The 55951-nt window shown below is 67.4% G+C and carries 52 protein-coding genes (2 of these 52 cut by a window edge); 24 read left to right on the top strand and 28 right to left on the bottom strand.

Annotation, left to right across the window (positions count from 1 at the left end; translation table 11 throughout):
• Nucleotides 1–278, bottom strand: partial view of a chloride channel protein gene (locus AC5P8Y_RS10160; protein WP_049430212.1) — the start only. It extends 1495 nt beyond the left edge of the window; 278 of the gene's 1773 nt are visible here — the first part of the coding sequence; the start codon lies at nt 276–278; the stop codon falls past the left edge of the window.
• A gap of 62 nt (nt 279–340) precedes the next feature.
• Nucleotides 341–2422, bottom strand: coding sequence for a TonB-dependent receptor family protein (locus AC5P8Y_RS10155; protein WP_111188372.1), 2082 nt, complete (start codon nt 2420–2422; stop codon nt 341–343).
• A gap of 131 nt (nt 2423–2553) precedes the next feature.
• On the opposite strand from AC5P8Y_RS10155, the gene AC5P8Y_RS10150 reads away from it, so the two are divergent.
• Nucleotides 2554–3474 carry a M14 family metallopeptidase gene (locus tag AC5P8Y_RS10150; RefSeq protein ID WP_111188373.1) on the top strand — a complete coding sequence of 307 codons (921 nt, stop codon included), beginning with the start codon at nt 2554–2556 and terminating at the stop codon, nt 3472–3474.
• A gap of 68 nt (nt 3475–3542) precedes the next feature.
• Here AC5P8Y_RS10150 and AC5P8Y_RS10145 read toward each other — a convergent pair whose 3' ends face one another.
• The gene (locus AC5P8Y_RS10145) at nt 3543–4394 is read right to left on the bottom strand and encodes a LysR family transcriptional regulator (RefSeq protein ID WP_111108725.1); all 852 of its coding nucleotides are present in this window, start codon (nt 4392–4394) and stop codon (nt 3543–3545) included.
• A gap of 160 nt (nt 4395–4554) precedes the next feature.
• Here AC5P8Y_RS10145 and AC5P8Y_RS10140 point away from each other — a divergent pair, with 160 nt between their 5' ends.
• From AC5P8Y_RS10140 to betT, 4 genes are all read left to right on the top strand, one after another.
• Nucleotides 4555–4908 (top strand): SMR family transporter, encoded by a 354-nt coding sequence (locus AC5P8Y_RS10140; protein WP_005409979.1) that lies wholly within the window; start codon nt 4555–4557, stop codon nt 4906–4908.
• On the top strand, nt 4908–5231 hold the full coding sequence (locus AC5P8Y_RS10135) for a DMT family transporter (RefSeq protein ID WP_049432057.1): 324 nt from the start codon (nt 4908–4910) through the stop codon (nt 5229–5231). Before AC5P8Y_RS10140 ends, AC5P8Y_RS10135 begins: the two co-directional genes overlap by 1 nt.
• Before the next feature lie 96 nt (nt 5232–5327).
• Entirely contained in the window at nt 5328–5708 is a 381-nt protein-coding gene (locus AC5P8Y_RS10130; RefSeq protein WP_021204273.1) for a VOC family protein, read from the top strand.
• 196 nt (nt 5709–5904) lie between these two features.
• The gene (gene betT, locus AC5P8Y_RS10125; RefSeq protein WP_049404000.1) at nt 5905–7884 is read left to right on the top strand and encodes a choline BCCT transporter BetT; all 1980 of its coding nucleotides are present in this window, start codon (nt 5905–5907) and stop codon (nt 7882–7884) included.
• 76 nt (nt 7885–7960) lie between these two features.
• Here the strand turns inward: betT and AC5P8Y_RS10120 are convergent, their stop codons facing one another.
• Both AC5P8Y_RS10120 and AC5P8Y_RS10115 read right to left on the bottom strand, forming a co-directional pair.
• The gene (locus tag AC5P8Y_RS10120; RefSeq protein ID WP_495201948.1) at nt 7961–10588 is read right to left on the bottom strand and encodes a TonB-dependent receptor; all 2628 of its coding nucleotides are present in this window, start codon (nt 10586–10588) and stop codon (nt 7961–7963) included.
• Nucleotides 10589–10921: 333 nt separating this feature from the next.
• Nucleotides 10922–11899, bottom strand: coding sequence for a zinc-binding dehydrogenase (locus AC5P8Y_RS10115; RefSeq protein WP_049403996.1), 978 nt, complete (start codon nt 11897–11899; stop codon nt 10922–10924).
• Nucleotides 11900–12328: 429 nt separating this feature from the next.
• Here AC5P8Y_RS10115 and AC5P8Y_RS10110 point away from each other — a divergent pair, with 429 nt between their 5' ends.
• The 4 genes from AC5P8Y_RS10110 to AC5P8Y_RS10095 all read left to right on the top strand — a co-directional run bounded on the left by AC5P8Y_RS10110 (nt 12329) and on the right by AC5P8Y_RS10095 (nt 16595).
• On the top strand, nt 12329–14692 hold the full coding sequence (locus AC5P8Y_RS10110) for a ribonucleoside-diphosphate reductase subunit alpha (protein WP_049403994.1): 2364 nt from the start codon (nt 12329–12331) through the stop codon (nt 14690–14692).
• Between the two features lie 71 nt (nt 14693–14763).
• Nucleotides 14764–15804 (top strand): ribonucleotide-diphosphate reductase subunit beta, encoded by a 1041-nt coding sequence (locus AC5P8Y_RS10105; protein ID WP_049432068.1) that lies wholly within the window; start codon nt 14764–14766, stop codon nt 15802–15804.
• A 25-nt stretch (nt 15805–15829) separates the two neighbouring features.
• Nucleotides 15830–16297, top strand: coding sequence for a flavodoxin (locus AC5P8Y_RS10100; protein WP_080356471.1), 468 nt, complete (start codon nt 15830–15832; stop codon nt 16295–16297).
• A complete protein-coding gene (locus AC5P8Y_RS10095) occupies nt 16269–16595 on the top strand; it encodes a thioredoxin family protein (RefSeq protein ID WP_049403991.1) in 327 nt (108 codons plus the stop codon). Before AC5P8Y_RS10100 ends, AC5P8Y_RS10095 begins: the two co-directional genes overlap by 29 nt.
• Nucleotides 16596–16708: 113 nt before the next feature.
• Here AC5P8Y_RS10095 and AC5P8Y_RS10090 read toward each other — a convergent pair whose 3' ends face one another.
• Nucleotides 16709–18040, bottom strand: coding sequence for an Nramp family divalent metal transporter (locus AC5P8Y_RS10090; RefSeq protein ID WP_111108723.1), 1332 nt, complete (start codon nt 18038–18040; stop codon nt 16709–16711).
• Nucleotides 18041–18157: 117 nt separating this feature from the next.
• On the opposite strand from AC5P8Y_RS10090, the gene mntR reads away from it, so the two are divergent.
• Nucleotides 18158–18628, top strand: a complete 471-nt coding sequence (mntR, locus tag AC5P8Y_RS10085; RefSeq protein ID WP_005413716.1) for a manganese-binding transcriptional regulator MntR — start codon at nt 18158–18160, stop codon at nt 18626–18628.
• A 39-nt stretch (nt 18629–18667) separates the two neighbouring features.
• Here the strand turns inward: mntR and AC5P8Y_RS10080 are convergent, their stop codons facing one another.
• The 3 genes from AC5P8Y_RS10080 to fabR all read right to left on the bottom strand — a co-directional run bounded on the left by AC5P8Y_RS10080 (nt 18668) and on the right by fabR (nt 22294).
• Nucleotides 18668–19216 carry a thioredoxin-like domain-containing protein gene (locus tag AC5P8Y_RS10080; protein WP_033833199.1) on the bottom strand — a complete coding sequence of 183 codons (549 nt, stop codon included), beginning with the start codon at nt 19214–19216 and terminating at the stop codon, nt 18668–18670.
• Complete coding sequence (locus AC5P8Y_RS10075) at nt 19206–21359, bottom strand: TonB-dependent receptor plug domain-containing protein (protein WP_495201947.1); 2154 nt, start codon at nt 21357–21359, stop codon at nt 19206–19208. Before AC5P8Y_RS10075 ends, AC5P8Y_RS10080 begins: the two co-directional genes overlap by 11 nt.
• 278 nt (nt 21360–21637) lie before the next feature.
• Entirely contained in the window at nt 21638–22294 is a 657-nt protein-coding gene (gene fabR / locus AC5P8Y_RS10070; protein ID WP_005409961.1) for an HTH-type transcriptional repressor FabR, read from the bottom strand.
• A gap of 92 nt (nt 22295–22386) precedes the next feature.
• Between fabR and AC5P8Y_RS10065 the strand changes: the two genes are divergently transcribed.
• Both AC5P8Y_RS10065 and AC5P8Y_RS10060 read left to right on the top strand, forming a co-directional pair.
• A complete protein-coding gene (locus tag AC5P8Y_RS10065; protein ID WP_204301409.1) occupies nt 22387–23457 on the top strand; it encodes a ferredoxin reductase in 1071 nt (356 codons plus the stop codon).
• Between the two features lie 11 nt (nt 23458–23468).
• Nucleotides 23469–24617, top strand: coding sequence for a fatty acid desaturase family protein (locus tag AC5P8Y_RS10060; RefSeq protein WP_005413710.1), 1149 nt, complete (start codon nt 23469–23471; stop codon nt 24615–24617).
• Nucleotides 24618–24622: 5 nt separating this feature from the next.
• Here the strand turns inward: AC5P8Y_RS10060 and AC5P8Y_RS10055 are convergent, their stop codons facing one another.
• The 5 genes from AC5P8Y_RS10055 to AC5P8Y_RS10035 all read right to left on the bottom strand — a co-directional run bounded on the left by AC5P8Y_RS10055 (nt 24623) and on the right by AC5P8Y_RS10035 (nt 28524).
• The gene (locus AC5P8Y_RS10055) at nt 24623–24958 is read right to left on the bottom strand and encodes a tetratricopeptide repeat protein (protein ID WP_005409958.1); all 336 of its coding nucleotides are present in this window, start codon (nt 24956–24958) and stop codon (nt 24623–24625) included.
• The gene (locus AC5P8Y_RS10050; protein WP_033833194.1) at nt 24958–25533 is read right to left on the bottom strand and encodes a flavin reductase family protein; all 576 of its coding nucleotides are present in this window, start codon (nt 25531–25533) and stop codon (nt 24958–24960) included. The genes AC5P8Y_RS10055 and AC5P8Y_RS10050 overlap by 1 nt, the downstream gene beginning before the upstream one ends.
• Nucleotides 25530–26159 carry a superoxide dismutase gene (locus AC5P8Y_RS10045; protein WP_012480516.1) on the bottom strand — a complete coding sequence of 210 codons (630 nt, stop codon included), beginning with the start codon at nt 26157–26159 and terminating at the stop codon, nt 25530–25532. Before AC5P8Y_RS10045 ends, AC5P8Y_RS10050 begins: the two co-directional genes overlap by 4 nt.
• Nucleotides 26160–26404: 245 nt before the next feature.
• Complete coding sequence (locus AC5P8Y_RS10040) at nt 26405–27925, bottom strand: thioredoxin family protein (protein WP_111108720.1); 1521 nt, start codon at nt 27923–27925, stop codon at nt 26405–26407.
• A 149-nt stretch (nt 27926–28074) separates the two neighbouring features.
• The gene (locus AC5P8Y_RS10035) at nt 28075–28524 is read right to left on the bottom strand and encodes a GNAT family N-acetyltransferase (protein ID WP_111188379.1); all 450 of its coding nucleotides are present in this window, start codon (nt 28522–28524) and stop codon (nt 28075–28077) included.
• A 66-nt stretch (nt 28525–28590) separates the two neighbouring features.
• On the opposite strand from AC5P8Y_RS10035, the gene AC5P8Y_RS10030 reads away from it, so the two are divergent.
• The 10 genes from AC5P8Y_RS10030 (at nt 28591) to AC5P8Y_RS09985 (ending at nt 40473) form a co-directional block, all read left to right on the top strand.
• Nucleotides 28591–29526: a TIGR03571 family LLM class oxidoreductase gene (locus AC5P8Y_RS10030; protein ID WP_111108718.1), complete on the top strand. Its 936-nt coding sequence runs from the start codon at nt 28591–28593 to the stop codon at nt 29524–29526.
• A gap of 125 nt (nt 29527–29651) precedes the next feature.
• The gene (locus AC5P8Y_RS10025; protein WP_111108717.1) at nt 29652–29963 is read left to right on the top strand and encodes a DUF3817 domain-containing protein; all 312 of its coding nucleotides are present in this window, start codon (nt 29652–29654) and stop codon (nt 29961–29963) included.
• Between the two features lie 153 nt (nt 29964–30116).
• Nucleotides 30117–31313 (top strand): MFS transporter, encoded by a 1197-nt coding sequence (locus AC5P8Y_RS10020; protein WP_111188380.1) that lies wholly within the window; start codon nt 30117–30119, stop codon nt 31311–31313.
• Entirely contained in the window at nt 31310–32503 is a 1194-nt protein-coding gene (locus AC5P8Y_RS10015) for an isochorismate synthase (protein ID WP_164133553.1), read from the top strand. Before AC5P8Y_RS10020 ends, AC5P8Y_RS10015 begins: the two co-directional genes overlap by 4 nt.
• On the top strand, nt 32500–34152 hold the full coding sequence (locus tag AC5P8Y_RS10010; RefSeq protein ID WP_005409949.1) for a (2,3-dihydroxybenzoyl)adenylate synthase: 1653 nt from the start codon (nt 32500–32502) through the stop codon (nt 34150–34152). Before AC5P8Y_RS10015 ends, AC5P8Y_RS10010 begins: the two co-directional genes overlap by 4 nt.
• On the top strand, nt 34152–34784 hold the full coding sequence (locus AC5P8Y_RS10005) for an isochorismatase family protein (protein ID WP_033835614.1): 633 nt from the start codon (nt 34152–34154) through the stop codon (nt 34782–34784). Before AC5P8Y_RS10010 ends, AC5P8Y_RS10005 begins: the two co-directional genes overlap by 1 nt.
• Nucleotides 34784–35041 carry a phosphopantetheine-binding protein gene (locus AC5P8Y_RS10000; protein WP_005409947.1) on the top strand — a complete coding sequence of 86 codons (258 nt, stop codon included), beginning with the start codon at nt 34784–34786 and terminating at the stop codon, nt 35039–35041. Before AC5P8Y_RS10005 ends, AC5P8Y_RS10000 begins: the two co-directional genes overlap by 1 nt.
• Nucleotides 35038–38958, top strand: a complete 3921-nt coding sequence (locus tag AC5P8Y_RS09995) for an enterobactin synthase subunit F (RefSeq protein ID WP_164133552.1) — start codon at nt 35038–35040, stop codon at nt 38956–38958. Before AC5P8Y_RS10000 ends, AC5P8Y_RS09995 begins: the two co-directional genes overlap by 4 nt.
• The gene (locus tag AC5P8Y_RS09990; RefSeq protein ID WP_164133551.1) at nt 38919–39677 is read left to right on the top strand and encodes a 2,3-dihydro-2,3-dihydroxybenzoate dehydrogenase; all 759 of its coding nucleotides are present in this window, start codon (nt 38919–38921) and stop codon (nt 39675–39677) included. Before AC5P8Y_RS09995 ends, AC5P8Y_RS09990 begins: the two co-directional genes overlap by 40 nt.
• Nucleotides 39678–40026: 349 nt before the next feature.
• Entirely contained in the window at nt 40027–40473 is a 447-nt protein-coding gene (locus AC5P8Y_RS09985; protein WP_111188383.1) for an REP-associated tyrosine transposase, read from the top strand.
• A 398-nt stretch (nt 40474–40871) separates the two neighbouring features.
• Here the strand turns inward: AC5P8Y_RS09985 and AC5P8Y_RS09980 are convergent, their stop codons facing one another.
• The 4 genes from AC5P8Y_RS09980 to AC5P8Y_RS09965 are packed head-to-tail and all read right to left on the bottom strand — an operon-like array spanning nt 40872 to nt 44793.
• On the bottom strand, nt 40872–41312 hold the full coding sequence (locus AC5P8Y_RS09980; protein WP_395760172.1) for a DUF2894 domain-containing protein: 441 nt from the start codon (nt 41310–41312) through the stop codon (nt 40872–40874).
• Nucleotides 41230–41868 (bottom strand): OmpA family protein, encoded by a 639-nt coding sequence (locus AC5P8Y_RS09975; RefSeq protein ID WP_006449800.1) that lies wholly within the window; start codon nt 41866–41868, stop codon nt 41230–41232. The genes AC5P8Y_RS09980 and AC5P8Y_RS09975 overlap by 83 nt, the downstream gene beginning before the upstream one ends.
• The gene (locus tag AC5P8Y_RS09970; RefSeq protein WP_111188384.1) at nt 41865–44129 is read right to left on the bottom strand and encodes a DUF802 domain-containing protein; all 2265 of its coding nucleotides are present in this window, start codon (nt 44127–44129) and stop codon (nt 41865–41867) included. Before AC5P8Y_RS09970 ends, AC5P8Y_RS09975 begins: the two co-directional genes overlap by 4 nt.
• Before the next feature lie 10 nt (nt 44130–44139).
• Nucleotides 44140–44793, bottom strand: a complete 654-nt coding sequence (locus tag AC5P8Y_RS09965) for a DUF3348 family protein (RefSeq protein WP_033835609.1) — start codon at nt 44791–44793, stop codon at nt 44140–44142.
• 145 nt (nt 44794–44938) lie between these two features.
• Here AC5P8Y_RS09965 and AC5P8Y_RS09960 point away from each other — a divergent pair, with 145 nt between their 5' ends.
• Nucleotides 44939–45859 carry a M14 family metallopeptidase gene (locus AC5P8Y_RS09960; protein WP_033835608.1) on the top strand — a complete coding sequence of 307 codons (921 nt, stop codon included), beginning with the start codon at nt 44939–44941 and terminating at the stop codon, nt 45857–45859.
• Here AC5P8Y_RS09960 and eptA read toward each other — a convergent pair.
• The 10 genes from eptA to AC5P8Y_RS09910 form a co-directional block, all read right to left on the bottom strand.
• Nucleotides 45763–47574: a phosphoethanolamine transferase EptA gene (gene eptA / locus AC5P8Y_RS09955; protein ID WP_111188385.1), complete on the bottom strand. Its 1812-nt coding sequence runs from the start codon at nt 47572–47574 to the stop codon at nt 45763–45765. The genes AC5P8Y_RS09960 and eptA overlap by 97 nt on opposite strands.
• 73 nt (nt 47575–47647) lie before the next feature.
• Nucleotides 47648–48034, bottom strand: a complete 387-nt coding sequence (locus tag AC5P8Y_RS09950) for a diacylglycerol kinase (protein WP_005409934.1) — start codon at nt 48032–48034, stop codon at nt 47648–47650.
• 59 nt (nt 48035–48093) lie between these two features.
• Complete coding sequence (locus AC5P8Y_RS09945; protein WP_495201946.1) at nt 48094–49323, bottom strand: sensor histidine kinase; 1230 nt, start codon at nt 49321–49323, stop codon at nt 48094–48096.
• Nucleotides 49320–49994 (bottom strand): response regulator transcription factor, encoded by a 675-nt coding sequence (locus AC5P8Y_RS09940; protein ID WP_014647407.1) that lies wholly within the window; start codon nt 49992–49994, stop codon nt 49320–49322. Before AC5P8Y_RS09940 ends, AC5P8Y_RS09945 begins: the two co-directional genes overlap by 4 nt.
• A 104-nt stretch (nt 49995–50098) precedes the next feature.
• Complete coding sequence (locus AC5P8Y_RS09935) at nt 50099–50632, bottom strand: Cif family virulence factor (protein ID WP_049403420.1); 534 nt, start codon at nt 50630–50632, stop codon at nt 50099–50101.
• A 68-nt stretch (nt 50633–50700) separates the two neighbouring features.
• Nucleotides 50701–51048: an RcnB family protein gene (locus tag AC5P8Y_RS09930; RefSeq protein ID WP_005409930.1), complete on the bottom strand. Its 348-nt coding sequence runs from the start codon at nt 51046–51048 to the stop codon at nt 50701–50703.
• A 134-nt stretch (nt 51049–51182) separates the two neighbouring features.
• Entirely contained in the window at nt 51183–52619 is a 1437-nt protein-coding gene (locus AC5P8Y_RS09925) for an efflux transporter outer membrane subunit (protein ID WP_111188386.1), read from the bottom strand.
• Complete coding sequence (locus AC5P8Y_RS09920; protein WP_049403418.1) at nt 52616–53500, bottom strand: HlyD family secretion protein; 885 nt, start codon at nt 53498–53500, stop codon at nt 52616–52618. Before AC5P8Y_RS09920 ends, AC5P8Y_RS09925 begins: the two co-directional genes overlap by 4 nt.
• A gap of 1 nt (nt 53501) precedes the next feature.
• Complete coding sequence (locus AC5P8Y_RS09915; RefSeq protein ID WP_049403417.1) at nt 53502–53711, bottom strand: DUF1656 domain-containing protein; 210 nt, start codon at nt 53709–53711, stop codon at nt 53502–53504.
• 4 nt (nt 53712–53715) lie between these two features.
• Nucleotides 53716–55677: an FUSC family protein gene (locus AC5P8Y_RS09910; RefSeq protein WP_329772600.1), complete on the bottom strand. Its 1962-nt coding sequence runs from the start codon at nt 55675–55677 to the stop codon at nt 53716–53718.
• 79 nt (nt 55678–55756) lie between these two features.
• On the opposite strand from AC5P8Y_RS09910, the gene AC5P8Y_RS09905 reads away from it, so the two are divergent.
• A protein-coding gene (locus AC5P8Y_RS09905) for an AraC family transcriptional regulator (RefSeq protein WP_033835087.1) crosses the window boundary here: on the top strand, nt 55757–55951 show its 5' end (the start). Its footprint extends 600 nt past the window's final position; 195 of the gene's 795 nt are visible here — the first part of the coding sequence; the start codon lies at nt 55757–55759; its stop codon lies off the right edge, out of view.

Genomic DNA, 55951 nt, shown 5'->3' with positions numbered 1-55951 from the left:
GCAAGGCTGACCAGGCCGACCAGCAGCCCGCCCAGTGGCAGCACCAGCAGCGCGGTCCAGGTCAGCGAGGGCAGGGAGCTCAGGCGCATGCCTTCGTCCAGCCCATACAGCGTGCCCTGCAACCAGCGCGCGATGCCCGACTGCAGCAGGGTCAGGTAGCCGGCGATCAGGCCGACCAGCAGCGCGAGTGCGATGAACCACAGATCACTGCCACGCAGTCGCAGGCGCAGGCCCTGGAAGGCCAGATGCAGGCGCGATGGCAAAGCAGACGGTGACATGGTGGCGGCATGATACGCCGCCACCGTGATCGCCACCGTCACTGCATCGGGCGATTACCGCTTCAGAAGCGGTAGCGGCCCTGCACGTAGAAGGTACGCGGCGCGGCCACCATGCGGCCGGCGTTGCCATCGACGTTGCGGGTGTACCAGCGCTTGTCGGCCAGGTTGTTCACGCCCAGCGCGATCTCGCTGTCACCCAATCCCGGCACCTGCCAGGCCACCTGCGCGTTCCACAGGCGAACACCCGGCACGCGGCCCACGCGCGCATCGGCGCTCTCGGCCCAGGTGTTGGCGGCGTCGGCGTACTGGCCGCTCTGGTGGGTGCTGGAGACATTGAAGGTCCAGCCGCCCAGTGCGTAGCGGGCGCCGACGCTGTCGGTGTCGCGCGCGTAGAAGGGCACGTCCAGGCCACGGTTGTCGCCGGACTGCTGGATCGCCTTGGTCCAGGTGTAGTTGGCGTACAGCTCCAGCCCGGCCAGCGCGCTGTCCTCGGCGAAGCGGTATTCCAGTGCGCTCTCCACACCCTTGTGATCGGTGGCGCCGATGTTCTGGAAAGTCGGCGGAGTGATCCCCGGCACCTGCAGGATCTGGTTGTCGAAGCGCATCTTGAACACGGTTACTTCCGCGCGCAGTGCCCCGTCCTGCCAGCGCGCACCGAGTTCGGTGGTCTTTGCAACTTCCGGGTTCAGCGGATTGCTGGCGGTCTGCGAATTCAGCTGGATGTTCTGCACCGGCCCGAACGAGGTGGTGTAGTTGCCGAACACGGTCAGCTGCGGGGTCAGCAGGTAGGCGATGTTGAGAGAGGGCAGGGCCTTGTCGTTGCGGCTGCTGAAGGTCGCCGTGCCACCGGCCTGGCGGCGGTCCATGTCGATCCATTCCATGCGCACGCCCGGGGTGATCCGCCACTGGCCGATCGCAATGCGGTCGTCGATGTAGAACGCGTGGGCGTCGGTGGCGTTGTCGAAGCGGTTGGTGGCGCTGGCCACGCCGGTGCGGCGGGTGACGGTGTAGCTGCGGTCGTTGCCACGTTCGCGCAGGAAGCGGTAGCCGGCGGTGATGTCGTGCACGCTGGCGCCCCAGTGCAGACGCTGGGTGTAGCGCGGCTCGATGCCGAGCACGCGGTAGTCACGCGGCTGCACGGTCAGCTGGGTGTTGGCGGCGTTGATCAGCGAGCTGGCGCGGCTGCTTTCGTTGTAATAGGCCAGCACCTCGAACTCGCTGTTGGCCGACAGCGTATTGGTGTAGCCCAGGTCGATGCCGGTGCGGTGGCCCTTCCAGAAATCGGTGGGGCGGGTGTTCTGGAACGGATCGGCCTCGTACTGGGCGCGGGTCAGGCCGCCCGGGGTCAGCGAACGCACATCGTAGTAGGACAGTTTGGCGCGCAGTTCCTGCTGTTCGTCGATGGCATAGGCGAACTTCAGCGCGAGGTCGTTGAAGCGGTCATCGCTGCCCTGGCGCCAGCCACGCCCGTCCTGGCCGGAGTAGAGCAGCGCCGCGCCGAGGCCGTTGCCGCCGGTGCCGCCGAGGAAGGCGTTGTACTGGGTGCTGACACCGCCGCCATGGTCGTAGGCGCTGTAGCGCACACCCGCTTCGCCGTGCAGGCCCGCGCCGGTCGGAATGGCGCGGGTGCTGAAGTTGATGATGCCGCCCACGTTCTGTGGGCCGTAGCGCACCGCGCCGCCGCCGCGCACCACGTCGATCGATTCGATGTTGGACAGGCTGGTCGGTGCGAACGACAGCTGTGGCTGGCCATACGGCGCCACCGCCAGCGGCACGCCGTCCAGCAGTACGGTCGAGCGTGGCGAGTAGCGCCCGGTCAGGCCGCGCACGCCGATGTTCAGCGAGACCGAGCTGCCGGCCGTGCCGGAGTTGTCGGTGACCTGCACGCCGGGGATGCGGCGCATGGCATCGCCGATGCTGGCTGCGCCACTGGCCTCGATGCGCTGGCGGTCGACCACCGTGCGCGCGCCGGCGAAGCTCTTGACGCTGTCATGCAGGCCGGTGCCCAGCCAGCTGCCGGAAACCTGGATGCTGTCCAGCGTGGTGGCGCCGTCCTGGGCGAAGGCACGGGTGGCCGGGAGCAGGCACAGGGCGAGGGCGGCAGCCAGGGGCAGGCGGGCCGGTTGCAGGGCGTGGATGGGCATCGGTGCGGGTTGTGGAAGGTCGTAAATGAGAATTATTGCTGATTCCATTCGCTATTGGAATGCGCCTCCGGTTCATGCCGATGCCCCGGTGGTAGAGTGGGCGATTGCTTCCTGACCCGCTGAGATCCGCCATGTCCCAAGCTGCTTTCTACCCCGTCGGAACCCCTGGCCAGCCGTGGGGAGCGGCGGAGCGGGAGGCGTGGCGTGGCCGCCAGCAGCGCCTGCGTCGCTATGACGAAGAGGTGCTGCCGCGCATCGAGGCGTTGGCTTCGCGCTTTGACAAGGTGGCCTACGGCCAGCTCGACTACGCGGGCGAGACGTACACCTTGTTGGCCCTGCGCAGCCGCGACTGGAACCCGGCGCTGCCGGCTGCCCTGGTCACCGGTGGCGTGCACGGCTATGAGACCAGCGGCGTGATGGGCGCGCTGGAGTTCCTCGAAAAGCACGCCGCCGACTATGCCGGCAAGGCCAACCTGCTGTTGGCGCCGTGCGTGAATCCGTGGGGCTTCGAGCGCATCAACCGCTGGAACTTCGATGCGATCGACCCGAACCGCAACTTCCGGGCCGACGGCCCGGCCCGCGAATCGACCGCCGTCATCGAACTGATCGCGCCGTACAGGGGCCAGTTCGTGCTGCACATCGACCTGCACGAAACCACAGACAGCGACGAGAGCGAGTTCCGCCCGGCGCTGGCCGCGCGTGACGGCAAGCCGTTCGAGCCGGGCCTGATTCCCGATGGGTTCTACCTGGTGGACGACAGCGGGAACCCACAACCGGCCTTCCAGCAGGCGGTCATCGCCGCGGTGGAGAAGGTCACCCATATCGCGCCGGCCGACGACAAGGGCGAGATCATCGGTTCGCCGGTGGTGGCCCATGGCGTGATCGAGTACCCGCTGGTGAAGCTGGGCCTGTGCGCCGGCATTACCGGCGCCAAGTACACCACCACCACCGAGGTCTACCCGGACAGCCCGCGGGCGACCCCGCAGCAGTGCAACGACGCACAGGTGGCGGCGGTGTGCGCGTCGCTGGATTACGCGCTCGCCCATCGTTGATCGGTAGTGCCGGCCGCTGGCCGGCAACCACGGGACACTGGGATTGCCGGCCAGCGGCCGGCACTACCTCATCCAAGCGCGTCGGCCCACCACAGTGCGGCCGGTCCGGGCGGCGTGTCGCGGCGCCACAGCAGGTCGCTGTGGATGCGCCGCGGCCACCCGGGCAGCGTCAGTTCCACCAGTTGCCCGCGGTCGTAGCGTTGCACCAGCGCGCGGGGCAGTTCGGCCCAGCCGATGCCGTCCTCGGCCATCTCCATCACCATCAGGTAGTCGGTGGCGGTCCAGGCCAGGCCGGTGACCACGCGGGACTGATCGACTTCCGCGCTCAGGCGCACCTGCCGATGCCGCGCCAGTTGTGCGGCGGCGCGACGCCCGGCGCTGGCCAGCGGATGTTCGCGCGCCACGTATACCGACAGTTCGCTGTGATGGGCCAGCGGCCGGGCCATCAGGCCATCTGGATAGTGTTCCTGCCGTGGCAGCAGACCGAGCGCGGCGCGTCCGTTGCTCACCAGTTCCAGCACGTCCTCGCCCTCGGCATCCAGCCATTCCAGTTCGATCTCCGGGAACGCCTCGGAGAAGCGCTGCAGGATCCGCTGTTCGGGATCAAGCTGGTAGACATCGGAGAACACCACGGTCAGTCGCGCTTCGACCGGTGCGGCCAGGCGCACGCTCAACTGTTGCAGGCGTGCATCGGCAGCCAGGATCTCCTGCGCGTGCCCCAGCACCTGGCGCCCGGCCTCGGTCAGCTGGGGGTAGCGCCCGCTGCGATCGAACAGGCTCACGCCCAGGTCGGTTTCCAGGTGGGCAATGGCGGTACTGACCGTCGACTGGGTCTTGCGCAGCCGTCGCGCGGCGGCCGAGAACGAGCCCAGCGCCGCGGCTTCCACGAAGGCCTGCAGGGATTCAGGGGAGTAGGGCATTTATCCATCGCTCCTGTCGATGGAATCCATTTTGATCCCACCGTAAAAGGCGATGATACTAGTCGCCGTCGCCCCTGTCTGCTGGGCGTTCCGGATCCTCCACGCTCGGCGTGGATCCATTGATGAGGCGGCGTGGTCCCCGCCCTGCAAGGAGCTTCACATGTCCCGTACTGTTCCCGCCCGTGGCGCGCTGGTCGCCTGGGCCTGCCTGACCGTGGCGATCGTCGCCGAAGTGGTCGGCACCTCGTTCATGGCCCACGCCGCCCGCGATGGCGGCTGGACCGGCTATCTGGTCATGGCCGGCGCGCTGGCGCTGTCCTATTTCTTCCTGGCGCAGTCGGTGCGCCGCATCGCGGTGGGCGTGGCCTACGCGGTATGGGAAGGCCTGGGCCTGACCCTGCTGACCGTGGTCGGCCTCACCGTCTTCGGTGAAAGCCTGTCGCTGCAGCAGCTGGCCGGCCTGGTGCTGGCGGTGGTCGGCATCGTCTGCGTCACTCTCGGGGAGGCGCACTGATGAATACCCTCGCCCTGTTTTTCGTGATCTGCTCGGCCTTGATCGACGTCGCCGCCAACATGATGGTGGCCAAGTCGGAAGGCTTCCGCCGCTGGCGCTGGGGTGTCGGCGCGATCGTCATGGTCTGGATCGCCTTCGCCCTGCTGGGCCAAGCGGTGCGCTACATGGACCTGGCCACTGCGTATGCGATGTGGGGTGCGATCGGCGTGATCGGTACCGCCACCTGCGGCCGCCTGCTGTTCGGTAACCGCCTGCGGCCGATCGGCTGGGTTGGCATCGCCCTGGTCACGGCGGCGGTACTGCTGCTCAGCACCGCTAAGTAGCAGCACGCCCGGTCGCGAGCGGGGCGGCGATGATGCAGCGATTTGCGAAGTCGCCCGCGCTCATCGACACTGCGGTTTTCCACATGGAGTGCCCGCATGTTCAGCCACATCACCGTAGGAACGAACGACATGGATGCCGCGCGTCGCTTCTACGACGCCCTGTTCGCTGCGATGGCCGCGCGTGCGGGCGTATTCGACGAGAAGGGACGGCTGCTGTACTTCAAGGATGGACGGATGTTCGGTGTAACCGCGCCGATCGATGGGCAGCCAGCGTGCCATGCCAACGGTGGCACCATCGGTTTCAGTCTGGGCAGTGCAGAGGCCGTGCGTGCCTGGCAGGAAGCTGGAGTGGCTCACGGTGGTACCGCCATCGAAGATCCGCCCGGCGTCCGCAACATGTCCGGTCGGCAGGTGTTCCTGGCCTATCTGCGTGACCCGGATGGCAACAAGCTGTGTGCGGTGCATGTAATGTCGTGATCGGACAGGATGCGCGTGGCCGCGCCGCAGGCGGTGCGCGCGGCCCGCGCAAGCAAGGGTGCGTCGCAGCGCGCGCGTGATACCACGGAATGAGCGGACGGGCCTGCGACCACAGGCCGCAACTTCATGCTCTGTCCACTGCGGTTCAGCCAGAATCGGTCGGCTAACCCATTGATCTACCGGAGAACGCCGCCCCATGGATGTACTGGAGCCGCAACAATCCCCGGTGCGCACCCTTCGGCCTGTGTTCGCCTTCGCGGCGATCGTTGTCGTGGCGTTCGCGCTGTTCGTCAGTCTGTTCCCGCTCGGTGCGGGCCGCCTTCTGGTCAAGGCACAGGACTGGGCCGCACTGAATGTGGGCTGGTACTACCTGCTGGCGATGACCCTGTACCTGGTATTCGTGGTTGGCGTGGCGCTGTCCAAGTACGGCGGCATCAAGCTCGGCGCCGACCATGACGAACCGGAGTTCAGTTACCTCTCCTGGGCCGGCATGCTGTTCGCGGCGGGCATCAGCATCACGCTGTTCTTCTTCTGCGTTTCCGAACCGCTGACCCACTACCTGCAGCCGCCGCAGGGCGATCCGGCTGCGGGCGAGGCCGGTGCGCGCCAGGCCATGCAGCTGCTGTTCCTCCATTGGGGCCTGCATGGCTGGGGCGTGTTCGCGCTGGCGGCGATGGCGATGGCCTACTTCGCCTACCGCCACAACCTGCCGCTGGCGCTGCGCTCGGCGCTGTACCCGCTGATCGGCAAGCGCATCAACGGCCCGATCGGCTACACCGTGGATGCGCTGGGCATCGTCGCCACCGTGTTCGGCATCGGCGCCGACATGGGCTTCGGCGTGCTGCACCTCAATGCCGGCCTGGCACACCTGTTCAACATCCCGCATTCCAACCTGGTGCAGATCATCCTGGTGGTGGCGATGATGGGTGCGGCGGTGGCCGTGGCCGTCTCCGGCGTGGAGAAGGGCGTGCGCTGGATGGCCAACATCAACATGCTGCTGGCGATCGCGCTGGTGCTGTTCATGCTGTGCGCCGGCCCCACCCAGTACCTGCTCAGCACGTTGATGCAGAACCTGGGCGACTACCTGGGCAGCGTGGTCGGCAAGAGTTTCGATGTGTACGCCTATGGCGGCCGGCCGGAATGGCTGGGTGGCTGGACGGTGTTCTACTGGGCCTGGTGGATCGGCTGGGCGCCGTTCGTCGGCCTGTTCATCGCGCGCATCTCGCGTGGCCGCACCATCCGCGAATTCGTGTTCGGCGTGCTGCTGATCCCGCTGGGCTTCACCCTGGCCTGGCTGTCGATCTTCGGCAACAGCGCGCTGGACCAGGTGCTGCACCACGGCCAGCAACAGTTGGCGCAGCTGGCGGTGGATGATCCACCGACGGTGCTGTATGCGTTGCTGGACGGCTACCCCTGGAGCCGCGCGGTGATCACGGTGACGGTACTGGTCAGCTTCATCTTCTTCGTGACCTCGGCCGACTCGGGCGCGGTGGTGTTGTCCACGTTGTCCTCGCATGGCGGCGCACCTGAGGACGACGGCCCACGTTGGCTGCGGGTGTTCTGGGGCACCGTGATCGCAGTGCTGACGGCGGGCCTGCTGCTGGCCGGCAGCATCGACGCACTGAAATCCGCGGTGGTGCTGGCGTCGCTGCCGTTCTCGGCGATCCTGTTGTTGATGATGTGGGGGCTGACCCGCGCCTTCAGTGACGAGTCGCACCGCAAGCGCGCGCTGCAGTACCGGCCGTCGCCGTTGATCGGAGACGATCGCCACCACCAGGGCTGGCGCCAGCGCCTGAGCCAGGCCATGCACTTCCCGGTACGCGACCAGGTCTACCGCTTCATGGATGACACGGTGAAGCCGGCGATGGAGGCGGTGGCCGAGCAGCTGCGTGGGCAGGGCTGGGATGTGGCGACGCGCTTCGAAGCGGGCGACATGGAGCTGACGGTCAACCATGGCGAGCAGCAGGACTTCCTGTACCGGGTGATCCTCAGCGGCTACCTGACCCCGTCGTTCGCCGCGCAGCAGCTGCGCAACCAGCGCTACTACCGCGCCGAGGTGCACCTGTTCGAAGGCAGCCAGGATTACGACCTGGTCGGCTACAGCCGCAAGCAGATCATCAACGACATCATCAGCCAGTACGAACGGCACCTGCAGTTCCTGCACCTGAGCCGGTGATGCACGTTGATGGTAGTGCCGGCCGCTGGCCGGCAACGCGAACGGGGCGGCGCATCATCGCCGCCCCGTTGGCGCATCAGAACCGGTAGCGCGCCCCCAGCGAAATGAACTGCCCGCGCAGGTTGTACTGGCTGATGTCGAAACCGTTGGAGCCACCGGCCGGGTCGAACGGCGGGTCCTTGTCGGTCAGGTTCAGCACCGACAGCGACAGCGTGGTGTTGGGAATCCCTTCGTAGGCCACGTACAGGTCCAGCTGGTGATGAGGCTTGATGCGGTCGCGCAGGCCCGGGTTGCTGGTCGCTGTCGCCACACGCTGGTCATAGCCGCTCACGTACTGCAGGCTCAGCGTGCTGCTCCAGTCGCCCACTGCCCAGTTCAGCGACGTAGTGCCGCGGGTGCGCGGCAGTGCGCCGTGGCGGTTGTTGCCGGCCCCTTCATACGGTGCCTGACCGGCCACCAGCGGCTGCTTGAAGCTGAGCAGATGGGTCCAGCTGCCGGCCACGGTGAAGTTGCCCCAGCCTTCGGTGCGGAAGGTGCGGTTGGCTTCCAGGTCCAGGCCCGAGGTGGTCAGTTCGCCCTGGTTGGCATACTGGTTGGTGATGAACGTGATGCGCCCCTCTGCATCACGCTGCACGCGGCCGGGGAACAGCGTCGGGTTGTCGACGATGAACTGCGCGCTGTCCGGCTTGACCAGGTTGTCCTGTTCGATGCGGTACCAGTCCAGGCCGATGCTGGTATCGCCATCGGGCGACCACACCGCGCCCACGTTGAAGTTGCGCGAGCGTTCGGCCTTCAGGTCCGGATTGCCGGTGCGGATGTTGGTGACGCCACGGCTGCCACCGGGCTGCAGCGGGTCCAGCCGATCGATCACCGAGCCGTAGCTGACGGTCTGGCCCGGCGCGATCTCCGGCAGCGACGGTGCACGGAAGCCACGCGAGAACGAACCACGCAGCAGCAGGCTGTCCAGCGGCTGCCAGCGCAGCGCCACCTTCGGCGAGAACGCGTTGCCGAAGTCGTCATAGTGGTCGCCACGACCGGCCACCTGCAGCTCCAGCGTGCGGTGCAGCGGCACGCTCAGTTCGGCGTAGGCGGCGCTGACCTGACGCTTGCCGTTGACCACGTTGATGGCCGGGCGCAGTTCGGTGCCCGACAGCACCTGCGCACTGGTGCGCGCGTCCAGTGATTCCTTGCGGAACTCGGCACCCCAGGCGAAGCCGACCGCGCCGGCCGGCAGCTCCCACAGCGAGGTCGAGGCCTTCACGTTCAACGAATGCAGCTTGTACCAGCCCGGACGCTTGGTCTGCAGGCGCAGTGCATCCAGCGCGCCCGGTGTGCTGGACGGGTTGAGGAAGTTGTAGCTGCCATCGCGCAGGATCTGCTCGAACGCGTAGCGGTTGACGAAGTTGTCGACGTATTCGCGCTGCGCGCTCTGCGAGGTCAGCGCCGCCACTTCCCAGTCCCATCGCTCGCCGCTGCCACGCACGCCGGCCAAGGCGCGGTAGAACACCTGGGTGTTGTCCTTCAGGCGCGGGCCGAGGTCGAAGAACGTGTACTCGAACGGCAGCGGCGTGATGCCCGGGTTGTTCGGGTGGCCGACCGGCAGCACCGCCGGCACGTCGATCAGGGTGCCGGTGGCCGGGTTGTACGCGCGCAGGCCGGGGCCGACGGTCAGCGGCGCGCTGAAGATCTGGTCGGCCTTGTTGTGGCTGTACAGTACGTCGGCGAAGGCTTCGACGCTGTCGTTGAAGCGGTAGGTCGCGCTCAACGACGCCTGCAGGCGCTCGGCGCCGGGCTGCAGGGTCTTGAACGGCTGGGCGTTGAAGGCGCAGGCCTGGCCGGGCAGGGTGCTGCCGAAATCGCTGTACGGGCGCAGCTGGCTGCCATCCGGGCAGTTGGCGAACGGTTGCGGTGCGCGCGGGTTGGACAGCCAGTTGCCACCGGCGGTGGACCAACCGGCCAGGCGGCCGCCGGGCTTGTCGCGGAAATCGCCGCTGCGGGTGTAGGCGCGCTGGTCGGCGTCGAGGCGATCACGCTTGAGCAGGTCCAGCCCGAACAGCACGTTCCAGCCCTGCTGTTCAAGGTCACCGAAGCCAGCCAGCAGGTTGGCCTTGCGCTCGTTCAGGCCGCCCTGGGTGGCGGTACCGAAGCCGCCGCCGACTTCCACGCCCTGGAAGTTCTTTCGCAGGATGATGTTGATGACGCCGGCGATGGCATCGGAACCGTACACCGCCGAGGCGCCATCCTTCAGCACTTCGATGCGTTCGACCGCGCTGATCGGCAGCGCATTGAGGTCGACGAAGGTGTCCTGGGTGTTGAGCGCGAAACCGAAGTTGGAGACGCGGTAGCCGTTGACCAGCACCAGCGTGTTCTTCGGGGACAGGCCACGCAGGCCGATCGAGGCCGAGCCGGCGGCGAAACTGCCGGTGTACTGCTCGTCGAAGCTGTTGCCGGCATTGGCCGACAGGTTGCGCAGCACGTCGGTGAGGGTGGAGCGGCCGGTCTGCTCGATCTGTTCGCGGCTGACGATCTGCACCGGGTTCGGCCCGGCGGTATCGCTGCGCTTGATGTTAGAGCCGGTCACCAGCACGGCGCCCAAGGTGGTGCTGTCCTTGCCGGTATCGGCGGTTTCAGCGGCGCCGGCAGCGCCGGCGGTGAGGCCCAGCGCGATCGCGCCGGCAAGCAGGTTCAGGGTGGTACGGTACATGGAAGCGACAACGCCGAACGGGGGAGGAGCCGTCAGTACCGCACGCAGGCACGTGCGCCTTCCAATGACGAAAGCGCATTCAGTTATACATCACGGGTTCTTAACGAAAGTCGGTGCCTCCGTTGGAGCAGACCCACTCGGTGGGTGCGGGACCGATCTTTGGTGGGTGCGGACCGTTGGTCCGCACACCCTGCAGGGGCAGAGCCCTTTCCCTGTGGAAAGAAGCCTCATCCCCCCGCGCTACGCGCGAGAGTCGACTGACAGTCGACTCTACCGGGACTGCGCCACTACCGGGACTGCGCCACCACCGGGACAGCGCCATCCGCTGAGGCATCAAGGCCGCAGCAGCACCTTGCCGTTACGGCCCGAACCGGCGCCAGCCTTCGCTGCCTGGGCGATGTCGTCCAGTGCGAAGATCTGCTCCACCGGCAGGGTCAGTTCGCCGCTCGCCGCACGCTTCAGCAGTTCGCCGACCAGCCGGCGCTTGTCCTCCACCGCCATCGCCTGGCTGACCTTGCTGCCCCAGAAACCCTTCACCGTGGCTTCCTTGTAGATCAGTCCGCCCGCGGGAATGCGCATCGGTTCGCCGCTCATCACTCCGAACGACACCAGCGTGCCGTGGTGGCCGAGCAGGTCGACCAGGTCACCGCTGGCGTCGCCGCCGATGGAATCCACCGCGGCCGCAGCCTGTGCTTCGCCGGTCGCCTCACGCACGCGATCCTTCCAGCCGTCCAGCGAGGTGTCGAATACGTGATCGATGCCCAGCGCCTGCAGCTGCGCGACCGCATCGGCATTGCGCACCAGGTTGGCCACATGCACGCCACGCGCCCGCGCCAGCATCGCCAGCGACTTGCCCACCGCGCCGTTGGCGGTGTTCTGAACGATCCACTGGCCCGGCTCGACGTGCAGGAACTCCAGCAGCATCAACGCGCTCAGCGGCATGGCAATCAGCTGCGCGGCCATTTCGTCCGGGATCGCTTCCGGCATCGGAATCACCATGCGTGCCGGTGCAATGAACGCTTCGGCCCAAGTGCCGTGCACCGAGGCAGCGGCCACCCGCTGGCCGACCTGAAGGCCGTCGACGCCATCGCCGAGTGCATCGATCACGCCCAGTGCTTCACTGCCACCGATCGCCGGCAGGGTCGGCTTGTAGCCGTACAGGCCGCGCACGGTCAGCAGGTCGTGGTTGTGGATCGAGGCCAGCACGGTGCGGATGCGCACCTCGCCGGGGCCGGGCTCGGGCAGGGCGGCGTCGGCGATGGCAAGGACGTCGGCCGGATCGCCGAAGGAGGGGTACTGGGCAGCGCGCATGGGCGGTGTTCCGGGGAAAGTTGATGTTGTACCGAACTGGGGACGCAGGCGCTGTCGACAAGGCGCCGCAGGTGCAACACGGCATCCTGCGACTGATCGTCGCGACATGTGTTGATGACCGCATCTTGTGTTGACGAGTTCGGATATCCCCACTATGTTGTGGCGGTCACTCCCGGTCAGCCGCCGCCGCCGGACATGCAGCAAACGTCCCGCGGCCCGCCCTGAGGCTTGCCGTGTCGACGCGGCCGCCATAGTGCGGACGCAGGTCGCCCCCACGGCCCGGATACCGGCCGCAGGCGCAGGCAGATGCCGACGACCTACGTTCCCGTGCCCTGGCAATCCACCCGTTCGCCCCGTGCGCCGGTATCGCGTTCAGGGCCGCCATGGCATCGACCGCCAACGCGCGCGCGAGCCTGGAGTTTCACCACCATGACCGACAGTACCTTCCGCGTGGCCGATCTGGCCGGCGCTGGCGACGCCTTGCGCGCCGGTGGCGAGCGCGTGCCGACCTGGATCACCAAGGAGGCCGGCAACCGCCGCCTGCCGTTCGAGGCCGAACGCCTGCAGCGCAGCATCGACGCCGTGCATGCCGAGTTCCCGCAGCTGGACGTGAGCGACTACCGCCGCGTGGTGCAGGCGATGGTCGAGCGCAAGCCCAGCATCAGCGCCGATGACCTGGTCGATCTGCTGATCCGCGAGGCCGAGTCGCGGGTGGACCTGGTCGCACCCGAGTGGGAACAGTTTGCCGCGCGCATCTACCTGCGCCGCCTGTACAAGCGCGCCAGCCGCAACCGCTTCTACGACGTCGGCCTGAAGTACGGCTCGTATGTGGGCCTGCAGGAAAGCCTGGCCGACCGCGGGATCTACAGCAACGACATCCTGCGCTGCTATTCGAAGGAAGAGCTGCAGCAGGCCGGCGAGATGATCGATCCGGAGCGCGACCGACTGTTCGCCTACAACGGCCTGTACCTGCTGGCCACGCGCTATCTGGCCAGCGATCGCAGCCGCGAGGTCTACGAGCTGCCGCAGGAGCGTTGGCTGACCATCGCGCTGTACCTCATGCAGGAAGAAAAACCGCGTGAGCGGCGCATGCAGCTGGTCGGCGAGGCGTACTGGGCGCTGTCCAACCTGTACATGACGGTCGCCACACCAACGTTGGCCAATGCCGGCAAGGTGGGTGGGCAACTGTCCAGTTGCTTCATCGACACGGTGGATGACAGCCTGCAGGGCATCTATGACTCCAACACCGATATCGCCCGTGTGTCCAAGCATGGCGGCGGCGTTGGCGCCTACCTGGGCTATGTGCGCAGCAGTGGCGCACCGATCCGTGGCGTGGCCAATTCCTCTGGCGGCGTGGTGCCGTGGATCAAGCAGCTCAACAACACCGCGGTGTCGGTCGACCAGCTTGGCCAGCGCAAGGGCGCGGTGGCGGTGTACCTGGACATCTGGCACCGCGACATCGAAGCGTTCATGGACCTGCGCCTCAACAACGGCGACCAGCGCCTGCGCGCGCACGATGTGTTCACCTCGGTGTGCGTGCCCGACCTGTTCATGGAGGCGGTGGAGCGCCGCGCCGACTGGTACCTGTTCGACCCGCACGAGGTGAAGCAGGCCAAGGGCTGGTACCTGCAGGACTTCTACGACGAGAAGCGCGGCGCGGGCAGCTTCCGCGACCGCTACGCCGAACTGGTGGCCGACGAGCGCATCAGCCGCCGCACGGTGAAGGCCATCGATCTGTTCAAGCGGATCATGCTCAGCCAGCTGGAAACAGGCAACCCGTTCCTGTTCTACCGCGACGAGGTCAACCGCCGGAACCCGAACAAGCACGCGGGCATGATCTATTCCAGCAACCTGTGCACCGAGATCCTGCAGAACATGAGCCCGACGCGGATGATCCAGGAGATCGTCAGCGGCGACCAGATCGTCACCACACGCCGTGCCGGTGATTTCGTGGTCTGCAACCTGTCCTCGATCAACCTCGGCCGGGCGATCGGCGCACCGGATGACCTGCTGGCCACCGATGTACTGGAGCGCCTGATCCCGATCCAGGTGCGCATGCTCGACAACGTGATCGACCTCAATGCGTTGCCGGTGCCGCAGGCCACGATCACCAATCGCAAGTATCGCGCCATCGGCCTGGGCACGTTCGGTTGGCACCACCTGCTGGCGCAGCAGGCAATCCAATGGGAATCACCGGATGCCGAGGCGTTGGCCGACCGGCTCTACGAACGCATCAATTTCCTGACCATCCAGGCCAGCGCGCAGCTGGCGAAGGAGAAGGGCAGCTACCCGATGTTCGCGGGTAGTGACTGGCACAACGGGCGTTACTTCCGTGACCGCGACTACAGTGGCGCCGCGTGGGACAGCCTGGCCCACGAGGTGGCCACGCACGGCCTGCGCAACGGCTGGCTGCTGGCGGTGGCGCCGAACATGAGCACCGCGCAGATTGCAGGCTCCACGGCCTCGATCGACCCGATCTACAGCGCGTTCTACTACGAGGAAAAGAAGGACTTCCGGCGGCCGGTGGCGGCGCCGGGACTGTCGCTGGAAACCTGGCCGTACTACGAGAAGGGGGCCTACAAGGTCGACCAGTTCGCCAGCGTGCGCCAGAACGCGCGCCGCCAGCGCCATGTCGACCAGTCGATCAGCTTCAACCTGTACGTGCCCAGCACCATCCGCGCCAGCACGTTGCTGGAGCTGCACCTGAGCGCCTGGCGCGAAGGCCTGAAGACCACCTACTACGTGCGCTCCAACGACATCGACATCAGCGAATGCGAGTGGTGCTCCAGCTGATCACCGGCGACCCACGGTAGTGCCGGCCGCTGGCCGGCAACACGATAGAAAGAGAACGAAGGCAGAAAACCATGGCAACTCCCCTCGACCGCATCAAGATCCTCGAGCCGCGCCATCCCAACCGCAGCACCGGCATCATCAACGGCCGCACCAGCGGCATCCTCAACTGGAACGACATCCCGTACCCGTCGTTCTATCGGGCCTATAAGGAGCTGTCGACCAACTTCTGGATTCCCGACGAGGTCGACATGAAGCTGGACGCCCGCCAGTACGGCGAGCTCGACGCGCGCGAGAAGAACGCCTACGACTCGATCATCGGCCTGCTCGCCACGCTGGATTCACCGCAGACGCGCTTCATCTACAACGTCGCGGAGTACATCACCGACCCGGCCGCGCACGCCAATGCGGCGATCATCGGGCAGCAGGAAGTGATCCACAACGAGAGCTACAGCTACGTGCTGGCCTCGATCACCGACCTGCCGAACCAGAACCGCATCTTCGAGATCGCCCGCACCCACCCGACCATCATCAGGCGCAATGCGCCGATCATGGGGGCGTATGACGATTTCATGCGCGAGAAGACCGCCGAGACCCTGCTCAAGTCGTTGATCCAGTCCTCGATCCTGGAGGGCATCAACTTCTATTCCGGGTTCGCGTACTTCTACAATATGGTGCGGCAGAACCGCATGAACGGCACCGGCAAGATCATCAGCTTCATCAACCGCGACGAGCTGGCGCATACCAAGTTCATCAGCGAGCTGATCCGCGCCATCATCGGCGAGAACCCCGAGCTGCAGACCAACGAGCTGACCGCCTACGTACACCAATCGTTCGAGCATGCCATCGAGCTGGAGACGCAGTGGTCGTCGGAGGTGCTGGACGGCATCGATGGCATCGACGTGGACGAGATGGTGCGCTACGTGAAGTACCGCGCCAACAAGATGGCCGGCATGCTCGGCATCGAACGCCTGTACAGCGACACCACCGACAACGTGATGCCGTGGATCAAGGCCTACGCCGACAACTTCACCGAAACCAAGACCGACTTCTTCGAGATGCGCAATGCAAGTTACAAGAAGACCAACGTCGACAACGGCTTCGACGACCTGTGAGCCCGGCGCCGCGCTGAGCATCCTGGTGGTGGTCGCCTCGTTGAGCGGCAATACCCGCGAACTTGGCCGGCAGATTGCCGAGCGCTGCCGCGCTTCCGGCCATGCGGTTCACTGGCAGGAGGCTGACGACCTGCGCCAGGCGCCGCCGCTGGCGGCCGATGAGGCCGACCTGGTGCTGCTGGGCTGCTGGACCGACAACGCCGGCCGCACGCCGTCGGAGATGAAGGCATGGGTGGCCGGCATCGCCGAGCGCGGCGAGCGGCCGCGGCAGCTGGCGGTGTTCGGCACCGGCGAAACGCAGTGGGGGCAGGAGTACTACTGCGGCGCCGTGCACCGCCTGATCCGCTACTTCCGCAGCGACTATCCGCCGCTGGAAATCGAACAGATGCCGCATGGTCAACGCCATGCGGGGGCCATCGAGGCCTGGACCGACGCGGTCCTGGCCCACTATTGGAGCAACACCGATGCAGATCATCGACGCCACCACGCCTGAGCAGTTCCATCAGCTGCTGGCCGAGCACCCGCGGGTGCTGGTGGATTTCCACAAGGGCCAGTGCCCGGGGTGCCGGATGCTGGAGATGTCGTTGCACCGGGTGGCCAACAGCGTGGCGGGGCAGGGCACGACCCTGCTGCGCGTGCAGTTGGAAGTGCTGGGTGAGGCGTTCTTCAGGGAGCTGGGGCTGCGGCAGACGCCGACGCTGTCGCTGTTCCGTGACGGTGACGAACGTACGCGCCTGGCCGGATTCCAGTCGCCGCAACAGATCGAGGCCGCGATCGCGTTGCATCTGTAGCGTGGAGATGGCGGGGGCGGATCCCTTGCCAGAGGCAAGGGCTCTGGCCCCGCATCGTGTAAAGGCATCCACGCATGGCGTGGATCTACTGGGTCCAACCCCTGGATCTGGCATTACCCGCCGCTGAAGGTGTCGACCAGCAGCTTCGCGTTCAACCCCACGATCACCAGCGCGATCACCCAGGCGATCGCGCCCAGCCAGCGCGGTGCGACCAAGGCGCCCATCGTCACCTTGTCGGTTACGATCCGCACCAGCGGGATGATCGCGAACGGCAGCTGCATCGACAGCACCACCTGGCTCAGCACCAGCAGCTTTACCGCGCCCTGGTCGCCGAACAGCATGATCACCACCACCACCGGAATGATTGCCAGTGCGCGCGTGATCAGCCGCCGCAGCCACGGCGGCAGTCGCAGGTGCAGGAAACCTTCCATCACGATCTGGCCGGCCAGCGTGGCGGTCACTGTCGAATTCAGGCCCGACGCCAGCAGGGCCACCGCGAACAACGTCGCCGCCGCGCCCACCCCCAGCATCGGCGCCAGCAGCTGGTGGGCCTGTTCGATGTCTTCCACGTCGAAATGGCCATTGGCATGGAACACCGCCGCCGCCAGGATCAGGATGCTGGCGTTGATGAACAATGCGAGGGTCAGCGCAAGGGTACTGTCGGTCACCGCCCAGCGCAGCGCGCTGCCACGACCCTCATCGGTGCGCGGGTAGGCACGGGTCTGCACGATCGACGAATGCAGGTACAGGTTGTGCGGCATCACCGTGGCACCAATGATGCCGATCGCGATGTACAGCGCGTGCGGATCGGTCACTACCTGCGCGCGCGGAATGAAGCCGCCCAGCACGTCCATCACCGGCGGTGCGGCCAGCGCGATCTGCACCATGAAGCAGCCGAAGATCACCATCAGCAGTGCGATCACGAAGGCTTCCAGCGCACGGAAACCGCGGTTCATCAGCAGCAGCACCAGCAGTGTGTCCAGGGCAGTGATGACCGCGCCCCACAGCAGCGGCAGGTCGAACAACAGCTTCAGCGCGATCGCGGTGCCGATCACCTCGGCCAGGTCGCAGGCGATGATCGCCGCCTCGCAAAGCGCCCACAGCGCCAGGTTCACCGGCTTGGGGTAACGCGCGCGGCAGGCCTGGGCCAGGTCCATGCCGGTGGCGATGCCGAGCCGCGCCGACAGCGCCTGCAGGATCACCGCCATCAGGTTGGAGACGAGGATGACCGACAGCAGCAGGTAGCCGAAGCGTGAACCGCCGGCGAGGTCGGTGGCCCAGTTGCCCGGATCCATGTAGCCGACCGAGATCATGTAGCCGGGGCCGAGGAAGGCCAGCAGGCGGAACCACCAATGGCCCTTGTCGGGCACCGCGACCGAGGCGTTGAGCGCGCCCAGGCTGGCCGCAGTGGAGGCCGAAGGGTCGCGGGGTGCCAGGGTGTTCATGGGTCAGAATATAGCTCCTGCTATAGTCATTAGCAATGTGAAACAATCGTCTTTATCGCGTTACTGGTCCAGAATTCAGGTTCAACACCGGATCACCCCGGAAGGACAGGCGCAGGCGTGGGCAAGACCGACGATTCGACATCGCTGAAAAGCACCCCCTTGATCGAGGCCGAGCGCCAGGTCGAGAGCTTCCGGCAAGTGCGCGAGGCGCACCGGATGGAGCTGGTGGAGGACTATGTCGAGCTGATCTCGGACCTGCTGGCCGACGGCGGCGAGGCCCGCCAGGTCGACATCGCCACCCGCCTGGGCGTGGCCCAGCCCACCGTGGCGAAGATGCTGCGGCGCCTGGCCCGCGATGGCTGGGTGGTGCAGCGGCCGTACCGCGGCGTGTTCCTGACCCCGGAAGGCGAGGCGCTGGCCCATGCCAGCCGCCAGCGCCACCAGACCGTGGAGCGTTTCCTGCTGGCGCTGGGCGTGGACGCAGACACCGCACGGCGTGATGCGGAGGGCATCGAGCACCATGTCAGCGAGCAGACGCTGGCGTTGTTTGAAGCGTTCGTGCGCAAGGCCGAGGGCGGGGCGCCGTAACGGTAGCGCCGGCCATGCCCGGCGGCATTTCGCGCGACCCTACAATCCAGGCGGGCAGCGTGCCTGTTCCTGCGCGCACGCCCGTTTCGTCCATTCCTTCAACACCGGCTGCAGGCCTTCATAGCGCCGGCCTTGCCAGCCATTGGCCAGCACCTGGCCGTCGGCATTGATCAGTACCAGATTCGGCGGTGCCAGCCCGGCCAATGCCTGCAGTGCCGGCATTCGCGCGGCGCGGCGCGGGTCCAGTACCGGCCACGGCATGTCCTGCGTGTACATGTAGCGGCGCAATGCAGCCTCGCTCTCATCCAGGCTGACGTACACCACTTCGGTATCGGCGCCGGCCTCGCGCAACGCGTCGCGTACGCTGCGCAAGGTGGGTACAAAGGCATGGCACGGTGCGCACCAGTCGGCGCCGAAGTACAGCGCCACCAGCCGCGGCGGCGGTGTCCACTGCATCGGCCGCAGCGAGCGCTGTTCCGGCCGCATCAGCGAGGCCGAAACCTGCGCATGCAGGTCCGTGGCCATTGCGGGTGCGCCCAGCAGCAGGGCGCTGACCAGCGACAACGTTCGCAGCAGCTCAGAACGCATAGCGCAGGTTGACGTACCACGAGCGCGCGAAACGCGGCCCGTAGACATAGTCGCTGTCGCGCAGCGCGCCCACTTCCAGATCCTTCTGGCGCTGGTCGAATACGTTCTTGACGCCCGCGGCCACCGACACTTCCTGCTGCGCCTGTGCGCCCAGATGCCGGTGCCAGCGCGCACCGAGGTCGGTGACCAGGAATGACCGCGTGCGGTGCAGCTCGCCCAGCCGGTTGTTCAGCACCGACATCGGCCCGGTATGGCGCAGCGCGACGAAGGTTTCCCACGGTTCGGCCGGCATCCAGCTGAGCTGCGCCAGGCCGGTCCAGCGCGGTGTCTTCAGGTAATCGCGGCTTTCGATCACGGTGTCGCCACCGTCGCCGCTGTCGTCGAAGATGCGTTGCGGCTCGCGGAAGCGCGAGCGGTACCACGAGGCACCGGCGGTCAGGCGCCACTGCGGCGAGGGTTGCCAGCCGAGGTTGGTTTCTGCACCCATCACGTTCGAGCCGGAGGCGTTGTAGCGCAGCTGGCTCAGCTGGCCGTCATCGCCGCGCTGGATCTCGCCCAGCGCGAAGGTGTCGCGGATGCGTGCATAGGAGGCGGTGGCATCCCAGCTCCACACCGGATCGGCCGGGTCCGAACGCCAGTCGAAGCCGAACAGGGTGGTCAACGCGCGCTCTTCTTTCAGACCGTCCGCGTTGCGCACGCGCACCTGTTCGCCGCCCAGCGTATCGACATGCACATCCTCGACGAAGATCTCCGGCGCACGGAAGCCGGTGGCGATGCCGGCGCGCCACTTCAGGTTCGGCGTGGCCTGCCAGGCCAGCGCGATGCGTGGTGAGAACACCGCGTTGTCCAGTTCCGAGCTCTTGTCCACGCGTGCGCCCAGCACCAGGTCGACGTTGTCGCGCAGGCTCCACTCGTCCTGGATGAAGGCGCCCAGGTTGTGGAAGGTCGCATCCTCCAGCGTCGCGAGACGCTGCCCGTCACCGGTACGGTTGTCGTCGCGCAGCGCCTCGTGCTTGTACTGCACACCGAAGGCCAGCGCATGCGCGCCCCGCCGCCAGTTAAACTGGCTGTCGATGTAGTGCAGCGGGTTGTGGGTGCGGCCGTACTGGCGCCACGAACGCGAGGCCGCACTGCCGGCCACGTCGGGGTCCAGCTGCAACGGGTCATAGCCGGGCGCCGAGGGATCGGTGACCACGTCGCCCAGGCCGCCATAGAAACTGTCGCGGTCGATGTCGGCGAAGGCATAGGCCAGGCGGAAATCGACGTCGGCAGTGATCTCCTGGTCCCACGACACGCTGCCGCGCCGGTATTTCGTATCCAGCGATTCGGCGATGTTGGCCAGGTATTCGGGCTGGTCCAGGCGGTTGCCGCCGCGGCGGGTTTCATCGGTCATCTGTAGGTCCAGGCGCAGCCGCGTGCCCGGCGTGGGCGCGTACCAGGCCTGCAGTCCGCCGACCTTGAGGTTCTTGCGGGTGATTTCGGTGTAGCCGTCGCCGTTGTAGTCGATGCCACTGTTCCAGTTGCGCTGGGCAATCACCGACAGACCGGCGTCTGCGTCCTTGGCAACCAGGTCCAGCCGCACGTCGGCGTTCTTCTGCGGCGTACCCTTCAGCACATCCACGCCGGCCTGTACATGGCCACCGCTGCGCGCCGGCAGCGGCGGAATCAGGTTGATCACACCGGCAACCACGCCCGGGCCGTACAGCGCCGAGCCGCCGCCCTTGACCACTTCGATGCGGTCGACGAACCCGGCCGGGATCTGTTCCAGACCGTACACGCTGCCCAGCGTGGACAGCAGCGGAATGCCATCGAACAGGAGCTGGTTGTAGGCGCCGGGCAGGCCCAGCAGCTGTACTTCGCTGGTGTTGCAGTTCTGGCAGTTGCTTTCCACGCGCAGGCCGTTGATCAGCTCGGCGGCGCGCGAGAAGTCGGTGGCCGCGCGCAGCGCGATGTCTTCCTTGCGCAGCACTTCGGTGCGGATCGGCACGTCCGACAGCAGGCGTTCGCTGCGGGTGGCGGTGCTGACCTTGACCTGCACGCGGTCCAGTTCGGTCGGTTGCGGTGGGGCGGCCAGTGCAGGCAGCGGCAGGATGAGCGCGATGGCGGTTGCCAGTGGCAGGCGGCGAAGGAGGAAAACGGGCATGAGTGCGTCGTCCTTGGGGAGGGAGGGCGGCGAGGGCGACCTGGCTGGCGCATATGAAAGCAGCGGCTTATCAATATAGCAATAGCTATATAACGAAGCCGCAGCAATTCCGAGTGGGGCGTTGACTGAGTTGGATCATTTAAGTGTTATAACATTACATATCGCGACCGCAACCCTGCCGGTGGTCATATGCGGAGGATGGAATTGCCGTGCGGGCAGGGGAGACGGGGTCAGAGCCCTTTCCTCTGGAAAGAGATCCGAACCCGGGGAGCGGATCGTCAGCCGCGACGGAACGCGGCGGGGGTACGGGCGCCGACGATGATCATGCGGATCATCGTGGAAATCTGTTCGACCAGTTCCGGATCCTTCTCCGGCGGCAGGTCCATGGCGGTGGCGCCCATCGCGAACACCAGCCGGGTGATGGCCTTGGCCACCAGTTCCGGGGCGTGCAGCACCGCGCCATCCAGTGCGGCCAGGCGCACCAGATCGTGCTGCAGCTCTTCTTCGAAGTAGTGCAGCTCGCGTTCGACCGCGTGCTTGAAGTCGTCCGAGCCGACCGCGCCTTCGCGCAGCAGCACGTGCAGCAGCTTGTCGTCGGCGCGCAGCTGCTCCATGAAGGTCTCCACCGAGACCCGCACCACGCTGGTGGCGGTGGAGGTGGCGCGCTGGCGGGCCTCGCCGATGATGGTGCGCAGCGAGCGGCCGGCGGCATCGATCAGCGCCACGGCCAGTTCATCCATGTCGCGGAACTGCCGGTAGAAGCTGTTCGGCGCGATGCCTGCCTCACGTGCCACTTCGCGCAGGCTGAGCGTGGACAGGCTGCGGTGCGGCCCGATCAGTTTCAGGGCGGCGGCCAGCAGATCCTCGCGGCTCACCGTACGGCGGGCCGGGCTGTTGGCATCTTCGGGCGTCGACAAGGCGGTGGCGGCGGCCATGGGGGTTCCGGTGGGGCGAGGCTGAATCATACCCAATCCGGTTCAATATACACATGTATACACAGGTGTATGTGCGCCCGTATAGTTCGCTCATGAGCGCTGTCGTCCGTCCGTCCCTGTTCTCTCCGTATCGCTGGGTCTCGCCGTCGCTGTTCGATTTCTGGGCGGGCCAGCTCAATCCCCTGTGGACCCTGCGCGAGCCGGTGGCCCGCCTGGTCCGGCGTGAGCCGGCGGGCGAGGGCGCGGCGACCCTGGTCCTGCGCACCAACCGGCACTGGGCCGGCATGCGCGCTGGCCAGCACATCACCCTCGGCGTCGAGATTGAAGGACGCCTGTGGCAGCGCAGCTACAGCCCCACCGCACTGGGGCGGCGCGAGCTGGCGATCACCGTCAAGGCGATCGACGGCGGCCGGGTCAGCCAGCATCTGGTCAACCACGCGCAGCCGGGCGAACTGTTCCGCCTCGATGCCGCCTTCGGCGAGTTCCATATGCCGGCCGCGGCGCCGGTGCTGCTGCTGGCTGCCGGCAGCGGCATCACGCCGATGCGCAGCCTTTTGCGCGACGCCTGCCAGCGCCCGCTGGCAGCGCCGGTGGACCTGTTCTACTGGGAGCGCACCGCCGCCCATCTGCAGTTCCGTGATGAACTGCAGGCGCTGGCTGCAGCGCATCCGAACCTGCGCGTACACCTGCTGACCACCCGCGAGGGTGAGGTGCCGGCAGCGCGAATCGATAGCCATGATCTGCAGGTGGCCGGCGATGACACGCCGCTGGCGCAGCGCCATGTGCTGGCCTGCGGCCCGGACGGCTTCGTTGCTGCCGCGCGTGAGCGCCTGGCGCACCAAGTGGCTGGCTTCCAGGCCGAAGCCTTCACCCCGCCGGCGCCGCTGCGCGATGCCAGCAGCGAAGGCGAGGTGTCGCTGACGCTTGCGCGCAGTGGTCGCCAGCTGAGCGTGCCGCGTGGCCGCTCGCTGCTGGAAAGCCTGGAAGCCCATGGCATCAAGCCCAAGCATGGTTGCCGCATGGGCATCTGCAACACCTGCACCTGTGATCGCGTCAGTGGCGCCACCCGCCATCTGCGCACCGGCGACCTGCAGTCCGAATCGGCACAGCCGGTGCGGATCTGCGTGAGCGCACCGACCACCGACCTGACTTTGGATCTCTGAGGACGCCTGCCATGACCCGCGCTACCGACCGTGCCCTGAGTACTGCCGAGATGCATGCCTTCGGTGAGGAACTCGACGCGATCCGCGACCGTGTGATCGGCAGCCTCGGCGCCTCCGATACCCGCTACATCCGCCGGGTGGCTGCCGCCGTGCGCTGGTTCGGCGTGGGCGGCCGTGGCCTGCTGTTCCTTGCGGCATTCTCGCCGCTGTTCTGGATGCCGCTGCTGTGGCCGGCTGCGATCACCGGCACGCTGCTGCTGGCGCTGTCGAAGATCCTGGAGAACATGGAGCTGGGCCACAACGTCATGCATGGCCAGTTCGACTGGACCGGCGACCCCAAGCTCAATGGCAACACCTACGAGTGGGACATCGTTGCCACCGCCGACAACTGGCGCAAGACCCACAATTTCCGCCACCACACCTACACCAACGTGCGTGGCATGGACGATGACATCGGCTACGGCCTGCTGCGCATCTTCCCGGAACAGCGCTGGAAGCCGTTCTACCTGCTGCAGCCGATCATTGCGCCGATCTTCGCGTTGCTGTTCCAGTGGGGCGTTGCCGCGCAGGACCTGCGCCTGGGCCGTTGGCTGAAGGGCCGCATCAGCGGCCGTGCGATGTGGATGCAGACCCGCCCGGTGGCGCGGAAAATGGCCCGCCAGGTGCTGAAGGACTACGTGTTCTTCCCGCTGCTGGCCGGCCCGTTCTTCCTCACCGTGATGCTGGGCAACATGGTGGCCAACGGCCTGCGCAACATCTGGACCTACGTGATCATCTTCTGCGGCCACTTCACCGCCGAATCGGAAACCTTCCCGAAGGAATGCCTGCGCAATGAATCGCGCGGCCACTGGTACCTGCGCCAGCTGCGTGGATCGTCCAACATCAGTGGCGGCTTCCTGATCAACGTGCTGTCGGGCAACCTCAGCCACCAGATCGAGCACCATTTCTACCCGGACCTGCCGGCCAACCGCTATGCGGCCATCGCCAAGGAAGTGAAAGACATCTGCCGCCGCTACGGCCAGCACTACAACAACGGCTCGCTGCCGCGCCAGTTCGGCCAGGTGGTCTGGCGCATCCTGCGCCACGCGTTCCCGAGCAAGCCGCGCCGCCTGCCGATGTCGGACATCATGTCCGCACCGGCATCGGCCAACGCGGGCTGATCGACTCAGCCCGCTTTCGCCAGGTCCGCCTGCTCGCGGTCCAGGCGTCGCAGGAACACCTGCATTTCCTTGCGTGCCTGCTGGTCGCCCTTGCTGCCGGCCACGCTCAGGCCGCGTTGCCATGCTTCGCGCGCCGCCTGCGGCTGGCCACTGGCCAGCCAGGCCTTGCCCAGCAGCTTCCACGCCGCCGAGTACTGCGGATCAAGCACCACGCAACGGCCCAGATGGGTGGCCGCGCGCACCGGGTTGCCGGCGTCCAGCCAGCCCTTGCCCAGGCCGAAGCGCAGCAGCGCGCCGTCCTTGCCGGCGGCGAGCATGCATTCCAGAGCCTCGATGTTCATCAGCGCACCTCCACCAGCAGCTCGGCCGGGCCGGGCTGGAAGCGGCCGCGATGAAACAGCAGCGGCGCGCCGCCGTTCTCGTGCACCTCGATGATGCGGCCGGCCAGCAGCAGGTGATCGCCCACCGGCCACTGTGCGTGGCGGGTACAGGTGAGATGGGCGACCGCACCGGCGATGCGCGGTGGGGCGTCCTCGTCGTCATCCAGCAATGCCAGGCCATCGAAGCGGTTGCGCACCTGCGGATCGGCAAAGCGCCGGGCCAGCGCTTCCTGGTCGGCCGCCAGCACGCTGATCGCAAAGCGGGTGGCGCGCTGGAAGGTGGACAGGCTCTGCGCGTGCAATGCCAGGTTCCACAGCACCAGGGGCGGCTGCAATGACACCGGCACGAACGAATTGATGGTCAGGCCGATGGGCTTGCCCTGCGCATCGCGCGCGCAGACGATGGCCACGCCGGTAGGAAAGTGGCCGAGCAGCCGCCGCAGTGCGCGCGGCGGCATCTCGACCGACGGCACCGGGGCCGGGGCGGGGAAGACCCCCGCCCACGGCCCGGCGTACGGCAGTGTCTCGCCGCTCATGAGGCCCTGGCCTGGCGGTAGCGCCGGCCGACCTCGGCCCAGTTGATGATGTTGAAGAACGCACCGATGTAGTCCGGGCGACGGTTCTGGTAGTGCAGGTAGTAGGCGTGTTCCCAGACATCCAGTGCGAGGATCGGGGTGTTGCCCGACAGGCCCACGGCTGCACCCATCAACGGGCTGTCCTGGTTGGCGCTGCTTTCCACCTGCAGGCGGCCATCGCGATCGCTGGTCAGCCAGGCCCAGCCGCTGCCGAAGCGGGTCTGAGCCGCCTTGGTGAAGGCGTCCTTGAAGGCATCGAAGCCGCCAAGATCGCGGTCGATGGCGGCGGCCAGCTCACCATCGGGTGCACCACCGTGGGGGCTGAGCACGGTCCAGAACAGGCTGTGGTTGGCGTGGCCACCGCCGTTGTTGCGGACCGCGCCACGCTGGGCCTCGGGCACGGCATCGAGGTTGGCGATCAGCGCCTCGACCGGTTGCTCGGCGATGCCAGCCTGCTCGATGGCGGCGTTGAGATTGTTGACGTAGGTCTGGTGGTGCTTGCTGTGGTGGATTTCCATCGTGCGCGCATCGAAATGCGGCTCAAGGGCGTCGTAGGCGTAGGGGAGCGGGGGAAGCGAGTACGACATCGAAGCAATCTCCGTGGGGAAGGCCAGAGGGCTGGCCGTGGGGAGACTGTTATCGCACCTCAACATTGGTTGAGGTCAAGGGGCGGGGGGAGGAAATGCGTGAAAGGGAGCAGGAGCGGCATGGTAGTGCCGGCCGCTGGCCGGCAATCAGCTAAGGTCGGGTTGCCGGCCAGCGGCCGGCACTACCAGAACCCGCTTTTCGAATCCTCACCGGCGCGGTGACGTGCCCGTCGCCAGCGTTTTCATCAACTCAACCAGTCCTTGCACGCGCCATCCACCTGATCGCCGCAGGCCTGCTGCATCCGCTGCTGCAGTCGCGCCAGTGTTTCGGCGCCCTGGTGCTTGCCGCTCCACGCCTTCAACTGCCCGGCCAGGCGCTCGAAGCGCTGGCGGGTGCGCTGGTGGTAGCCCGACGGCTGCGCTTCCAGTTCGGCGATCAGCGAGGCGGTGGCCTGCTCGATGCGTGGTGCGTCGTCCGGCGCCAGCTTCAGCAGGCCCTCCACGTACAGCACGCCCCACTGCACGCGGGTGGCCGGGCCCTGCGCGCCATCGTAGGCACGCTTCAGCCACTCCAGTGCCCCGGCGGTGTCGCCGCGCTGTTCGGCCAGCTCGGCCAGCTCGGGCATGTAGTAGTACGGCTGTTCGCTGCGCTTCAGCTCGGCCAGCAACAGCGCTTCGGCGCCCGCGTCGTCGCCGACCTCGCGCAGGGCATAAACCGCGCTGCTGATCGTGGCCTGGCGTGCATGCGCATCGGTGGCGGCGGCATCGGCAGCGGCCACGCGCTGCTTGACCCGATCAACCAGGGCCACGGGCAGTGCGCCCTTCGGCTGCTGCTGGCGGGCCAGCGATACTTCGGTCAGCGCACGCGACAACGCGTCGTCGGCGCGGTCACCGCGCTCGGCATCTGCGCGCTCCAGTGCGACCAGCAGCTGCTGCCCAAGCGTGTTGCTGGTGGCTGGGCCGGCGCTGGCCTGCTTGACCAGCGAGGCGCCCGCGTAGCCCAGCAGTTCGCGGTTGCGACGGACTTCCGCCGGTTGCGCCAGTACTGCCTGCAGCAGCTCACGTACCTCGGTAGGCGAGGCATCAGGCTTTTCAGCCGTTGCCAGGGCGAGCAGGGCGAAGCGGCGTTGCAGGGCGGCATCCGGTGCCGCCTTGGACAGCTGGCGCAGCACATCCTGGCTCTTGCGCTCGCCGGCCAGGCGGTTGGCGTCGACTTCCCAGCCGTAGTCGCCCAGCACCTGCCAGTCTTCGGCGGCCAGGCGGTCCGGCGTCGCCAGCGCGGTGGCCAAGGTGGCGGCGACGGCACTGCGGCGGCCTGCGGCAACGGTCAGTGCACGGGTCAGTTCGGCGGCGTCGTTGCCGCCGGCCACGCGGGTGATTTCGTTGCGCTGTGGGTCCAGCACGATCAGGGTCGGATAGCCGCGTACGCCGAAGCGCTCACCCCAGGCCTGCGCTCCTTCCTCGTCGCCATCCAGATAGACGGGCACGAATTTGCTGGTCAGCGCGATGAAGGCCGGGTCCTTGAACAGGCCCGCCTTGAGCTGGTTGCACGGCGGGCACCAGACCGCGCCCCAGTACAGCAGCACCGGCTTGCCGCTGTCGGCGGCTTCGGCGAAGGCATCGTCCACATCGCCCTGGCGCCAGGCGATTCCCTTGGCCGGCGCAGGTGCCTCGGCGGAGTTGGCGGTGGAAACCGGGGCCGGGGTGCAGGCGCTCAGCGCCGAAGCCAGCAGCAACACGGAAAGCGCGACGCGCATCAGCAGCATCTCGAAGGGCAGGGTGACAGGCCATTGTAGGAACCGCCGGGGAGCCCGCTGATTCAGTTTGCTCATGACGGGCGTGCTGCAGGGCATAACGCCCACCGGGCATTGCCGGGCATTGCCGGGCATTGCCGGGCAACGCCGGGCGATTGCCTTCAGGCCGCTGCCCGCACCATCTGCTGATGCACCAACCCATTGAACTCGCCGACGTCACCGTCCAGCGCGAAGCCATAGCGCAGGTAGGTCGGCACTGCATTGAGCGAAGCGCGCACGGTCAGGACCGGCTCGCGCACCTGTGGAAGCACCGCCTCGAACAAAGCATGGCCAATGCCCTGGCGCTGGCAGGCGGGATCGACGAACAGCATCGCAAGGTGCCGGCCCTCCTTCAGTTCGATCACGCCGACGACACGGCCGTTCTGCTCTGCCACCAGGATGTGGTTGTCGCCCTGCAGGCGCGCGCCGAATGCTTCGGCAGCGGCGACACTGCCGAAGGTGGCGATGCCGGCCGCGCTGAGCGAAGGCGCGACCGCCGCAGTGAACGCAGCCAGGCACACCGCACTGATCGCGGGCAGGTCATCGACGTGGGCAGGGCGGATCGTCGGCATGCAGTGTTCTTCCGGTAGTGGGCGGCACGTCATCGTTGCCGCAGGCCTGCACGCTAAGCTGGCGGCATGAGTGATTTCAATCCTGCTTACGCTGCCTTGTTTCCGCAACAGGGCCTGAGCCTGGGCCTGATGACGCCTGTCGCCGCGCATGGACTGGCCGATCCGCATGAGGCGCGGCGCATTGCGCGACTGGCCGATGATCTGGGCTTTGCTGCATTGTGGACGCGTGATGTACCACTGATGGTGCCGCAGGGTCCGGACGCGGCAGCAAGCGCGCTGGATGACCCGTTTCTGTGGCTGGGCATGCTGGCTGCCGCGACCGGACGCATCGTGGTAGGCAGCGCGGCCATCGTGCTGCCATTGCGGCAGCCGCTGCAGGTGGCGAAGTCGGCCTTGAGCCTGGACCGGATCAGCGGCGGACGGTTCGTGCTGGGCCTGGGTTCGGGGGACCGCCCGGAAGAGTTCGCCGCATTCGGCGAGGATCTGGAGGGCAGGGCGGCGACCTTCCGTGCGCGTTGGACCTTGTTGCGCGCGGCGCTGTCACCGGAGGCCGATGAGCGGACCGCCGTACTGCAGGCGACGGGTGGCTTCGACGTGCTGCCGGCGCCGGCAACCCGCATCCCGATGCTGGTGGTGGGTACCGCGCGGCAGAGCCTGCAGTGGATCGCGCGCGAGGCTGAAGGCTGGGCCACCTATCATCGCGAGGAGGCCGCACAGGAAGGGCGCATCGGCCTGTGGCAGCAGGCGCTGGCGCAGCGTGGTGGGCCAGGCAAGCCGTTCGTGCAGTCGATGCTGCTGGATCTGCAGGCCGATCCGCAGGCGCCAGCCGAGCCGCTGCCGCTGGGCCTGAAGGTCGGCCGCGATGGCCTGCGTGACTATCTGCTGCGCGTGCATGCGCAGGGCGTGGCGCACGTGATGTTCAACCTGGTCGACAACGGGCGGCCGATGGACCTGGTGCTGCGCGAGATTGGTGAGCACGTCCTGCCATACACGCTCCGGTAGGCGTCCACCTTGGTGGACACGCTCCAGCAGTCGAGCACGGCTCGACTCTACATGGCGTTCGCATCTGCGTATCATTCGCATTTGATACCCCGATGCCGGAGCCCCGCGTGACCCAACGTTCCCCAATGCACCCGACCGGACGCCTGTTCGCAATTGTCGCTTTCATCGAGGCCGTGACCTGGGCCGGCCTGCTCATCGGCATGTGGATGAAGTACGGCCCGATGGCCAACGTGGCGCTGGTGAAGGTGTTCGGGCCGCTGCACGGCGTGGCCTTCCTGGTCTATGTGGCAGTCACCCTGTTTGCGGCGGTGCGCCTGCGCTGGCCGTGGTGGGCCAGTGCCCTGGCCCTCCTGGCAGCCATCCCGCCGCTGGTGACGCTGCCGCTGGAGTGGTGGTTCAAGCGCCGTGGCCTGCTCGGCCCGCGTGCAATGCGCTGAACCCACTGTTGCGCGCCCATTCAAGAGAATGGGTATCAAATGCAAATACGAGCCGTTATCATTTAAAGGTGGCATCCGGTCCTGAGCAGGGCCGGTGCCGGGCGGGGTGCGCAGGCGTGCCCGGCCATCCCTTCCTGTTACGGCTGGTGTTCCATGCACGCACGTCCCGTCGTTCCCGGCTTGCCGGCGCTGGTGTTGGCTGCCCTGATCGGCACCATGGCGATGATGTCCTTCGTCGCCGTGATCGGCCCGGTGGTCCGCATGCTCGGCCTGTCCGAGTGGCATGCCGGCCTGTCGGTCACCGCCGCAGGCGTGTTGTGGATGCTGGCCGCGCGCCCCTGGGGCCAGCTCAGCGACCGCATTGGGCGCAAGCGCGTGCTGATCCTGGCGATGAGTGCCTATACGGCCGTCTACATCGCACTGGCGGTGTTCATCGACGTCGCCCTGCAGGCGGTGCCGCCGGTACTGGTGTCGGTGCTGGTGCTGGTCGGCGCGCGTGGCCTGATCGGCCTGTTCTACGCGGCGGTGCCTCCTACCGCAGCCGCGCTCATCGCCGACAAGGCACCGACCGGCCAACGTGCGAGGTTCCTCGCCCGCCTGGGTAGCGCCAACGCGCTGGGCATGGTGCTCGGCCCGGCCGCCGCGGGCTGGCTGGCCTATACGAACCTGTCGTTGGCGCTGTACGTGGCCGCGCTGCTGCCGTTGCTGGCACTGGCATTGCTGGCCTGGCGGCTGCCGGCTACACCACCGGTGGTGGGCGCGTCCGCACAGCGCCGTGCGCCGATGAGCCGTCTCGACGCGCGCCTGCGCCTGCCGCAGCTGGCAGCGTTCATCGCGATGGTTTCGGTGACCATCGCGCAGGTCACGGTCGGCTTCTTCGCGATTGATCGCCTGGGCCTGGATGCGGCGGCCGGTGCACGCATGGCCGGCATCGCACTTACCGCCGTTGGTGTCGGCCTGATCCTGGCGCAGGCGCTGGTGATGAAGCTGGAGGTACATCCACGCCGTTGGATCGTCCTTGGCGCCCTGATTTCCGGCATTGGCTTTGCTTCGGTGGCGGGCGTGCAGCAGGGCTGGCAGTTGCCGGCGGCGTACGCGCTGGCCGCGTTTGGCATGGGCTTCGTATTCCCCTCGTTCCAGGCGCTGGCCGCCGATGCGGTGGGGGCGCACGAGCAGGGCGCCGCCGCCGGCACCGTCGCTGCCGCGCAGGGGCTGGGCATGGTGGCCGGGCCGATGCTCGGCACGCTGTTGTATCGCGGCGGGCCAAGCCTGCCTTACCTGCTGGTCGGTGCGCTGCTGCTGTTGCTGTGCGGGCTGGCTGCAGCGCATCGGATGAAGGAGACCCCATGAACGATTCCCTGATGCAGGGCGCGTGGCCGGAGGCTGCGCCAGCGCCACTGGACAGCACCGACGACGCGTCGCTGTTCCTGCTGCAGCATGCCGGCCAGCACGTGCATGCACGCGGCTGCCGCGCCACGCTGCCGGCCGGTGCACTGGCGACATTGGCAGAACGCGTCTCGGCGTTCTTTGCCCGGCAGCGTGGCGGCCCGGGCCTGCTGGTTGGCGCAGTGCCGTTCGAACCGCGTGCGGACGATGCGCTATTCCAGCCCGAGCGCCTGCTGCCGGCGCTGGCACTGCAGCCGCAGGCCGCACCGCCGCTGGACGGTGCCCTGAAGGCCGAGCCTGCGCCGCAGGACTATGCGTCAGCGGTTGCCGCGGCGGTGCAGGTACTGCGCGCGCCCGAACTGAGCCTGCAGAAGGTGGTGCTGGCGCGCAGCCTGCTGGCACGCACCCGCCAGGCGCTGTCTCCGGACGTGCTGCTGGCACGCCTGGGCGCGGATCCGTCGGTGGCGACCTACGCGGTGCCGTTGCCGGTGGAGCTGGGCCAGGCACCGGCCTGGCTGGTGGGGGCGACGCCGGAACTGCTGCTGCGCAAGCGCGGCGCCGAGCTGTTGTCGCATCCGCTGGCCGGTTCCGCGCGGCGCAGCGCCGATGCCGCCGAGGACGAGCGTGCGGCGCAGGCGCTGCTGGCCTCGGCCAAGGACCACGACGAGCACCGCCACGTGGTCGAAGCCATCGTCGAGGGCCTGGCACCGTACTGCAGCCACATCGATGCGCAGCCGCGCCCGGTGCTGCATGCCACCGCCAGCATGTGGCACCTGGGCACCCGCATCCACGCCACCCTGAAGGATCCGCAGGCGTCTGCCGCCGAACTGCTGGCGCAGCTGCACCCCACGCCGGCAGTCTGCGGTACGCCACGGTTGGCGGCGCTGCAGCGCATCCGCGAGCTGGAACCGGTGCCGCGCGGCTTCTACGCCGGTGCCGTGGGCTGGTTGGACGCGCAGGGTGACGGCGACTGGTACGTGGCGATCCGCTGCGCGCGCCTGCAGGGCACGCAGCTGCGCCTGTATGCCGGTGCCGGCATCGTCGCCGAGTCACACCCCGAGGCCGAGGTGGCCGAAACCGCAGCGAAGTTCGCTGCCCTGTTGAACGCGCTGGGTGTCCATGAATCCGCGCCCGCCATCGAGCCTGCCGCATGAGTACCTCCACTGACTCTTCCCGCCTGCCACTGCAGCAGGTGTGGCCCGACACGCTGGTGGCGCGCTATCGCGAAGCCGGTCACTGGCGTGGCGAGACCTTCCCGGGTTTCCTGCGCGAGCGTGCAGAACGCTACGCCGATGACATCGCGGTAGTCGCCGGCGACGTACGCCTGAGCTATGCGCAGCTGTGGAATGAGGCAGGCCGCATCGGTGCGGGCCTGCTGGCGCTTGGCCTGCAGCCTGGCGAACGGGTGCTGGTGCAGCTGGGCAATACCGCCGGGTTCATCACCATGGTCTGCGGCCTGTTCCGCGCCGGCCTGGTGCCGGTGTATGCGTTGCCGGCGCACCGCATCACCGAGCTGGTCCACTTCGCCAGCAAGGCGGAAGCCAGTGCCTACATCACCACCGCACTGCACGATGGCTTCGATCATCGCGCGTTGGCAAGGGCGCTGCAGGCCGAAGTGCCGGCGGTTCGCCATGTGGTGATCGACGGCGATGCGGCGGAGTTCATCGCGCTGGAGGCACTGCAGGGCGATCGCAGCCAGCTGCCGTCCGATCCGGACCCGCAGTCGGTGGCGTTCCTGCAGATATCCGGAGGCAGCACCGGGCTGTCCAAGCTGATTCCGCGTACCCACGACGACTACATCTACTCGTTCCGCGCCAGCAATGACCTCTGCGGCATCGACCGCGACAGCGTCTATCTGGTCGCGCTGCCGGCCGCGCACAATTTCCCGATGAGTTCGCCGGGCTTCTTCGGCGCACTGTATGCCGGCGCCCGCGTGGTGCTCAGTCCCGGCCCCGGTCCGGATGCGGCCTTCCCGCTGATCGCCCGCGAGCAGGTGACCTGCTGCGGGCTGGTGCCGCCGCTGGCGTTGCTGTGGGCACAGGCCGCCGCCACCAGCAAGCATGATCTGTCCAGCCTGCAGGTACTGCAGGTAGGCGGCGCCAAACTGGTGCCGGAAGCCGCACGACGGGTGATCGATGGCCTTGGCTGCACGCTGCAGCAGGTGTTCGGCATGGCCGAAGGCCTGGTCAACTACACACGGCTGGATGACCCGGAGGAACTGATCGTGGCCTGCCAGGGCAGGCCGATCAGTCCGGATGATGAAGTGCGCGTGGTCGATGATCACGACCAGCCGGTGGCCGAAGGCGAGGTAGGGCATCTGCTCACCCGTGGGCCGTACACCATCCGCGGCTACCACAACGACGCGGTGGCCAATGCGCGCTCGTTCACCGATGACGGCTTCTATCGTACCGGTGACCGTGTGCAGCAGCTGCCCGGAGGCTACCTGGTGGTGCAGGGCCGCGCCGGTGACCACATCAACCGTGCCGGCGAGAAGATCTCCGCCGAAGAGATCGAAGATCACCTGCTGGCCCACCCCGGTGTGTTCGATGCGGCCGTGGTCTCCATTCCCGACGAGTATCTGGGCGAGCGCAGCTGTGCCTTCGTGATTCCGCAGGGCGAACCGTTCAAGGCGCCGGCGCTGAAGTCCTGGATGCGCGGGCGCGGCCTGGCGGCGTTCAAGGTGCCCGACCAGGTCGTGTTCGTCGACAGTTTCGATACCACCGCGGTCGGCAAGATCAGCCGCCGCGAACTGCGCGCGCAGTTGCGTGCGCGTCATCTGCAACAGACAGGAGGAACGCGCTGATGGCGCTGCCCCGTATCACCGATTACCCCTTGCCGACCGCCGCCGAACTGCCGCAGGCACGCGGCCCGTGGCGCCCGCAGCGCGATCGTGTCGCCTTGCTGGTGCACGACATGCAGCGCTACTTCCTGGCCGCATTCGACGCCGGCAATGCACCGCTGCGGCCGGCCGTGGACAACATCGCACGCCTTCTGGCGCATTGCCGCGCGCGCGGTATTCCGGTGTTCTACACCGCCCAGCATGGCGACCAGGATCGCCGTGACCGTGGCCTGCAGGCCGACCTGTGGGGACCGGGCATGCGCCGCAGCGCCGACCATGAACCGATCATCGACGCGCTGGCACCGCAGCCGGGCGAGCACGTGCTAGTCAAGCACCGTTACAGCGCGTTCCAGCGCAGCAACCTGGAGACGCTGATGCGGGTGCGTGGCCGCGACCAGTTGCTGGTGACCGGCGTGTACGCCCATATCGGCTGCACCGCGACCGTGGTCGAGGCGTTCCAGCGTGATATCGAGGCCTTCATTGCCGCCGATGCCGTGGCGGACTTCTCGCGCGCCGATCACGATCAGGCGCTGCATTGGATCGCACGCACCTGTGGCGTGCCGATGACCACCGACCAGTTGCTGGAGGTGCTGTGATGGCTGCCACCGCTGAGATGCTGGATCTGGAGCGGATGCGTGCCGACGTGGCGCGCGTTCTGGAATGTACGCCGGCCGAGATCGGTGACGACGACAACCTGATCGACCTGGACCTGGACTCGATGCGCATGCTCGGCCTGGTCCTGGCCTGGGGCAACACCGGCCTGCCGATTGAGTTCTCGCAGTTGGCCGAGCACACCACGCTGCGCCAGTGGTGGAACGTGGTGCAGACGCTGCAGGCCGCGCAGAACGCATGAACGCCGTCGCGCTGGCCACGCCGGTGGCATTGACCGAGGCCCAGGCTGGACTGTGGTTCGCACAGCGGTTGGCACCGGACAACCCGTCATTCAATACCGCGCACGCGGTGTGGATCGACGGCCCGCTGGACGTGGCCGCGTTCGTCGCAGCGGCAGACCAGGCTGCGGGCGAGGCCGAGGCCTTTGCACTGCGCTTTGCCGAAGGGGCCGATGGCCAGCCGCTGCAGTGGCATGACCCGGCGCACGTGCCGCTGCTTTCGGTACGTGATGTTTCCGCCGAGGCGGACGCTGCTGCTGCGGCACGCAGCCTGATGCACGCCGACCGGATGAGCCCGGTCGACCCCACCCGCGACCGGATCAGCCAGCAGGTGCTGCTTGAGCTGGGCGGGCAGCGCTGGGTCTGGTACCTGCGGGTGCATCATCTGGCCGCCGATGGCTACGGCATGGCGCTGTTCACTGATCGCGTGTGCGCGTTGTACGCCGGCCGCATGGGTGAGCCACTGCCGGGGCTGGCGGGCGTGCTGGCCGATGATGCCGCTTATCGTGCCGATCCGCGCCGCGCGCTGGCCGGGCAGTGGTGGCGTGAGCACATGCAGGGCGCACCGGCAGGCGTGGGCCTGGCCGGCACGCTCGCGGCCAGTGACGACGCGCTGCGCTGGGTGCAGCCGCTCGATGCGGCCTTCCGTGAGCAGCTGCTGCAGGCATCGGTGCGTTGGCTGCAGCCCTGGCCGGATGTGCTGGCCGCGTTGTCGGCCGAGTACCTGCGGCGGATGAGCGCGGCCGATGAAGTGGTGCTGGGCGTGCCCTACATGGGGCGGCTCGGCAACGCGTCGGCGCGGGTGCCGGCGATGGTGATGAATGTGTTGCCGCTGCGCGTGGCGGCCGGCGAGGGCAGCGTGGAGGCCTTCACCCGCGGCCTGGGCCGGCAGCTCAGCCAGGGTCGCAAGCACGGCCGTTACCGCGGTGAGCAGCTGCGCCGGGACCTGGGCCTGGTCGGCGCGCAGCAGCGCCTGCACGGTCCGCTGGTGAATGTGCAGCCGTTCTACAAGCCGCTGACGCTGGCCGGCGTGCAGGCGACGCTGGAGGTGCTGTGCACCGGGCCGGTGGATGACCTGACGCTGGGCTTCCGTGGCGATGGCCAGTCGCTGCTGGATCTGGAAATCGAGGCCAATCCCGCGCTGTACAGTCGCGAGGATGTCGAGGCGCACGCAGCGCGGCTGCTGCATTTCGTATCGGCGGCGCTGCAGGCTGACGATATCGCAGCCGTGCCCCTTGCGACGCCCGAGGAGGCGCAGCAGGTGCTGCAGGAATTCAACGCCACCGCGCACGCACTGCCGGAGACGACCCTGGTCGAGCTGCTGCAGCAGGGCATGGATCGGGACCCACACGCGCCTGCGCTGGTGTTCGGCGACGCTGCTTTGGATTACGCAACGCTGGAAGCGCGCAGTTTCGCGCTGGCGGCGCAGCTGCGGGCGATGGATGTCGGCCCGGGCAGCGTGGTGGCGGTGGCATTGCCGCGCTCGCTGGAGCTGGTGATCGCGCTGGTCGCGGTGCTGCGCGCAGGCGCGGCCTATCTTCCGCTGGACCTTGCCCATCCCGATGAGCGACTGGCGCGTATTCTCGCCTCGGCACAGCCTGTGTGCGTACTGGCTGCGGCCGAGGATTCGGCGCGCATGGCTGGCGTACCGATGCTCGCGCCGGAACAGTGGACCGCGCTGAGCTTCGCCGCGCCATGGGCCGATCCGGCGCCCAGCGATGCGGCCTATGTGATCTACACCTCCGGTTCGACCGGAGAGCCGAAGGGCGTGGTCATCGAACACCGTGCCATCGTCAACCGCCTGCTGTGGATGCGCGAGCACTACGGCATCCGCGCCGATGACCGCGTGCTGCAGAAGACCCCGGCCACCTTCGATGTCTCGGTCTGGGAGTTCTTCCTGCCGCTGCTGTGTGGAGCCACGCTGGTGGTCGCCGGGCCGGACGCGCATCGTGATCCTACCGAACTGGCGCGCTTGATCCGTGGGCATGGCGTCACCACGGCGCATTTCGTGCCGTCGATGCTCGATGCCTTCCTCGCTGCGCCGGCTTCGGCAGGGCTGCAGCTGCGCCGGGTGTTCACCAGCGGTGAGGCGCTGGACGCCTCATTGCGCGACCGTTTCCACACGCACGTGCACGCAGAGCTGCACAACCTGTACGGCCCGACCGAGGCGGCGGTGGATGTCAGCTACTGGCCGGCGTCGGCGCAGGATCGCTCGCGGCCGGTGCCGATCGGATTCCCGGTCTGGAACACCCGCCTGTACGTGCTGGACGCGCGGATGCAGCCGGTGCCGATAGGCGTGGCCGGTGACCTGTACCTGGGGGGCGTGCAGCTGGCACGTGGCTATCTCGGTCGCGACGATCTGACCGCCGAACGCTTCCTTGCCGATCCTTTCCTGCCGGGCGAGCGTATCTACCGCGCCGGCGACGTGGCACGCTGGCGGCGCGATGGCGCGGTCGAGTACCTGGGCCGCAGCGACCACCAGGTGAAACTGCGCGGCCTGCGCATCGAGCTGGGCGAGATCGAGGCGACACTGCGCGAACTGCCTGGCATGGAGCGCGTGGAAGTGCTGCTGCGCCAGGATGCGCCCGGCGACGCGCGTCTGGTGGCCTATGTTCCAGCGGCGCATGCCGACGCCGTGACGCTGCGCAGCCACCTGGCCACGCGTGTGCCGGACTACATGGTGCCCTCGGCGTTTGTCGGAATGAACCACTGGCCGGTAACCGCCAACGGCAAGCTCGATCGCAACGCGTTGCCGAAGCCACCGCAACTTGAAGTTGCCGGCTTGGCGCCGCGCACGCCGTTGGAACAGGAGCTGGCGTTGCTGTTCGCACAGGCGCTTGGGCGTGAGGCGCCGGTGGCGGTGGATGCGGACTTCTTCAGTCTCGGCGGTGACTCGCTGTCGGCGGTGCATCTGCTGCTGGCGATCGAGCAGCGCTGGCGCTGTGATCTGGGTCTGGGTGCCTTGTTCGCGCAGCCTACCGTGGCCGCGCTGGCCGTTCGCATTGCCGAGCCGCCCGCGCTGGCCGATCACGCACTGGGGCCAGTGATCGCGCTGGCCGCGACCGACGTTGCCGGGCCCACGCCGCTGTTCGTGCTGCACCCGGCCGGGGGCATCGCCTGGAACTACCGCACCCTGGCCCGGGCACTGCAGCCGGCACGCCCGGTGTATGGCCTGCAGTCGCCGGCACTGGACGCGCGGCTGCCGCTGCCGAGCAGCATCGAGGCGATGGCTAACGACTACGTTCAGCGCGTGGTCGCATTGCAGCCGAAGGGGCCGGTGCATCTGCTGGGCTGGTCGGTGGGTGGCATCCTCGCCCAAGCGATGGCGGTGCGCCTGCATGAGATCGGCCGCGAAGTCGGCGAGCTGGTGCTGCTGGACGCTTATCCCAGCGAGTGCTGGCGGGCCGAGCCGGAACCCGATGCCATCGCTGCATTGCGGGCACTGCTGGCGATTGCCGGTCATGACCCGGATGCGCATCCGGAACTGGACAGCCGTGAACGCATTCTGGCGTTCCTGCGGCGTGGTGGCAGTGCACTCGGCAGCCTGCCGGATGTGGTGCTCGACGGCGTGGTGCGCGCGGTGACCGGCACCAATCGATTGATCCGCGAACACATCCACCAACCGTTCGACGGCACGCTGGTGCACGTCCGCGCGGGCCGGGATCACCAGGCGCGACCACAGCTGCAGTCGGCGTTGTGGCGGACCCACGCGCGCAAGGTGCAGGCCCTGGAACTGCCGTTCCTGCACGCCGAGCTGACCGGCCGCGATGCGGTGGCGCAGCTGGCGCCGTGGTTGTCGGCGCGACTGCGCCAATGGGACGAGCAACAGGAGATCGCAACATGCAGTTGTCCGGCTTTGAAGGCCGCGTGGCGTTGGTGACCGGTGCCGCCGGCGGCATCGGCGAGGCACTGGTACGGCTGTTGGCCGAGGCCGGCTGCACGGTGGTGGCGACCGATCGTGAGGCGCCACACGTGGCCGATACGCGGGTCAGGTCGTTCGCACTCGACGTGACCGACAGCGCAGCGGTGGACGCCCTGGTGGATCAGGTCGAATCCAGCATCGGGCCGATCACGCTGGCGGCCAGCGTGGCCGGCGTGCTGCAGGTGGGCAGCGTCGCCGAGACCGGCGACGCCGACTGGCGCCGGGTGTTCGCGGTCAACGCCGATGGCGTATTCCACGTTGGGCGCGCCTTGGCGCGGGTGATGTCGCCGCGCCGGCGGGGCGCGATCGTCACCGTCAGTTCGAATGCCGCCAGCGTGCCGCGGCACGGCATGGCCGCCTATGCCGCGTCCAAGGCCGCCGCCACGATGTTCACCCGCTGCCTCGGATTGGAACTGGCGCCGCTGGGCATCCGCTGCAACATCGTCGCCCCGGGGTCCACGTTGACCCCGATGCAGACCGGCATGTGGCAGGACGCGCACGGTGCCGAGCGGGTGATCGCCGGCAGCCTGGAGACGTACAAGGCCGGCATCCCGCTGCGCAAGCTGGCCACCCCCGAGGACATCGCGCACTCGGTGATGTTCCTGCTCTCCGAACAGGCCGGGCATGTGGCGATGAGCGACCTGTACGTGGACGGCGGCGCCACCCTGCGCGGCTGAGCCCCGACCGCCGCCTGCGGGCAATGGTAGTGCCGGCCGCTGGCCGGCAACCCACAGCACCGGTAGTGCCGGCCGCTGGCCGGCAACCCACAGCACCGGTAGTGCCGGCCGCTGGCCGGCAACCCATAGCCCCGGTAGTGCCGGCCGCTGGCCGGCAACCCACAGCACCGGTAGTGCCGGCCGCTGGCCGGCAATCCATAGCCCCGGTAGTGCCGGCCGCTGGCCGGCAATCCATAGTCCCGGTAGTGCCGGCCGCTGGCCGGCAACCTCATTCAACTTCAGACATCTCCCAACCTCCATCGAGGCATGGCCCGACAGCCAACGCGCAATGATCGACCCACCATGGCGCATGAGCAGCCATCGCCTCCGCCTGGGCCGTCACTCGATCATCGGCCAGTCCTACGTTCTGACAACCACGACTCACCAGCGCAGCCGGCTCTTTGAAAGCGAAGCTGCAGCAGCATGTGTAATCGACCAGTTCCACTACATCGAACAGCGCGGGCTCGTACAGTCACACGCATGGGTCGTCATGCCGGATCACGTCCACTGGATGTTCGCGCTGCGCGCAGCTCACCTTCCCGACATCGCGCGCCGGATGAAGTCGTCGAGCGCGCTTGCGCTGAATCGCTTGGTGGGGCGTCGATGTACGGTCTGGCAGCCTGGTTACTTCGATCACGCAGTGAGGGCCGAGGAGTCGCTGGCGCGACAGGCGCTGTACATCCTGGGGAATCCGGTACGCGCCGGTATTGCTGGGCAGATTGGTGAGTATCCGTATGCGTGGTCGGTCTGGTTGTGATGCCGGCCAGCGGCCGGCACTACCAAAGCAAAGGCGAAGCGCAGCGCAGATTGCGTTCCGGCGCAGAGAGCACCCTCGATGGTAGTGCCGGCCGCTGGCCGGCAACCCCATGACCCGCGCAGAGATGCATGGCTACCGGCCGGCAGCCGGCACTACCAGTCGATGTTCAGCGCGGCCATTCGCTGTTCAGCGCCGCTTGTGCGCGCCTCGGCCGTGGTCGGTCTGGTTGTGATGCCGGCCAGCGGCCGGCACTACCACAGCAAAGGCGAAGCGCAGCGCAGATTGCGTTCCGGCGCACAGAGCACCCTCGATGGTAGTGCCGGCCGCTGGCCGGCAACCCCATGACCTGCGCGGAGATGCATAGCTGCCGGCCAGCGGCCGGCACTACCAATTCGTGTTCAGCGCGGCTTGCGTGTCCGCTTCGGCTTCGCGGTATCTGCACCGCTGGCGGCACCGTCCTGCAGCGCCTGCAGCCACGACAACGTATCCACATAGTCGATGAAGTGCCGCAGGTAGCCGGGGCTGGTGGCCTGCATCGTGTCCAGCATGCGCTGCACCAGCACCGCCGAGTTCAGCGGGCCGCCGTCGGCCGGGGCCTCGGTGCGCAGTGAGCGGCGCACCTGCAGTTCGCTGCGCAGCTCCGACCACTCGCGCTGCACCTGCTGCAGCATCGGCACCTGCGGGTAATGCGGCAGCGAGCGCGACCCCGCATCGAGGTCGCGCACCAGTGCGCGCAGGCCTTCGAGCGCTGGCGGCTTACTTGGCATCCGGCGCCTTGGGCTTGGGAATCGGCGCGATTTCCACGCGACGGTTACGTGCGCGGCCGTCTTCGCTTGCATTGGAACTGACCGGCTGCTCGCTGCCGAATGCGGCGGCGAACACGGCGTCGGCCGGTACGCCATCGGCGATGAGCGTACGCGTCACGGTCAGCGAGCGCTGCGCGGACAGCTCCCAGTTGTCGGCGAAACGCCGATTGCCTTCGCGCACCGGTGCGTCATCGGTGAAGCCGCTGACCATCAGGATCTCTTCGCGGCTGCCCAGATAGGCGGCCAGCGGTGCGGCCAGGCTGCGCAGCAGCTCCTGGCCTTCCGGCTGCAGCTGGTCGGAGTTCAGCGCGAACAGCACGCTGCCGCTGATGCCGATGCGGCCGTCGACCAGGGTCACGCGACCGGCGGCCAGCGGGCCAGCCAGTGCCTGCTCCAGTGTCTGCAGGCGCTTGGCTTCGGCCTGGCGCTGCTTCACTTCCTGGTCCAGCCGCTGCGACAGCTCCAGCTGCACCGCGACCACACCGACCAGTATCAGCACGAACGCGCCCAGCAGCACCGACATCAGGTCGCCGAAGGCGGCCCAGATCGGGGCGTGCGAACCGCCGTCGACCTCCAACTCGTCGCTCATGCGCTACCGGCCTTGCCGCGGCGCGTGGCCAGCTGCTGCAGTTCTTCCATCACCTGCTTCTGCGACAGCAGGCTGAGGTCGACCACCTCGCGCGCCTGCGCCACGTAGTAGGCCAGCTGCTCATCGCTGCGGGCCAGCGAGGCATCCAGTGCGCCGCCGATCTGTTCCAGGCGGCCGGACAGCTCGGTGGAGGCGCTGCCGAACTGCGCGACCGCTTCGCCGAAGCTGCTGGCCAGCTGTCCGACGTCGCCCGCGCTGCCGTGGAGCGCTGCGGCAATGCCATCCAGCTTGCCGGTCTCGGCGGCGATATGGTCGGTGAAGCGTTTGCCGACGCGTTCCAGCAGCTCGGCCGAGCCACCGACCAGTGCGTCCACAGCGGTGCGCTGTTCGTGCGAGGCATGGTTGATCGCATCCAGCAGGGTCTGCACGGTGGCCAGCAGGCGTCCGCGCTCCTCCAGCATCGCGTTGTCACGCACCAGGCTCTCGGACAGCGTGCTGCGCAGCTCGTTGATGACGTCGGCTGCGGCCTTGGGCGCGGCGGCGGCGGTCTGCAGCAGGGTGGACACTTCGGCCAGCGTGGCGCTGGCCTGTGCGCGACCGTTCTCGCCGATCTGCTGCGCGGTGGCCGCCAGCGTGTCGCAGACCTGCTGCTGCTGCGCGGCCAGGCGTTCGCCATTGGCCTGCAGGCGCTCGGCCAGCCCGGTGGAAACGTGCTGCAGAGCATCGCTCCAGCGCTGCAGGCGCTGTTCGTCGCCGGCCTGCAGCTGCGCCTGCAGGGCGGCGTGGGCCTGCTGCAACTCGGCGCTGACCGCGTCCCAGCGCGCCTCGCGTTGCTGCTCGCGGCTGTCCAGGCTGGCCTGCAGTTCGGCGTGCGCGGTGGCAGCGGCGGCCTGCGCGGCCTGCCAATCCTGCAAACGCTGCAGTTCGTGATCCTGCAGCAACGACTGGCTGGCGCTGTGCTGCTGCTCCAGTGCCTGCAGCAGCGCCTGCGCGTGCTCGTTCAGCTGCTGACCAGCTGCGAGCAGCGCCTGCTGCTGGCGCTCGACCAGTGCGCTGTTCAGGGCCTGCTGCTGTTCGGCGCCAGCACGCAAGGCCTCCGCATTGTCCTGTGCATCGGCCTGCAGGCGCTCGCCGATACGTGTGACCAGCGCTTCGGCATGCGTGGCCTGGCCATCGCTGAAGGCCTGCAGGTGCTGGCGCAGGTCGCTCACCAGTGCCTGCTGTGCCTGGGTCTGTTCACTCACCACCTTGGCCCAGCTGGCCTCGGTCGCGACGCGACTGCGTTCGAAACCGTCGCTCAGGCCGGCCAGCTGCTGCTGCACGGCCTGCTCGACGCGGGCATGCAGTGCTTCGCCGTGATGGGCCAGGCCAGCCAGGGTGGTCTCGGCCATCGGTTGCAGCGCGCCACCGATGGCGGCGGCGCTGGCTTCGGCACCTTCGCGCAGCGACTGCTGCAGCGAGACCGCCAGGCGTTCCTGCAGGGCCTGGCTCTGGGTCAGGAACTCGGCCTGGCCGGCCAGCAAGCGCTCATTGGCGGCCGCACTGTGCTGTTCAAAGGTGCTGGTCATCGCCTGCAGGCGGTCGACCAGCGCCGGCAGCGCCGCGGACTGTGCCTGCAGCAGGCGCAGCGACTCGGCGCGCTGCCAGGCCTGCGAGTACGGATGCAGGTCGCCGGAAATGGCGCGGTCCAGCTGCTGCACGGCCTGCAGGCGGTCACGACGCAGCAGCGCGGCCAGCAGACCGAGCATGGCCGAGCTGGCCACACCGGCGATCGAGGTGCCGAATGCCACCGCCAGACCCTGCACCGGCGAGGCCAGCGAGCCGCGGATCGCGGCCATGTCGGTCGCGCTCTGCAGGGCCAGTCCGGTGCCACGCAGCGTGTCCATCATGCCCAGCAGGGTGCCGAGCATGCCCAGCAGCACCAGCAGGCCGACCAGGTAAGGGGTCAGCACCGGAGCGGGCAGGGCAGTGCGCTCGCCCTCCACGCGCAGGCGCACGGCATTGCGCAGGCCTGCCGGTACGCGCTCCAGCCAGGCAGTGAGGCTCTCCTTCGCGCTGGACAGGTCGTTCAGTGCACTGCGCAGGCCGTTGCTGGCCTGGCGGTAGCGGTACAGCTCCACGCCACCGGCGATGTAGCAGGCCGCGATGATCGCCGCCACCGCTGCACCCAGCGGATGCACCGAAACATAGCCAATGCCGATCCAGCACACGGCCAGCAGGCCGACAAGGAAAACAACGACATGGAAAGCAGTTCTGGACATGGTGTTCCGGTCAGTGGGAGCGCAGGGCGTCTTGCAGCCCTTCGATCGGGTGGAAGCGCAGCTGCAGCTCGGCGAGCAGCAGGGTGCGCATGTCATGGCGGAAGGCCGCGCGCCAGCCGGGCTGGCCGTGCACGCGTTCAAAACGGGCACCGAGCACGGCCGGCGCAGTGGCCAGCAGGCTGTGCTCGCGCGGGGTGAGGGTCTGTTCCATCACCGCATCGACCTCGGCCAGCCGCGCCAGCTCGGGCGAAACCTGCACCAGCTGGTCGCGCAGGCGGCCGCGCAGGCGCCCGGTGGCGGTCTGGATGGCCTGCTGCAGTACCCGATAGCGCTGGCGCAGCGAGGCGAAGTTGGGTGCAGCGGCAGCTTCGGCCAGATCCAGCAGGCGCTCGGCCTCGGCGTCCTCACTGATCGAGGCCAGCAGGCTGGCGTGCGCCTGCGCGCAGTCGGCCAGCACATCCTCGACCGCCTCGGCGGCTTCACCGGGCTCGGGCAGGCGTCCGCCGAGCGCCCCGGACAGGGCCACGGCACGGCTCCAGTCCACCCACTGGCCGAGGCGATCGGTCAGGGCGGGACTGCTGGCCGGCATCGCGCCGTCGCTGAGACGGGCGAGCAGGCGGAGGAATTCCGGTCCACCCAGGACCGGCTGCGCTGCTTTCGCCATCAAGGGGTGAGGGGCCAAAAACCATTGATTTTACAACCAGATGACCTTGGCTGGATGAAGGCGGGGCCGGGGGAGGGGACCCGCGGGCGCGACAAGGCTTAGAATGACCGGCTGCACCCATCCCGTTCGACCCCTGGAGTACCCAATGACTGTTGCGCAGTTCTACCCGATCGGCACCCCCGGACAGCCCTGGGGCGACGCGGAACGCGCACAGTGGCGGGCCCGCCAGCAGCGCCAGCGCAGCTACCACGATGACGTTGTGGCAGCGCTCGAGCGCCTGGACGACAGCTTCGATGTGATCCAGTACGGCCAGCTGGACTATGCGCCGGACCATTACCCGCTGTTCGCCGTGGTCAACCACGACTGGAACCCGGCGCTGCCGACCGCGCTGATCACCGGCGGCGTGCACGGCTATGAGACCAGTGGCGTGCATGGCGCCCTGCAGTTCCTGGAACAGCAGGCCGAGCGCTACCTGGGCCGGCTGAACCTGATCGTGGCGCCGTGCGTCAGCCCATGGGGCTACGAGCGCATCCAGCGCTGGAACCCGGATGCCGTCGACCCGAACCGCAGCTTCCGTGACGGCGGCCAGATCGAGGAAGCCGCCGCGCTGATGCGCTGGGTGGCCGAGCGCAAGCCGAACCTGCTGGTGCACCTGGACCTGCACGAGACCACCGACAGCGACCTGCACGAGTTCGATCCGGCCCGCTGCGCCCGCGACGGCAAGCCGTTCGAGCGCGACACGATTCCGGACGGCTTCTACGTGATCGGCAACAGCGAGGATCCGCAGGCCGAGTTCCAGAAGGCCCTGATCGCCGCCGTCGCCCCGGTCACCCATATCGCCCCGGCCGACGCCGAGGGCAACCTGGTCGGCCTGCCGTTGCAGTCGCCGGGCGTGGTATGGGGCGAATCGCGTTCGATTGGTGCCTGCGCCGGCTTCACCGATGCACGCTTTGCCACCACCACCGAGGTCTACCCGGACAGCCCGCGCACCAACCCGCAGGAATGCAACGACGCCCAGGTGGCGGCGGTGTGCGCGGGCCTGGATTTCGCCCTGGCGGCGCAGTAACGCGCCACGTTGCGGGCAGCGACCGGCATCAACCGGCGCCGTTCTTTGGCTGGCGAGGTGGCCACAGCCGGCGAAGCCGACGCGCGGCAGCCGGCGAAGACATCCAGATCGCGCTGGTACACCGTGCTGTTGACCCCGAACAGGCCCAGCAGTGAGTGGAAGACATTGTCGTGGCTGTGCGCCCGGTGCAGGGCATTCCCGCGCAGGCAGGCCAGGTCCACGCCCGCGTTGCGGCTGAACTCCGGTGAGAACCACATCACCATCGGCACCTGGGTCTGCTCGCGCGGCGCGATGAAGTAAGGCGTGCCGTGAAGGTACATGCCACGTTCGCCGAGCGACTCGCCATGGTCGGACACATAGATCAGCGCGACATCACGCTGGTCCGAATAGCCCTGCAGCAGGTCGATGGTCCTGCCAAGCATGCGGTCGGTGTGGACCAGGGTGTTGTCATAGGTGTTGACCAGCGCCTCGTTGCTGCACTGCTGGATCTGATTGCTGTCGCAGGTCGGACTGAATGCCCGCGACTGTGCCGGGTAGCGTTCGAAGTAGGTCGGGCCGTGGCTGCCAAGCTGGTGCAGCACGACCAGGGCGTCACCGTTCATGGCGTCAATGCGTGTACCGAGCTGATGCAGCAGCACCTCGTCATAGCAGGTGCCGTCGGCATTGACACATTGGCCGGCCACCTTCAGCGCGGGCATGTCCTCGGTCGGCACGCGTTCGCACACGCCTTTGCAGCCACCGTTGTTGTTGTTGCGCCAGAGCACGCTGATGCCCGTGCGCTGCAGGATGTCGAGCACGTTCTCCTCGGTCGCTGCGCGTACATCGTCATACTGGCGGCGGGTCATCTGCGAGAACATGCACGGCACCGAGATCGCCGTTGCGGTTCCGCATGAGGAAACATCACTGAAGCTGATGACGCCTTCCTTGCGCGAGAGCCGGGGATTGGTCGCGCGTGGGTAGCCGTTGAGCTGGAAGTTCTGTGATCGCGCGGTCTCGCCGACGACCATGACCACAAGCTTCGGACGCGGGCCCGGTACGCGCCGTGCGTCCATGCCGATCGGGCGCAAGGGTTGCTGGCGGGCGCTGTAGAGGCCTTTCAGATAATCGTGGGTATGGCGCACGACATTCAACGGCAGCACCTGGTCACGGAGATAGCGGTTGTTGCGCAGCAGCGAGGAGTAGTCCTTGTAGAACGCGAAGCCGATTGCCAGCAGTACCAGCAATGACGCCAGAGCGCTGGCCGGCCACACCAGCAGCGAACGTATGGAACCGGCCCCGCTGGTGGTGCGCACCAGGGCGAGCCCGGCAGCAGGCAGCACGCCCAGCGCCAGCAGGGTCAACAGTAGTGGCAGCGACAGATAGGCGTTCAGTTCGGCCTGGTTGGTCTCGAACACGTTCTGCACCATGCTGCGATCGATCAGCACGTTGTAGTGCAGCATGAAGTAGCTGCAGGCGGCGCTGACGACAACGAGCAGCACCAGCAGCGGCCTGCGCAGGAACGGCAGTGCCAGCAGTGGCGTCAGCAACAGGTTGAACAGGCAGAACAGCACCACCGGCAGGCTGGCCAGGAACAGCACGCTGCGCACGCTGTTGAGGTCGACCAGCCCCCACAGCGTCTTCCAGAGGGCGATGTTTCCAATCGTGGTGAAGAACAGTGCGACGGCCCAGACCAGAACGATCGGATGGGGCCGTGGAAAACGGCGGCATTGACGCACGAGCAGGTTCCGTGGAGCGGGAGTGCGCGCAGTATCGAAACCGCTTTATCAGGAAGTTGTCAGGTTGGGCGGACTAGCCCAGCAGGATGACGCCCCACACCGCGCCCACCATCAACAGTGCGGTGGTCTGCGCGGCGCTGCCCATATCCTTGGCGTTCTTTGACAGTGGATGCTGTTCCAGGGAGATGCGATCAACCACCGCTTCGATCGCCGAGTTGAGCAGTTCCACCAGCAGGCTGATGAAGCAGACCGCAAGCACTATCGCGCGCTCGACCGCGCTGATGTCCAGTACGAACGCTGCAATGATCAACAGCGCGTGCAGAAGCAGCAGCTGGCGAAAGGCAGCCTCGCCGCGGAAAGTGGCGACGAAGCCATCACGCGAATGGATGAGGGTGTGGAAGATGCGGCTCAGGCCGGTCTTCCCATGCGGGTACTTGCCGCTGTCCTTGGGGTGCTGCATGCGGTTTCCGCCGTGAAGTGAGCAATCCCCAGCATGTGCACGCGTGCGTCAGGAAATCGTCAGAGGGGCCACTCCAGGCTGAACCGGCATCCCTGCTGCGATGAATGCACCGTCATCCTCCAACCCAGGTGCTCGACGATGCGCTGCACGATCGACAACCCCAGCCCCTCGCCGCTGTGCACGCTGCCGGGCACGAAGCGCTGGAACAGCTGTGGATCGATACTGGAGGGCAGGCCGGGCCCCGTGTCGGCGACGATGAGTGCGGCGTCGTGGAGGGAGATCCGGACTTCGCCGCTTTCGGTGTACTGGCAGGCGTTGCGCAGAAGGTTCCAGATCACGCTGTGCGCAAGATCCGCGTTGGTGTGCAGCACGGTGTCATGCCGGGCATCAAACGCAACGATCACCGGCTTGCCGGAAAGCCACGGCTGGCAGCGATCCATGCAGCATTCAACCAGCGCACGCAGGGCCACCTCGTTGCGTGGCACGGTGCTGGGGGCGCGAGAGAGCAGCAGGCAGGTCAGCTGGCGCTGCATCTCCTGGGTGGTGCGCAGGATGCGCTCGGCACTGGGAACCAGGTGGCTGTCGGCCGGAAGCTGGCAGGCCAGCGTCTCGGCAGCACCACCGATGATGGCCAAGGGCGTGCGCAGCTCGTGGCTGGCATCGCCGCTGAAGCACTGTTCGCGATGCAGGAACCGTTCGAGCTCGTCACTATGGCGGGCAAAGGCGCGCGCGAGCACGCCGATCTCATCGCGTGCGTCCTGGTAGGGAAAGGGCTTGTGGCCGTCCTGCACCGCATCGGCCAATCGTGTGATGGGCGCGATGACGTGGGTCGCGACCTTGCGACCGATCAGGAAGGCGCCAAGCACGCAGATCGAAATGACCAGTGCCGCAAAGGCATTGATCAGGTATTCCAGATAGCCATAGGGGGCTGCGTCCTGCAGCAGGTAGTAACGTTGGCCGGCACTGTCGAACACGCGCAAGTGCCACTCGTTGGGTGCTGCTTCGCCGTGATATCCCGGGCCATATTGGCGCAGCACGACAGGCACGTCCTGGGCATCGAACAGTGCGCTGCCGGAGGGCAGGTCGGGACGCCGACCACGGGCGAGTTCGTCCTGCAGGCGGCGTACTTCATTGTCCTGGGTCCGCGCGACGACAGCGGCCCGGACCTGGTCGTAGTCCACCTGTTCGGCCAGTACGATGAAGCCCATGGCACCGGCCATCAACAGCACGAACGAGATCGTGATGCGGGTGCGCAGGCTCAGGCGGCGGTAGAGGGAGGCACGGGTCACGCCTGCATGCGCCAGCCGACGCTGTGCACCGTGGTGATCAGCGCGGTGTCGAAGCTGCGGTCCACCTGCAGGCGCAGCTCATGGATGTGGGTTCGCAACGCGCCGCTGTCCGGTGGCTCGTCGCCCCAGACCAGGTATTCCATCTCCTGCTTGCGCACCACGGCGGGCGCCGCACGCACCAGGCACATCAGCAGCTTGTGCGACGTGGGCGTCAGCGCGATGCAGCGGCCTTGGCGCCAGGCCTGTGGCGAGCGCGTGTCCACCTGCAGGTCCTTCCACGCCAGCACGCTCTGGACCTGGCGACCCTGTGCCCGGCGCACCAGGGCCTTGATCCGCGCATCCAGTTCCACCAGCGAAAACGGTTTGACCAGGTAGTCATCCGCGCCCAAGGCCAGGCCCTGCACGCGGTCTTCGACTGGATCGCGCGCGGTCAGCATCAGGATCGGCACCGGGTTCTGGAACTCCTGGCGCAGCTTCTGGCACAGCGTCATGCCGTCCAGCCGCGGCAGCATCAGGTCCAGCAGGATGGCGTCGTAGTCGTGCTGCGTGGCCCGGCGCAGTCCGCTGGCGCCGTCGCGGGCGTCGTCCAGTACGTAACCCAGCGGTTCAAAGAAGGCATACAGGTTGGCAACCAGCTCGGGGTTGTCTTCGATGATCAGCAGGCGGGTCATGGCATGCGTCCTTGCGCGTGGCCGAACTCTGCCCGATCGCTGGCCGAATGCCAATGCCCTTGCTGAATGGATCGCGGCCTGGGTTCGGCCCCGTCAAGCGACGTTCAATCGGCCGGGCTGCGTGAATCGCGGACCGAGTAGATCACCGAGAAGATCTTCCAGCCTTGTTCGGTGCGGATCAACTGCCACATCTCCTTGCCCCAGTTGGTCTTCACCCCATCGTCGTGGAAGCTGTAGTCAAACGACACCGAAGCCACATCGCCATCCGTCTCGATCTTCGTGTTGGAGAATGTCTCCTCCTTCGGCTTCGGCGAGGCGACCACCCCGTCGATCAGCGCGATGAAGTTGTTGGCGGGAATCTGCCGTGCCTTGATTGCATCGGGCTTGGCCTTGCGGATGTCCTGCAGGCGCACATCCTCGGAAACGAACTGCCAGCCGATGTCTTCTGGTTTGTCCGAGAAGAACAGGCCCATGTAGGTCGGCTTGTCCTTGTTGATCAGCGAGGTGCGGAACGCTTCGACCACCTGTTCGATCGCTTTTACATCCGCCGCTGATGGTTGCTGGCTAGCGTGGGCCGGCTGGCCTGCGATGAGGCCAACAATGAGAAACGCGCTCTGGAATCCGGTGGTTCGCATCATTCATGTCGGCCGCAGTGTGGTGGGAGCGCGCCAGGGCCACGGCTACAGGGCCCCGGCGCGCTCCGCATTCAACGATGCAGCGCGTCAACAATCAAGCCGGTGGCGATCTCCACCAGCAGGTACTCGTTATCGGACTGGCGCACCCAGCGTCGGTCGCGGCCCGGCTCGCGCAGGTCATAGCGCGCGTAATCGTCTACCCAGTAGCGGCGGTCCACTTCGGCCCACGGCAGGCGCTCGCCACGTCGCCAGGCCTTCTTCTGCCAGCCCGGCGGCGGCGCATCGCGGTGGTGCGGGCCGCCTGCGTGCGGCGGCGGGCCGTTGCCTCGGGCGTGGTGCGGCGGATCGGCGAAGGCGGGGGCCGCGGCCAACGCGGTGGCTGCGCTCAATGCGATGGCAAGCAAACGTGTGGTCTTCATGGGGATGCCTCCGTCATGGCCGCAGCATGCGGCGCTGTTGCGGGAATATAGGGCAATCCATGTGAATGAATGCGGGTGTAGGCGGTAATTTCCTGAACAGACGGCGGGGCCTGAAGTCGTCGCCAGGCAGCGGGTCATTGGACCGCGCCCGGGGCCGAATCCGTTGCGGCCCAGCCTCCGCCCAACGACAGGAAAAGATCCATCTGCCGGTCAATGCGCTCCGCGCGCGAGGCGGCCAACGCGGACTCCGCATCTGCCAGCTCGGCCTGGGCCGAAAGCACGTCGAGAAAATCGATCCTGCCGAAGCGGTAGAGCTGCTGTGCCTGTTCGGTGGCCCGGGCTGCGTCCCGACGCGCGTGCGCCAGGCTGCGCTCGCGTTCAAGCTCCTGCGTGCAGGCAGAAAGCGCGGTCTCGGTCTGGCGCAGTGCCTGCAGCACGATGCCGTCAAAGGAAGCGAGAGCGGTCTCCGCATTGGCACCGGCCGCCGCGATGCGGGCCTTGGCTACGCGGCGGTTGGGCCAGTGCCATGACAGTATGGGGCCGATGCTCGCACCGAAGCCGTCGGCAGACAGCAGATGCGCCGGTGTGCCGGCCACGCCCGAAGAGGCGCCAAGGGTGATCTGCGGATAGAGAGCCGCCGTCTCGAGACCGATCATTGCAGTCGCGGCGGCCAGGCTGCGTTCGGCTGCGCGTACGTCAGGGCGCCGCTGGAGCAGCTGCCAGCCGTCACCGATCGGCAATGCTTGCTGCAGCTCAGGGGGCTGTGGGCACCCTTCTGCTTCCCTGGGATAGTCTGCCGGGACTTTGCCCATCAGTGCGGCCAGTTCGAACAGTGAGGCCTGCCGTTCCGCCAGCAGGTGCGGTATCGCCGCCGCGCTGCGATTGACGGCGGCACCGGCACGGCTGACATCGAAGTCCGTTCCGCGCCCGCCGGCAGCCAGCCGTCGGGTTGCCTCCAGCGTGGCGCGCTGTATTGCCAGCACTTGCCGGGTTGCAGTGAGCGTGTGATTGCTTGTGCACACCTGGAGATAGGCACGGGTGACGGCCGCAGCGACGACCACGCGGACCTGGTCGCGTGCCGCAGCAATCGCCTCCGTGTCCGCGTTGGCGGCTTCGATGCCGCGGCGGATGCCACCTGCGAGATCCAGCGGATAGGAGAGGTGGAGGCCCAGCGCGTACGACTGCGGCGCGGCCGACGCCTGGGTGTAGCCACCGGCATGGACGAGCGTGCCCGATGCATCCACGTCCCCTTGCACGGCACCGCGCGCGCGGTACTCCAGCACGGTCGCGCTGGCGCGCCGGAGGTTGGCATTGGCGGCGCGCAGGTCGGTATTGGCCGCCAGAGCATCGCGTACGTAGGCGTCAAGCTGAGGGTCGCCATACAGTCGCCACCACCGATCCGGTGGCGCGTCGTGGCTGAACGATGCGTCCTGGCCCGAGACGAACGCCCGCGCCGCTCGTGGGGAGGCTGCGACAGCGCTCGCCGGCAGGTGATAGTCGGGGCCGGACACGCAGGCCGTCATCGGCAGCAGCAGGGCAAACAACCCACAACGTACTGTCCGCACGCTCACTTGCAGGCTCCCGCTGCCGAGGGCGTGATGGTCACATTTGCGGTGCGACCTACGATCAGGCGCGTATCCGGCGGCGCATCATCGATACGGATGCGTACCGGGATGCGCTGTGCCAGCCTCACCCAGGTATAGGTCGGCGCCACGGCGGGCAGCAGGTTGTGCGTGCTTGAGCGCTGATCGTCGGCAATGCCGGCGGCGATGCTGTCAACGTGTCCGCGGACATCGCGGGTGTCGCCCATCAGCCGGGCCACGGCGGCATCGCCCTCGGTGATGCAGGTCAGTTTGGTTTCCTCGAAGTAGCCTTCGATACGCAGGCTGTGGGTGTCGATCAGCGCCAGTGCCTGCGCACCGGGTTGCAGGTAGTCGCCCGCGTGCAGGTCCAGGTTGGTGACGATGCCGTCGGTGGTTGCGCGCACCTCGGTGCGTTGCACGTTGAGCTGGGCGACGCGCTGTTCGGCTCGTGCCTGGGCCAGGGCGGCCAGTTCGGTATCGACCTTGGCGGCATTGCGTTCGCGTGTTTCCGAGGCGACCAGGTTGCCAAGTGCGTTGTCCCGTGTCGATTCGCGGCGGGCCAGCGCCAGCGTGGCGCGAGCGCTGCTGACCGCTGCATCGGCCTTCTCAAGCGCGGCAGTGAAGCGCGGTTGATCCAGCACCAGCAGCAGCTGTCCGGCGCTGACCCGCTGGTTGTCGTGCACCAGCACCTGGGTGACCAGCCCCCCCATGTCCGATGCAACGCGCACCACATCGGCGCGCACCCGCCCATCCCGCGTCCACGGGCGCATTTCGTAACGCTTCCAGATGGACAGTGCGGCGACGACAGCAATCGCGAATACAACCAGCGTAGCGCTCCAGCGCCCGATGACGGCAAGCAGGTGTTTCATTTCATTTCTCGAGCAGGGGCGAGAGCCGGATCATCAGCTCCACCAGGGTCACGAACAGGGACAGGCCCACCAAGGGCCGCGCGGCGAACAACCGGTACAGGCCGAGGCTGGCGAGCAGGCGTGAGGTCAGCATCGACAGCGCCAGCGCGGCGGCGGCCACGGCGAGCAGGCCGGGAATGAGCACGCCATCAATGGAAAGATCAGAGAGCATGTGGTCAGTGCCGATGGTTAAGCGGGGATGCCAGCAGGTCGCGGCGCAACCCGCTGAGCAGGTGCGACAGATGCTCACGATCAGCCCCGGTGCTGGCCGCAGCTGCCTCGCGCATGCGGTCCAGCAGTTCCAGAAGATGGATGTCGACACTGCGTGCCGTGTGGGCGCGAACCCCGAAATGTGCAGCGATGCGTTCGACCAGCGCAGCATGAAGCGCCCGAACCTGCGGGTTGTGCAGCCGCTTTTCCAGCGCGCGGAGTTGGCTGGATGCACGTGCCGCACGAACGTCCGCAAACAACGCCCGCAGGTCGTGCGCGGCGCTGGAACGGCCCTGCAACCTGGGAGCGAGCAGCCCGATTCGATCCAGCATTCGGCTAAGCCACGCGCGGGTCACATCACCTTGTCCGGCGGCGTGTCGTGCGATATCCCGACGGATGGAACCCTCCAACCGCGTGCGGTTGCGGCCCGCATCGGCGGTCTGGAACAACTGCATGCTGCACAGTGCCATTGCCGTACCGACGAACAACGCAACGCTGTTGTTGAGTGCGCCGACGATGTTGGTCGAATTGGTCGCGCCCAGGCCGGCGATGAGCGGAAACGTCAGCACCACGCCCAGCGCAGCCATGATGAAGGGCGGCCGGGCCAGGAACGATCCGCATAGCAGCAGCGCAGGCGCCAGCGCGGCCATCAGGCCGACGAAATCGGACAGCGCGGGGAAGATCAGCAGACCGTAGAGCAGGCCGACGGCAACGCCGATGCACGATCCCACCAGGTAGCGCATGACATGCGGTGCCGGCGCTTCGATCGTGCCGAACAGCACGCACGCCGTGCCGATGATGGACACCGCCGTGGCGCCGTCCGACCAGCCCGTGATGATCCACAGCACGCAGCTCAGCAGGATGCCGACGAACGCGCCCAGCGCGCTGCGCGCGGCGTTCCTGTGATCCCGGTGAATCACTGCGCCCTGCACATTCCGCGCAAGACGGTCAGGCACATGCAGGCGCCAGTCGGGGCGGGCAGTGTGCAGTTGTGCCTGCAGCACGCGGCAGTCGGCGTGGGCGAGGTCGAGCTCGGCCTGTTGAGCGGCGAGGCTGGCCTGCAGCAGATCGCGCCAGCCGCTTGCATCCATTGTGCCGGCCTGCGGTGAACGCAGCGGAGCGATGGAATCTTCCACCGCGCTGGACAGCATCAGTACGTCCAGCATCCGGTCATGCAGGGCACGCAGGATCTGCACCTGGGCGACGCCGTGGGCGCTGTCGAAGGGCAGGTGGATCGACAGCACATGCAGCTCGAGCAGGTCGGCGGCCACTTTCGAGCGGTCCGTCGCCAGCACCGTGTCCGATGCACTGGCGCGCATGTCGCGTGTCCATCGTTCCGCATCTTCCAGCACGGCAGCAACCCGTGCGTGCACGCGCATCGAAACCCGGCGCGGCAGCACCAGTCCATGTACCAGCGTTGCGGCCAGGATGCCGATGGCGATTTCCTGCACCCGCGTGACGGCAATGGTGAACACTTCTCCCGGCACCATGACCGCAGGAAACCCGATCAGGCTGGTGGTATAGCCGGCCAGCAGGAACGCGTACGCACGTGGCGTGCGGTCGAGCATCGCCAGGTACAGGCACAGCGCCATCCAGGTGGCGAGCGCGGCGCTCAGCACCAAGGGCGCATTGGCGAAGCGTGGCACCAGCGCGACGGTGGCGACGGCCCCGCCCACGGTACCGAGCAGGCGGAACAGGCCGCGGCTGAGCGTTGCCCCGGAAAGAGGCTGTGATACCAGATAGACCGTGCCGATCACCCAGAACGGGCGGTTCAGGCCGACCCTTAGAGAGACATAGAGCCCCAGCGACGCGGCGAGCAGGCATTTGAGCGAGAACAGCACCGCCTCCTGGTCGGTCCTGACGGCAGGGCTTTTAAACCGCGCAAATGCCTGGAGCAGGTGGGGGCGGAGCGGGCTGGAGGAGTGCATGCGGCTCATCCTAGTGATCGGCCGGCATGGCGAATTTCGCTACAATGACAATCAATCACTAAAACCGGTCAATGTGAGAATGGCTCGCATTTCGCTCCCCGGCTTTGACCTGGACCCGGACGAGACCGATCGCCCGGCGGTTGCCAGCCGCCTGCAGGTGGCCGAGCACGACGCGGAAATTCCGGTGCATGAGCATCGAAAGGGTCAGCTCATTCTTGCGCTGCATGGGGCGGTGACCTGCGAAGTGGCCAATGCGCTGTGGATCGTGCCGCCC

The organism is Stenotrophomonas sp. YJH_SMC_12-1 (assembly GCF_059370935.1).
This window is presented reverse-complemented; position numbering and strand designations above follow the sequence as displayed.

Excerpts from the sequence above, each read along its gene's own strand:
- AC5P8Y_RS10155 (WP_111188372.1), bottom strand. The coding sequence starts at position 2,422 with ATGCCCATCCACGCCCTGCAACCGGCCCGCCTGCCCCTGGCTGCCGCC.
- AC5P8Y_RS10150 (WP_111188373.1), top strand. The coding sequence starts at position 2,554 with ATGTCCCAAGCTGCTTTCTACCCCGTCGGAACCCCTGGCCAGCCGTGG.
- AC5P8Y_RS10145 (WP_111108725.1), bottom strand. The coding sequence starts at position 4,394 with ATGCCCTACTCCCCTGAATCCCTGCAGGCCTTCGTGGAAGCCGCGGCG.
- AC5P8Y_RS10140 (WP_005409979.1), top strand. The coding sequence starts at position 4,555 with ATGTCCCGTACTGTTCCCGCCCGTGGCGCGCTGGTCGCCTGGGCCTGC.
- AC5P8Y_RS10135 (WP_049432057.1), top strand. The coding sequence starts at position 4,908 with ATGAATACCCTCGCCCTGTTTTTCGTGATCTGCTCGGCCTTGATCGAC.
- AC5P8Y_RS10130 (WP_021204273.1), top strand. The coding sequence starts at position 5,328 with ATGTTCAGCCACATCACCGTAGGAACGAACGACATGGATGCCGCGCGT.
- betT (WP_049404000.1), top strand. The coding sequence starts at position 5,905 with ATGGATGTACTGGAGCCGCAACAATCCCCGGTGCGCACCCTTCGGCCT.
- AC5P8Y_RS10120 (WP_495201948.1), bottom strand. The coding sequence starts at position 10,588 with ATGTACCGTACCACCCTGAACCTGCTTGCCGGCGCGATCGCGCTGGGC.
- AC5P8Y_RS10115 (WP_049403996.1), bottom strand. The coding sequence starts at position 11,899 with ATGCGCGCTGCCCAGTACCCCTCCTTCGGCGATCCGGCCGACGTCCTT.
- AC5P8Y_RS10110 (WP_049403994.1), top strand. The coding sequence starts at position 12,329 with ATGACCGACAGTACCTTCCGCGTGGCCGATCTGGCCGGCGCTGGCGAC.
- AC5P8Y_RS10105 (WP_049432068.1), top strand. The coding sequence starts at position 14,764 with ATGGCAACTCCCCTCGACCGCATCAAGATCCTCGAGCCGCGCCATCCC.
- AC5P8Y_RS10095 (WP_049403991.1), top strand. The coding sequence starts at position 16,269 with ATGCAGATCATCGACGCCACCACGCCTGAGCAGTTCCATCAGCTGCTG.
- AC5P8Y_RS10090 (WP_111108723.1), bottom strand. The coding sequence starts at position 18,040 with ATGAACACCCTGGCACCCCGCGACCCTTCGGCCTCCACTGCGGCCAGC.
- AC5P8Y_RS10080 (WP_033833199.1), bottom strand. The coding sequence starts at position 19,216 with ATGCGTTCTGAGCTGCTGCGAACGTTGTCGCTGGTCAGCGCCCTGCTG.
- AC5P8Y_RS10075 (WP_495201947.1), bottom strand. The coding sequence starts at position 21,359 with ATGCCCGTTTTCCTCCTTCGCCGCCTGCCACTGGCAACCGCCATCGCG.
- fabR (WP_005409961.1), bottom strand. The coding sequence starts at position 22,294 with ATGGCCGCCGCCACCGCCTTGTCGACGCCCGAAGATGCCAACAGCCCG.
- AC5P8Y_RS10065 (WP_204301409.1), top strand. The coding sequence starts at position 22,387 with ATGAGCGCTGTCGTCCGTCCGTCCCTGTTCTCTCCGTATCGCTGGGTC.
- AC5P8Y_RS10060 (WP_005413710.1), top strand. The coding sequence starts at position 23,469 with ATGACCCGCGCTACCGACCGTGCCCTGAGTACTGCCGAGATGCATGCC.
- AC5P8Y_RS10055 (WP_005409958.1), bottom strand. The coding sequence starts at position 24,958 with ATGAACATCGAGGCTCTGGAATGCATGCTCGCCGCCGGCAAGGACGGC.
- AC5P8Y_RS10050 (WP_033833194.1), bottom strand. The coding sequence starts at position 25,533 with ATGAGCGGCGAGACACTGCCGTACGCCGGGCCGTGGGCGGGGGTCTTC.
- AC5P8Y_RS10045 (WP_012480516.1), bottom strand. The coding sequence starts at position 26,159 with ATGTCGTACTCGCTTCCCCCGCTCCCCTACGCCTACGACGCCCTTGAG.
- AC5P8Y_RS10040 (WP_111108720.1), bottom strand. The coding sequence starts at position 27,925 with ATGCTGCTGATGCGCGTCGCGCTTTCCGTGTTGCTGCTGGCTTCGGCG.
- AC5P8Y_RS10035 (WP_111188379.1), bottom strand. The coding sequence starts at position 28,524 with ATGCCGACGATCCGCCCTGCCCACGTCGATGACCTGCCCGCGATCAGT.
- AC5P8Y_RS10030 (WP_111108718.1), top strand. The coding sequence starts at position 28,591 with ATGAGTGATTTCAATCCTGCTTACGCTGCCTTGTTTCCGCAACAGGGC.
- AC5P8Y_RS10025 (WP_111108717.1), top strand. The coding sequence starts at position 29,652 with ATGCACCCGACCGGACGCCTGTTCGCAATTGTCGCTTTCATCGAGGCC.
- AC5P8Y_RS10020 (WP_111188380.1), top strand. The coding sequence starts at position 30,117 with ATGCACGCACGTCCCGTCGTTCCCGGCTTGCCGGCGCTGGTGTTGGCT.
- AC5P8Y_RS10015 (WP_164133553.1), top strand. The coding sequence starts at position 31,310 with ATGAACGATTCCCTGATGCAGGGCGCGTGGCCGGAGGCTGCGCCAGCG.
- AC5P8Y_RS10010 (WP_005409949.1), top strand. The coding sequence starts at position 32,500 with ATGAGTACCTCCACTGACTCTTCCCGCCTGCCACTGCAGCAGGTGTGG.
- AC5P8Y_RS10005 (WP_033835614.1), top strand. The coding sequence starts at position 34,152 with ATGGCGCTGCCCCGTATCACCGATTACCCCTTGCCGACCGCCGCCGAA.
- AC5P8Y_RS10000 (WP_005409947.1), top strand. The coding sequence starts at position 34,784 with ATGGCTGCCACCGCTGAGATGCTGGATCTGGAGCGGATGCGTGCCGAC.
- AC5P8Y_RS09995 (WP_164133552.1), top strand. The coding sequence starts at position 35,038 with ATGAACGCCGTCGCGCTGGCCACGCCGGTGGCATTGACCGAGGCCCAG.
- AC5P8Y_RS09990 (WP_164133551.1), top strand. The coding sequence starts at position 38,919 with ATGCAGTTGTCCGGCTTTGAAGGCCGCGTGGCGTTGGTGACCGGTGCC.
- AC5P8Y_RS09985 (WP_111188383.1), top strand. The coding sequence starts at position 40,027 with ATGAGCAGCCATCGCCTCCGCCTGGGCCGTCACTCGATCATCGGCCAG.
- AC5P8Y_RS09980 (WP_395760172.1), bottom strand. The coding sequence starts at position 41,312 with ATGCAAGCGAAGACGGCCGCGCACGTAACCGTCGCGTGGAAATCGCGC.
- AC5P8Y_RS09975 (WP_006449800.1), bottom strand. The coding sequence starts at position 41,868 with ATGAGCGACGAGTTGGAGGTCGACGGCGGTTCGCACGCCCCGATCTGG.
- AC5P8Y_RS09970 (WP_111188384.1), bottom strand. The coding sequence starts at position 44,129 with ATGTCCAGAACTGCTTTCCATGTCGTTGTTTTCCTTGTCGGCCTGCTG.
- AC5P8Y_RS09965 (WP_033835609.1), bottom strand. The coding sequence starts at position 44,793 with ATGGCGAAAGCAGCGCAGCCGGTCCTGGGTGGACCGGAATTCCTCCGC.
- AC5P8Y_RS09960 (WP_033835608.1), top strand. The coding sequence starts at position 44,939 with ATGACTGTTGCGCAGTTCTACCCGATCGGCACCCCCGGACAGCCCTGG.
- AC5P8Y_RS09950 (WP_005409934.1), bottom strand. The coding sequence starts at position 48,034 with ATGCAGCACCCCAAGGACAGCGGCAAGTACCCGCATGGGAAGACCGGC.
- AC5P8Y_RS09940 (WP_014647407.1), bottom strand. The coding sequence starts at position 49,994 with ATGACCCGCCTGCTGATCATCGAAGACAACCCCGAGCTGGTTGCCAAC.
- AC5P8Y_RS09935 (WP_049403420.1), bottom strand. The coding sequence starts at position 50,632 with ATGATGCGAACCACCGGATTCCAGAGCGCGTTTCTCATTGTTGGCCTC.
- AC5P8Y_RS09930 (WP_005409930.1), bottom strand. The coding sequence starts at position 51,048 with ATGAAGACCACACGTTTGCTTGCCATCGCATTGAGCGCAGCCACCGCG.
- AC5P8Y_RS09920 (WP_049403418.1), bottom strand. The coding sequence starts at position 53,500 with ATGAAACACCTGCTTGCCGTCATCGGGCGCTGGAGCGCTACGCTGGTT.
- AC5P8Y_RS09915 (WP_049403417.1), bottom strand. The coding sequence starts at position 53,711 with ATGCTCTCTGATCTTTCCATTGATGGCGTGCTCATTCCCGGCCTGCTC.
- AC5P8Y_RS09910 (WP_329772600.1), bottom strand. The coding sequence starts at position 55,677 with ATGCACTCCTCCAGCCCGCTCCGCCCCCACCTGCTCCAGGCATTTGCG.